Here is a 57,671-nt window from a genome sequence, read left to right on the forward strand (position 1 = left end):
AAACATGGCGGCACCATCCGGCATCGTGCGCTACCCCGGCCCGGGGTGCATCGTTGAATTCATGCAGGGCAACCGCCCGGTAACGGCCTGGGTGCTCGAAGAACAGGCAGGCAAGCTGCGCCTGCTGCTCGCCAACCGCCGCGAAACCAAGCTCACCACCAACCGCCTGCTGCCCTGGTCCGGCCCGGTCTACTCCGGCGAATACGGCCGCCAGCAGATCATCGACCTGCTGGAACTGCACCGCCAGCGCCGCGACGACCGCGAAACCGCGCTCGACCCGCTGGAACTCTGGACCCTGGCCCAGGGCGAGGTGGACCGCGCCTCGCTGGAATGGTTCGCGGAACTGCTCTGGGAAGCCCCGGAAGTGGACGACCTGGCCGCCCTTGGCCGCGCCATGCTGGCCTGCAAGACCCACTTCAAGTTCCAGCCGCCCGACTTCGAGGTGTACACCGCCGAAAAGGTGGACGCCCGACTGGCCGAGCAGGAAGCCGCCCGCCAGCGCGAAGCCCTGGTGGCCGCAGGCAACGAATTCGTGCGCATCCTGTGGGACGTGCACTCGCGCCGCCGCACCCTGCCCCTGGAAAATTCGCCGGAACGCCCGGCCCCGGGCATCGCCGAACAACTGGCCGAACTGGTCATGACCCGACTGGCCGACCCGGACGACCACGACTCCGAGGCGGTCTGGAAACAGGTGACCAAGGGCCTGCCCGACGACCCGCATCTGGCCCTGCATCTGGCCAAGACCTGGGGGCTGGTGCCGGAGCACCACAACTTCTGGATGGACCGCGCGGGCTACGACCCCGGCAACACCTGGGCCGCCCACCACGCGGACGACATCGCCGCGCTGCGCGCAGCCGTGGAATCCGCCCGGCGCGAACCGCTGGCCACGCCGTTCATCTCCATAGATTCCGCCACCACCCGCGACATCGACGACGCCTTTCATATCGAGGCGCGCGGCGACGGGGGCTTTCGCCTGTGGCTGGCCCTGGCCTGCCCGGCCCTGGCCTGGCCCTACGGCAGCGAACTGGACAAGGCCGTGCTGCGCCGCGCCACCAGCATCTACCTGCCGGAAGCCACCCACCACATGCTGCCCGAAGAACTGGGCATCGGCTTCTTCAGCCTGCTGGCCGGTCAGGACCGCCCCGCGCTGGTACTGACCATGGAAGTGGCCCCGGACGGCGAACTGCAATCCTGCGTGCCCGGCGGCGCGTGGGTGAACCTGGCCGCCAACCTCACTTACGAGGCCTGCGAGGCCTGCCTGACCGCCGTGGCCCCGCCGCAGGCCGCCCCGAACCCGGACGACGACCTGCTGGCGGCCATGCTGGCGGGCGACCCCGATGCGGATGCCGCGACCCCGGCTGCCGCTGCCGCGCCCATTCCCCTGCCGGACAACGCGGCGGTCCCGCATGCCGAGCAACTGGCCGTGGCCGACAGACTGGCCCGCGCCCTGCAATCCCATCGCATCGGGCGCGGGGCGGTGATCATCGAACGCGACGATCCGAAAGTGACGTTATCCGGCGAAGGCTCCGCCACCATCGTGGACATCGCGGACCAGCCGGTCACCCCCCGCAGCCAGTCCATCGTGGCGGAGATGATGATCCTCGCCAACGCCGGGGTGGCCCGCTGGGCCGGTGAAAACCGCGTGGCCCTGCTGCACCGCACCCAGGACGTGGGCATTCCCCGCGAATACGCCGGGGTGTGGCGCGCCCCGCACGAGGTGGCGCGGGTGGTCAAGGCCCTGGCCTCATCGCTGCTGGAAACCTCGCCCCGGCCCCATGCGGGCATCGGGGTGCCCGCGTACAGCCCGGTCACCTCGCCGCTGCGCCGCTACCCCGACCTGATCAACGAAACCCAGGTGCTGCACACGCTGGCCACCGGGCAGGGCCGCTGGACCCGCGAGGAACTGGACGCCATGCTGCCCCTGCTGAACGCCCGGCTGGACGCGGCGGGGCAGGTGCAGCGGTTTCGCCCGCGCTACTGGAAGCTGCTGCATTTTCGCCAGAAGGGCGACAAGACCTGGTGGCACGCCGTGGTCACGGAAGAGAACGACGCCTTCGTCACCGTCAGTCTGCCGCGCGAACAACTGTTTTTGCGGGGGCGGCGCTCTACCTTTGGCGACAAGGTGAACCCTGGCCAGCACTTCCGGGTGCGGGTGGGCAAGATCCATCCGCTGAACAACGAAATCCAGATACTGGACGCGGAAGAAGAGTGACGGCATTGTGGCCCGGTGCGGCACGCGTTCCCGAAAGAACGGCACGCGTTCCCGCAGGGACGACATGCGACCTCGCACAATGACCGCAACAACGACATTCCACCCACCCGTCACCCCCCACTGGAGGCACGACCATGGGTAACCTGCTTTGGATCGCCATTGCCTACGTCATGGGCTCCATCCCCTTCGGGCTGGTGTTCGCCCGCACCTTCTGCGGGGTGGACCCGCGCACCGGCGGCAGCCGCAACGTGGGCGCCACCAACGTGGCCCGGCTGTGCGGCACCAAATGGGGCGTGGCCACCCTGCTGTGCGACGCGCTGAAAGGCGCGCTGCCCGTGGCCATCGCCATGTCCTTCAGCAATTCCGCCTTCTTCCACAGCCTGACGGCGCTGGCCGCCCTGATCGGGCATCTGCACTCCTGCTTCCTGGGCTTCAAGGGGGGCAAGGCCGTGGCGACCACGGTGGGCGTGTTCATTCCGCTGGCCTTCGGGCAACTGGTGCTGTCGGGCATTGCCTGCCTGCTGGTGATCTGGCGTTCCGGCTTCGTCTCGCTGGGTTCGCTGACCCTGGTCACGGCCCTGCCCGTGTTCCTGCTGCTGTACGGCAAGTGGAAGCTGCTGCCGCTGGCGCTGGTGGTCATGGCGCTGGTGTACTGGAGCCACCGCGAAAACATCGGGCGGCTGGCACGCGGCGAGGAAAAGCCCTGGCAGAAGAAGCACCACGACGCGGCGCCCACCGGCTGCACCGCTGACGCCGATGCCGCCGATGCCGCCCCCGAGTCAGACGGGCAGGCCCCCTGCGGGTGCGGCTGCGCCGCGCACGGCGAACCCGGCGCCACGCCGGAAAAGTAGTTTTCACGGCGCCGCCCCGGCTCTGTCGCCGGTGCCACGGCAAGGCGCCACAGCTGCTGCATTGCACGATTTCAAGGAGACCGGCCCCCCATGTCCTGTCCCACATCCTGTCCCACATCCTGTCCCACGGCCTGCACCGCACCCGGCCAAGACTTTCCGGCCGCGCGCACGCGGATGGAGTACGTCTGCCTTGGCTGCGGAGAACGCCGCGGCATCGACGAGCTGCTGTACACCTGCCCCAGTTGCGGCGGGGTGTACCTGCTGGAAGACCTAGATTTCGACACGCTTGCGGCCCAGCGCACCGGCCCGGAATGGCGCGCCCTGTTCGACGCCCGCGCCGCCACCCGCACCACCGCCCTGCGCGGCATCTTCCGCTTCTACGAGCTGATGGCCCCGGTGCTGGAAGAGACGGACATCGTGTACCTTGGCGAAGGCAACACCCCCATCGTCGAGGCGGCCCCCGTGCTGCGCGATGCCGTGGGCATTCCCTTCGCCTTCAAGAATGACGGACAGAACCCCAGCGCCTCGTTCAAGGACCGCGGCATGGCCTGCGCGTTCAGCTACCTGAAGGCGCTGGTGCGCAGGCACGGCTGGGACGAGGTGCTGACCGTGTGCGCCTCCACCGGCGACACCTCCGCCGCCGCCGCGCTGTACGCCTCGTACGTGGGCGGGCCGGTGAAGTCGGTGGTGCTGCTGCCGCACGGCAAGGTCACCCCGCAGCAGCTTTCGCAGCCGCTGGGCAGCGGGGCCACGGTGCTGGAAATTCCCGGCGTGTTCGACGACTGCATGAAGGTGGTGGAACACCTGGCCGAAAACTACCGGGTGGCCCTGCTGAACTCCAAGAACAGCTGGCGCATTCTGGGGCAGGAATCCTACGCCTTCGAGGTGGCCCAGTGGTACGGCTGGGACATGAAGGGCCAGTGCGTGTTCGTGCCCATCGGCAACGCGGGCAACGTCACGGCCATCATGGCGGGCTTCCTGAAGCTGCTGCGCCTTGGCATCATCGACAGCCTGCCGCGGGTCATCGGCGTGCAGTCGCACCATGCCGACCCGGTGTGGCGCTACTACAGCCAGCCGGACCCGGCCACGCGCACCTACGCCCCCGTCACCGTGCAGCCCAGCGTGGCCCAGGCCGCCATGATCGGCAACCCGGTGTCCTTCCCCCGCGTGAAGGCGCTGGCGGACAGATTCATCGCGGAAGGGGGCGAACGCGCCTTCTCCGTGGTGCAGGTGACCGAGCAGCAGATCATGGACGCCATGATCCGGGGCAACCGCCACGGGCACATCGCCTGCACCCAGGGCGGCGAATGCCTGGCCGGCCTCATCAAGGCCCGCGAACTGGGCCTTGTGTCGCCAACCGAGCACGCCGTGCTCGACGCCACGGCGCACAGCCTGAAGTTCGCGGGCTTTCAGGACATGTACTTCACCAACAGCTTCCCGCCCGAATACGGCGTGTCCCCGGACCCCACCCTGGCCAATGCGCCCGCGCTGGTGGTCCGCCCGGAAGACAAGGCGCGCCTGTCGCCCGAGGCGTACACCCTTGCCGCCGCCGAGGCGGTGGTGGCCAGGCTGGGGCTGGCGAAGAAGGCATAACGTCGCACGGGGCGCTCGCTTCGCCCCCCCCCCCCACCACGTCAGCGCAAACGACGCGGCGCACGGAAGAACTCCGTGCGCCGCGTCTTCATTTTTGCATCCGCTCCGGCCCGCAGCAGGCGGGCTGGAACAGTGGCGGGCAGCCGCACCAGGCCCTGGGTCGCAAAAATGCGACCTCAACCCCTTGTGCCATCCTGCACAATTACAAGCAACAATCTACATTAACTGAATTTATCCGCCATGACGACGCATTCTTGCAACATTCCCCCTTCCATCCCGCGCAGGCCCCCAGAAAGGCAAATGCCACCAGCATGCTGTATTAACACATTTTTATTCCATGGCACACTCGATGCTTATCGCCAGCCAGTGCATGCGTACACCGCCCCCCTGCAACATCACGCACATGGGCCACGGCCCAGGGAGACCTTACATGACCACCTGCCGCCTTTCCCCCCAGGAAGTGCGTCTGCAGAACCCGGAACCGAACAAGGCCGGGCGCGAGCGCGTCTACTCCATTCTCGAAACCTTCCAGTACCAGGTTCCGTTCATCGACGTGGAGCGCGCCCGCTACTTCACCGAGTCCATGCGCACCACCGAAGGCCAGTTGCTGGCACTGCGCTGGGCCAAGGCGCTGCACAACTGCGCCGAAAAGATGACCGTGTACATCACCCCGAACCAGCTCATCGCGGGCCGCGCCGGGCAGTTCGGCCGCTACGGCATCCTGTACCCGGAAATCGACGGCGACTTCTACGGCGAGGTCATGCGCGACCTGCCAGGCCGCGCCAAGAGCCCGTTCCGCATCTCGGACACGGACATCAACATCATTCTCGAAGAAATCGCCCCCTATTGGGAAGGCAAGACCTACCACGAGCACCTCAACGGCGCCCTGCCCGCGGAACTGCGCAACGTCACCTACGCCGACGACTCGGGCCTGAAGTCCAAGTTCGTGGTCAGCGAAACCTCTTCCTACCGTTCCGCCCTGCAGTGGGTGCACGACTACGAAAAGGTGCTGCAACGCGGCATGCTGGACATCAGGGCGGAAATGCTGGCCCGCATGGAACGGCTTGATCCCGACAGCCCCATCGACAACTGGGAGAAGAAGCCCTTCCTTGAAGCCATGGTCATCGTGTGCGACGCCTTCATGCTCTGGGCGAAACGCCACGCCGACCTTGCCCGCGAACAGGCCGCCGCCGAAAGGAACCCCGCCCGCAAACAGGAACTGCTGCACCTTGCCGACATCTGCGACCACGTGCCCGCGCACCCCGCCCGCACCTTCCACGAGGCCGTGCAGTCGCAGTGGTTCGTGCAGATGTTCTCGCGCATCGAGCAGAAGGCCAGCGCCATCATCTCCAACGGGCGCATGGATCAGTACTTCTACCCATACTACGCCAGGGATATTGCCGAAGGCCGCATCACCGAAGAACGTGCCATGGAGCTTCTGGAGTGCATGTGGGTGGAGATGGCGCAGTTCATCGACCTGTACATCAACCCCACCGGCAACGAATTCAACGAAGGCTACGCCCACTGGGAGGCCGTGACCATCGGCGGCCAGACCCCCGACGGCCATGACGCCACCAACGACCTGACGTACCTGTTCCTGCGCTCCAAGCGCGAATTCCCGCTGAACTACCCCGACCTTGCCACCCGCATCCACTCCCGCTCGCCCGAACGCTTCCTGTACGACGTGGCCGAGACCATCAAGGACGGCTCCGGCTTTCCCAAGCTGATCAACGACGAGGAAGTCGTGCCGTTGTACGTGGCCAAGGGCGCGTCCTTCAGGGATGCCCTGGACTACGCCGTGTCGGGCTGCACCGAGGCCCGCATGCCCAACCGCGACACCTACACCTCCGGCTGCGTGTACATCAACTTCGCCACGGCCATGGAAATGACCATGCACAACGGGCGGATGCTGAAATACGGGCCGGACGACCTGGTGGGGCTGGAAACCGGCGACCCCACAACCTTCACCACCTGGGAACAGTTCTGGGAAGCCTACAAGGCCCAGCACATGAACCTGCTGTCCAAGGCCTTCACCCAGCAGTACGTGGTGGACTGCCTGCGCCCGCAGCACTTCGCCTCGCCCTTCGCCTCGGTGCTGCACGACCTGTGCGTGGCAGACTGCAAGGACCTGCAGTCGCCGAAAATCGAAGGCGGCGTGGATTTTTCGTACTTTGAATTCCTGGGGTACGGCACCGTGGTGGACTCGCTGGCCTCGGTCAGGAAGCTGGTGTTCGAAGACAAGAAGGTGACCATGGCCGAACTGGTGGCCGCCCTGCAGAACGACTTTGCGGGGCACGAGCCCCTGCGCGCCCTGCTGCGCTCGGCGCCCTGCTACGGCAACAACAATCCCTATGCCGACGCCATTGCCAGGGAAGTGGACCGCATGACCCAGGTCTTTGCGGAAAAGTACTCCCGGATTCGCGGCATCAACTGCGACGTGCGCTACGTGCCCATCACCTCGCACGTGCCCTTTGGCAAGGTGGTCAGCGCCACCCCCAACGGCCGCAGGGCGTGGACGGCCCTGTCCGACGGTTCCTCCGCCTCGCACGGCGCGGACCGCAACGGGCCCACGGCGGTACTGCTGTCCAACTACAATTCCAAGAACTGCGACCTGGAGAACCGCGCCTCGCGCCTGCTGAACATCAAGCTGTCGCCCAGGTGCGTTGCCGGCGAGACGGGCACCCGCAAGCTCGTGGATCTCATCCGCAGTTGGTGCGACCTCAAGTTGTGGCACCTGCAGTTCAACATCATCAACAGGGAAACCCTGCTCAAGGCCAAGGCCGATCCCGACAGATACCGGGGCCTTCTGGTGCGCATCGCGGGGTACAGTTCCTACTTCTGCGACCTGTCGCCCGACCTGCAGGACGACGTCATCAACCGTACCGAGCACGACGCGATCTAGCCCCAGAGGCGGGGAAGGCCCAGAACCTTCCCCGCCTCCGCCACGGGAGAGGCATACCCATGCACGACAGGGAAATGACGGGCATCGTCTTCAACATGCAGAAATATTCCGTGCACGACGGCGCGGGCATCCGCACCATGGTCTTCCTGAAGGGCTGCCCGTTGCGCTGCGCATGGTGCAGCAACCCGGAATCCCAGAGGCTCCAGCCTGAACGCGGGTACAACCGGTACACGTGTCTTTCGCCCTCGGTGTGCGGCCACTGCATTCCCGCCTGCCCGGCGGGCTGCATCTTCGAGATAGAGGGCCTGCTGGCCATCGACCACCAGCGCTGCACGGGGTGCCTGCGGTGTGCAGACGCCTGCCCCACGAAGGCCATGAGCGTCTATGGCCAGCGCCTCGGCGTTGACGACGTGCTCGAGGCCGTGGAGCAGGACTCCGTGTTCTACGCCCGCTCCGGTGGCGGCATGACCCTGTCCGGCGGGGAGGCCATGTACCAGCCCGACTTCACGGTGGCCTTGCTGCGCGAGGCACGCCGCAGGCACATCAACACGGTGATGGAAACCTGCGGACATTGTGACGGCGATGCACTGGTCGAAGCCTGCCGCCACATCGACGGGTTGCTGTTCGACATCAAGCACCTGTCCACCGAGCGACACCGCCAGGGCACCGGCGTGGGCAACGAGCGAATCCTGGCGAACTTCCTCCGGATATGCGCAGAATTCCCCGCATTGCCCATCACTGCCCGCACCCCGGTCGTTCCGGGATTCAACGACAACGAAGACGACATCCGGGCCATTGCCCGGTTCCTGCCCAAGCGCGCCAACCTCGTGCACGAACTGCTGCCCTACCACCGCATGGGGCAGCCGAAGTACGAGTTCCTCGGCCGCGCCTTTCCCATGGGGGGGGCGCAACTGGAGGAAAACATCATGCCCCGCCTTCAGGAAGTGGCCCTGGCCCGCTGACCCTCCAACCGGCCCCGCGCACCGGCCACCGCGCCGTGCGCGCCATGCCCCCGGCGTGCCCCGCAGCATGCCGGGGGCACTTCTGCGCCCCACGGAAGGCAAACAGTGCAAATCGGCACATTTTCCCGAACGCCACGTCGCATTTTTGCAACAGAAAAACCCTGCACCAAACTCAATTCAGTATAATTGCAGCGTTTTTCACGACGCCACGCCTGAGTCGTATTTTTGCATCATATATAAGATATAGTACACTTCCAGCGAGCAGTATTTCTGCGCTTATAAAATTATTCGCATTTCAAGCGTGTTACAAAGCAATCAACAATGGCAACCAATACTTTTTATTTTGACTCGACCTCTCTCGTCCTGCCCATACCCCCACCATACAACACCTCAATGAGGTCACTGCATTCCCAACGCCAGACAACGACACGCCAATACTCTGTTTTAACTATATAAAACTGCAGAAATAGTGCTGTGCACTCAAACAATTAAACCGTTCGCACAATCATTCACAAACGGCACCCTTCTTGCTTTTCATGCTGCACGCACACGCGTCGACCGTCCATTGCAATGTCGACGCAGTTCTGTGTCCGTGCAAACATAAACGCCACCATACAACACCATATATACATGAAAATAAATCACACGGGGCTTCCCATGCCGGACCATGCACGTTCACGCCGCAAAAATCCGACGAAAGGCCATTGCAGTACCCCGTGCCGAGGTTTTCTCAAAAACGTCGTCGCAGGCATTGTGCCCTCCTCTTGCCACGCGGAGAGGCGCCATCACCCCGCAAGCACGCCGCATCATCCCGGCGTGGACTGCCGATAACCCCACGCCGGAAGGTCCGCCATGCCAGCACTCCGTCCGCAGTGCCCCTTTGCGCTGTTCGATCTTTCCGGCCGGACGGCGTTGGTCACCGGTGGCAATTCCGGGCTTGGCGAAGCCATGGCCACGGCGTTGGGGTTGGGCGGCGCCAGGGTGCTCCTGCTGGCGCGGCGCCGCCGCGAACTGGACGAAGCGGCAACGCGCCTTGCCGGTCTCGGCATCGAGGCACTTGTCCTCTCCGCCGACCTTTCCGACCCTTCCGCCATTGCCGACAGCGCGGCGCACGCCCGCCAGGCGCTGGGGCACGTGGACATCCTTATCAACGCGGCCGGAGTCAACCTGCGCCAGCCCTTCGAGGAAATCACCCCCGAGGCATGGCGACGGCAGGTGGACCTGCACCTTTCCGCGCCGTTCTTTCTGGCCCGCGAACTGGCGCCCGGCATGCGCGAGCGCGGCTGGGGCCGCATCATCAACATCGGTTCCCTGCAATCGTACCGGGCCATGCCCGACAGCGCGCCCTACGGTGCGGCCAAGGGGGGCATCATCCAACTCACCCGTGCCATCGCCGAGGCCTGGGGTCCATACGGCATCACCTGCAACGCCATCGCCCCCGGCTTTTTCCCCACCTCGCTCACCGCGCCGGTGTTCGACAATCCCCAAACCGTGGCCCGGCACGCCGCCCAAACGTGCCTTGGCCGCAACGGCCGACTGGAGGATCTGCACGGCCTTACCCTGTTTCTCGCAAGCAACGCATCTTCGTACGTCACCGGACAAACGATCATGCTCGATGGTGGATTCACGGCGAAATGACTGGTGTTTTCCTGTGTCAAACGGCTCCGTTCCCAGCTTCATGTGACAATTTCACAGAACAGCAACAGCGAGGTCGCACATGAAAAAACGTCTGGCCACTGCCCTTGCCTTCCTGCTCGCCAGCATGCTTCTCACCGGATTCCTTCCCCTCGCCGCGCAAGCGGCGGACAAACCCGAAGTCCGCACCAGCGCGCAGCCCTGTCTGCACGGCATGCCGCTGTGGCACGCGGAAAAAGCCGGTTGGCTCACCAACGCCCCGTTCGTCGACAAGTTCATGCTGTTCGCTTCGGGGGCGCCGCAGGTCGAGGCCCTTGCAGCCAACCAGTGGGACGTGGGGGCCATGGGCGCCCTGCCCACCATGATGGCCAGCATGCGGTACGGCTACAAGCTGATCGGCATCTCCAACGACGAATCCGAAACCAACGACCTGTGGGTACGCCCCGATTCGCCACTGCTGAAGACCAAGGGCGCCAACCCCAAGTTCCCGGAAATCCATGGCAGCGCCGATGACTGGAAGGGCAGGAAGGTGCTGGCCACCACCGTCTCCACCGGCCACTACGCCCTCACCGCCACCCTTGCCGCCCTGGGCCTGAAGGACGCCGACGTTTCCCTCGTGCACATGGAGCAGGGCCAGGCTGTCACGGCCTTCAACGCGGGAGAGGGCGACATCATCCAGCTGTGGGCCCCCTTCAGCTACATTGCCGAGGCCAAGGGCTGGAAAAAGGTCTCTTCCGGCAGCAAGGCCGGGGTGGTCATCATCGGCGGCATCGGCGTGCGCAAGGAATTCGCGGAACAGCACCCCGACCTCGTGGTGGACTGGCTGGACGTGTACATGCGCGGCATCGAGATGATGCGGAACGAGCCTGGCAAGAGCGTCGACCCGCTGCTGAACTACTTCACCGGCTATTGCGGCCTGGAACTGACGCGCGACCAGGTGGAAAAGGAATTCAAGTACCGCCCGCTGTATGACGTGAACGAGCAGGTGCGCCTGCTGGAAGACCCGTCCAAGACTGCGGCATGGATGGACGGCGTTGCCAAATTCATGCTTTCGCAGGGTCGCATTGCCGCCAAGGAATACGACCGCTACGCCAAGAACCACTTCGAGATCGATCCCTCCTTCATGAAGAAGCTGGCCGAACGTCGCGCTGCGGCGAAATAGCCTTTCCTCGCCATCCTCCGGCGGTGAAGCCCGCCGGAGGATGGAACCGAGCCCCGTGGCGGTTTCCGCTCCGGAGTGCCACCCCGGCCCGCCCTTTGCGGGATGGCCGGAAAGGCCGGAAGGTTCCGCCGCCCCCTCCCACGTGCGACAGGAGTCCCGCATGCAGAGCACGACACACGACGCATCAGGCCCCGTATCACTGGATGTGGAAAAAGCCGGATACATCGCGGCCGCAGTACGGCAGCACTGGATATCCGTCATCAGCCTGGTGCTCTTTCTGATCTTTTGGGAACTGATTTGCCGGTTCGAGATCATCGGGCCGTATCAGCTCGTTCCGCCTTCCGAAGTTCTTGGCGTGTTCGCCGACAAGTTCACGAACCCCAACCCCGACGGCGCGCTGTTGCAGCAGCATGCCTGGGCCAGCCTTTCCCTGGCGCTGGTGGGCTTTGGGGCCGCGGTGTGCATCGGCGTGCCACTGGGGCTGCTGATGGGCTGGTACCGCCCCGTCAACCTGATGGTGCGCCCGCTGTTCGACGCGGTGCGCCCCATCCCCCCCATCGCCTGGATACCCATCGCCATCCTGTGGCTGGGCATCGGCATCCACGCCAAGGCGTTCATCATCTTCCTCGCGGCGTTCGTGCCCTGCGTGATCAACTCCTACACCGGCATCCGCCTGACCAACCCGGTGCTGATCCGCGTGGCGCGCATCTACGGCGCCTCCGATTTCGAGACCTTCCGGAAAATCGGCGTTCCCTCGGCCATTCCCATGGTGTTCACGGGCATCAAGCTGTCGCTCAACGCCGCGTGGACAACCCTGGTGGCGGCCGAACTGCTGGCCGCCTCGCAGGGGCTCGGCTACCTCATCCAGCTTGGCCGTCGGCTGGCCCGTCCGGACATCATCATCGTGGGCATGCTGGCCATCGGTTTGCTGGGCGCGCTCATGTCGTGGGGGCTGACCAGGATCGAGTCCCGCTTCGCATCCTCACGGAGGCTCTCATGACCGCATCGTTCCGCAAACGGCTGGTGCCCGTGGCCATGACCACGGGTTCGCTGCTGGCCTTCCTCGTGTTCTGGCAGGTGGTTTCCCTGTACACGAACCCGGAATTCCTTCCCTCTCCACGGCAGGTATGGGTGGAAGCCTTGCGCCTGTTCCACACCCAGGTGGGCGGCAAGGACCTGCTCACGCACGTGGGCTTCAGCTTGCGCCGCGTGCTTACCGCCTACCTGTGGGCCATCGTGCTGGGGCTGCCGCTGGGCCTGTGCATGGGCTGGAACCGGGTCTGCGAGCAGATAGTCTCGCCCATTTTCGAACTGCTGCGCCCCATACCGCCCATCGCCTGGATACCCATCGCCATCCTGTGGCTGGGCGTGGCCGAGGGGTCGAAGGTGTTCATCTGTTTCGTCGGTTCCTTCGTCATCCTGGTGCTGAACTCGTACACCGGCATGCGCTACGTGGACCCGCTGCTGATCGACGCCGCCCGCTCGTTCGGGGCCACGCGCAGGCAGCAGTTCTTCAACGTGGCGGTGCCCGCCTGCCTGCCGTCCATCTTCGCCGGGCTGCAGAACGCGCTGTCCATGGCCTGGATGTGCGTGCTGGCGGCGGAACTGGTGGGCGCGCGCGAAGGCGTGGGCTTCATCATCATCCAGGGCATGGACCTGAACAGGCCGCCCATGATCCTCGTGGGCATGATCCTGATCGGCATCGTGGGGTCGCTGCTGGCGGCCTCGCTGCGCTGGGCGGAACGGGCCCTGTGTCCGTGGCGGAGGGAACTGGTATGACGGAACAGACTGCCAAGATCGAATGCCGCAACCTGTCCAAGGCCTTTCACGTACCCGGACAACCCCAGCGACTGCTGGTGCTCGACCGCGTGTCGCTGGCCGTGCGCGAAAACGAATTCCTGGTCATCCTCGGTCCGGGCCAGTGCGGCAAGACCGTACTGCTCAACTGCATCGCCGGGCTCATCGAACCCTCGGCCGGGGATGTGCTGCTGGACGGCGCCCTTGTCACGGCGCCGGGGCCTGACCGGGCCATGGTCTTCCAGCGCTACGCGCTGATGCCGTGGAAAACCGTGGAGCACAACGTGGCCTTCGGCCTTGCCGTACGCGGCGTGCCGCAGAAGGAACGGCTGGAGATCGCCCACCGCTACATCGACCTCGTGGGCCTGCAGGGCTTCGAAAAGGCCTACCCCGAACAGCTTTCCGGCGGCATGAAGCAGCGCGTGGGCATTGCCCGCGCCTACGCCAACGCGCCGGAAATCCTGCTCATGGACGAACCGTTCGGCGCGCTGGACGCGCAGACGCGCTACGCCATGGAGCAGGACCTGCGTTCCATATGGGAAAAGGAAAAGCGGACGGTCATCTTCGTCACCAACAACATCGAAGAAGCCATATACCTTGGCGACAGGATTCTGGTCATGTCCGTACTGCCCGGCACGGTGAAGGCGGAATACCTGATCGATATTCCCTCGCCGCGCAATTATACAGACCCTGCGTTCCTCACCTACAGAAAGATGATCTCCGAAGCCACGGATCTTTCCATATAGGAGGCATTCCATGGAAGCTGCACCGCAGTATCCCTACGCGCACGAGCGCAAGGTCAAGGTACAGGTGGAAAGCCTTACCAAGTGCTACGGCGACCTTCTGGTGCTCGACAAGATCAACTTCGAAATCTACCAGGGCGAACTGCTGTGCATCGTCGGCCCCACGGGGTGCGGCAAGACCACGTTCCTGAATTGCCTTTCGCAGTTCATTCCCATGACGGAAGGTTCCATCCTGGTGGACGGCGTGCCCGCCTCGCCGGCAATCCACAACATCGCCTTCGTGTTCCAGGAAGTTTCCGCCATTCCGTGGCTGACGGTGGAGGACAACATCCGCTTCGGCCTGCGCATCAAGCGCCTGCCCGAAGACGAGATAGAGCGGCGCACCGAGCGCATGCTCGACCTCGTGGGCCTGCGCAAGTACCGCACCTACTTCCCGCAGCAGCTTTCGGCCAGCATGGAGCAGCGCGTGGTCATCGCGCGCAACTTCGCCATCAACCCCGACCTGCTGTTGATGGACGAGCCCTACGGCCAGCTCGACGTCAAACTGCGCTACTACCTCGAAGACGAACTGATCCGCATCTGGAAGGAACTGGGCAGCACGGTGGCCTTCATCACCCACAACATCGAGGAAGCCATCTACCTCGCCGAGCGCATCCTCATCCTTTCGCCGAAACCCTCCACCATCAAGGAGGAGGTCATCGTGGACCTGCCCCGCCCCCGCCAGTACGACGACCCCGAATTCGTCCGGCTGCGCGAATACGTGACCGAACGCATCAAGTGGTGGTAGGCCCCCGCCCGCCATCGTTCCCAGTCCATAGCGGCCTCTATCGCCCGCGCCGTTCTCCGGCCCCTTTTGGCCCGCTTGGCCACATTCCGGGGGGCGCGACGGACGCAACGTCAAACCGGGTCCGCGCTCTGCGCGGACAATACCCGCCAAGGAGAAACGTCATGCATATCGGATTCATCGGCGCAGGGCTGATGGGTGGTCCGCTGGCCCGCAATCTCATCCGGGCCGGAAAGGACGTCCTGGTCTACGACCTGAACGCCGAAGCCGCCGCGCGCACCGCCAGCGTCGGACCCACCGGGCGCACGGCCTCCGCCCTGGTCGACCTTGCCGGGTGCGACCTGGTGTTCACCAGCCTGCCCCTGCCCACCCACGTGGAAGGGGTGATGCTGGGCGACGACGGCCTGCTGCAACGGCTGAAGCCCGGCGCCATCCATGTGGAACTGAGCACCATCGACCCGCAAACCTCGGCCCGGCTGGAAGCCGCCGCCAAGGCCAGGGGATGCGCCTTCCTGCAGTGCACCCTGGGCAAGACCCCCGCCCATGCGGAAAAGGCCGAGGAACCCCTGTTCATCGGCGGCGACCGGGCCGTGTTCGACAGCCTGGCCGACATCTGGCCCGTCATCGGCAACCCGGCCTACTACATGGGGGGCGTGGCCGCCTCGTGCGCGGTCAAGCTGATCAGCAACATGGTGGGCATGACCAACCTGGCCGTGCTGGCCGAGGGGCTGCGCATCGGCGAAAAGGCGGGCATCGAGCGCGCCGCGCTCATTGCCCTGCTGCAGGACACCGGCGCGCGCAGCTTCCAGATGGACGTGCGCGGCCCGTGGATCGCCGCCGACGACTACGGCAACCGCTTCGGCCTCGACCTTGCCCTGAAGGACGTGCGCCTGGGCTGCGAGATGGCCTCCACATGGGGCATGAAGATACCGGCCATGTCCGCCGCGCTGGAAACCTTCCGCAAGGCGAGCGCGGCGGGCTACGGCCGCGAGGACTGCAACGCCGTCTACAAGGCCACGGAATAACGCCAGACCCACCGGACCCGCCATATCCGCCAAACGGGGCGGACGGCGATCTATCGGATGGGCATATCGGGGCGGACAACTGCATCACCGCATCGCTCCGGCCCCAGGAACACAGAGCCCCACGGAACCGAAAGGAGCACACATGTTACGCAATCCCGAACTGATGCATCAGGCATGCTACATCGACGGCGCGTGGGTCGGCGCCGACAGCGGCGCGACCCTTTCCGTGCACAACCCCGCCAACGGCGAAACGCTGGGCGCCGTTCCCGCGTGCGGCAAGGCGGAAACGGCGCGCGCCATTGCGGCGGCGGCCGCCGCGTGGCCGGAATGGCGGGCCATGACCGCGCTGCAACGGGCAGACATCATGCTGCGCTGGCGCGACCTGATCATGCAGAACCAGGACGACCTGGCGAAGCTGATGACCCTGGAACAGGGCAAGCCCCTGCCCGAAGCGCGCGGCGAAATCGGCTTCGCGTGCAGCTTTCTGCGCTGGTTCGCCGAAGAAGCCCGCCGCATGTACGGCGACATCGTGCCTGCCCCCTGGAAGGGCAAGCGCATCCTGGTCACCCGCGAGCCGGTGGGGGTGGTCGGCGTCATCACCCCGTGGAACTTCCCCACGGCCATGATCGGCCGCAAGGTGGGCGCGGCCTTTGCCGCCGGGTGCCCGGTGGTCATCAAGCCCGCCAGCCAGACCCCGTATTCCGCACTGGCCCTGGCCGGGCTGGCCGAGCAGGCCGGCGTGCCCAAGGGCGTGTTCAACGTGCTGACCGGCTCCGCGCGCGAGATCGGCGGTGAGCTGACCGGCAACCCCGCCGTGCGCAAGGTAAGCTTCACCGGCTCCACCGAAGTGGGCAAGCAGTTGATCCGCCAGTGCTCGGACACGGTCAAGAAGGTGTCCATGGAGCTTGGCGGCAACGCGCCGTTTCTCATCTTCGACGATGCGGACATCGACCTCGCCATAGTGGGGGCCATGGCCAGCAAGTATCGCAACACCGGCCAGACCTGCATCTGCGCCAACCGCTTCTACGTGCAGGCGGGCGTGTACGACGAGTTCGTGCAAAAGCTGACCGTTGCCGTTTCCGCCCTGAAGGTGGGCAACGGCCTTGACGACGGCGTGACCCAGGGGCCGCTCATCGACGACAAGGCCCTGGCCAAGGTCGAGGCACAGGTAAAGGATGCCCTGGGCAAGGGCGGCACGCTGGTCTGCGGCGGCCACCGCCACAGCCTTGGGGGCAACTTCTTCGAGCCCACCGTCATCGCGGACGCCACCCCGGCCATGGCCTTCGCCAGGGAAGAAACCTTCGGCCCGCTGGCGCCGGTGTTCCGGTTCAAGACCGAGGCCGAGGCCGTCGCCATGGCCAACGACACGGAATTCGGCCTTGCCGCCTACACCTATACCCGCGACCTCGGCACCGCCTTCCGGGTGTCCGAGGCGCTGGAATACGGACTGGTCGGCGTGAATGAAAGCCTCATCTCCACCTGCGAGGCCCCCTTCGGCGGCGTGAAGGAAAGCGGCATGGGCCGTGAGGGATCGCGCCACGGCCTCGATGATTACACCGTCATCAAGTATACCTGCATAGGCGGTCTTGGCGGTTAGGCTCCTCGTGTCGGCGAGGGCGTACGCCGGGACATGACCCCGCATGGGATGGCACCCCAGGCCCCCGCCGTCATGTGTCCGCCAGCCGGGCATGCGTTGCCACGCGCATGCCCGGTCTTTTGCCGCGTAAAGGCCGTCCGTCTTTCCTTCCCACCGTCCTTCGCCTATACGAAGCATACGGCGAAGCGAAATTCCGCTAGTGCCCCCGCCGACCACCCGCGTCACGGAGGGGGTCGTGAACCGGCCGTCCGGACTCCCCGGACGGCCGGGTACACGGTCACCCCCGCCAAGGGAGCCCCATGCTTTCGGAATACTTCCACCAGTTGCTGGACACCTTCAAGGACGCCATCTGCATCACCGACCATGAGGGGATCATCGTCTACCTCAACCGGCGGTATGGCGAACTGACAGGCTTTCCCCCGGAAGGGTTGGTCGGCAAATCCGTCATCGAAATGATGCGCCACGGCGTGTTCGACACAGTGCTGAACCCCGAGATCGTCAAGACCCGCCAGGGCACCACTTCCATCCAGAACATCTCCAACGGGCGCAAGCTGTTTCTCGACGGCAGCCCCATCCTCGACCGGGACGGCAAGGTGGTCTACGTGATCACCTTCATGCGCGACGTGACCACCCTGATGGAACTGAAGCGCGAACTGGCCTCGCAAAAGGAACTGCTGGACACCTTCCAGAGCCTCAGCAGCGCAAGTCCCGAACGCACCGAAAACTACCCGCTGATGCTGCACAGCACGGTCATGCGCAAGCTCTGCGACCAGCTTGCGGGCATTGCCGAGACCGACGCCACCGTGCTGCTGCTGGGTGACACGGGCGTGGGCAAGGACGTGCTGGCCCGTCGCCTGCACGCCGTCAGCCCGCGCGCGGGCAAGCCCTTCATCAAGGCGGACTGCGCCAGCATTCCGGCCAATCTCATCGAAACGGAATTGTTCGGCTACACGCCTGGCACCTTCTCCGGCGGCAACCGGCACGGCAAGATGGGCCTCATCGAGGCGGCCACCGGGGGTACCCTGTTCCTCGACGAAATCGGCGAACTGCCCATGCCCATGCAGTCGCGCCTGCTGCGCCTGCTGCAGGACCGCGAGGTGATGCGCGTGGGTTCCACCACGTCCGCCCGGGTGGACGTGCGCATCGTGGCGGCCACCAACAAGGATCTTGAAAGGGAGGTGCGCGACGGCAGCTTTCGCAGCGACCTCTACTACCGCCTGAAAGTGGCGGTCATCCGCATTCCTCCATTGCGCCAACGCAAGGCGGACATCGTGCCCCTGGCGCAGGGGTTCCTGAAATTCTACTGCGCGAAATACCGCCGCAGCCTCACCCTTTCGGACGACGCCGAAGACGCCCTGCGCGAGCACCACTGGCCGGGCAACGTGCGCGAACTGGAAAACCTGATGCAAGGGCTGGTGGTCACCTGCCAGCTCGGCGCCATAGAGGCGCGCGACCTGCCCTTCGCCCGGCCCGCTTCGTCCAGGCCCGATGTTGGCCGCGAAGCCGGAACCGGATTGGAAATCGAGGGGCGCAGCTTCAAGGACATCATGCACGAACTCGAAGGGCGCGTGCTGCGCCAGGCGCTGGCCCGCTACGGCACCATCGCCGAGGTGGCCAAACAGTTCGGCGTGGACCGCAGCACCATCTTCCGCAAGCTCAAGGGCTGGGAAGACTGACGGGGCGCGGGCCCGTCCGGCGCGTCCGGCGCGTCCGGCGCATCCGGCGCATCCGGCCGCCAATTTCCGGCTGAACGCAGGCCCCGCCGTCCTCCGCCGCCTTCCGTGCGTGGACGCACGCCGCGCCATATCCTTGCAGGCCCGGAATGCCTCGCGACAGGGGGCCACCCCCTCGTCCTCCACAGCCTCCACAGCCTCCCCTCGTCGGCACGCCCGGCGCCCTGCCTGCCGCGCAACCGCAAAGCGCATTGCGGGATGGAACACGCCCACCCCCGCGTCAATGACGGCGCGCGGCGGGGCATACCGCTCACGCCCTTGCGCTGGCGGGCTTCTTCTGGCACTGGCAAGTGAACGTTTACGAGATTCCGCGACAAGGAGAACGCATGGAGTTCCTGCCCATCAAACGGGCGCTCATGAGCGCCACGGACAAGAGCGGCCTGGCCGACTTCGCGGCCTTTCTGGCGGGCAACGGCGTGGAACTCGTCTCCACCGGCGGCACGCGCCGCATGCTCGAAGGCGCGGGGCTGAAGGTCACCCCCGTCAGCCGCGTGACCGGCTTTCCCGAAATCCTCGGGGGCCGGGTAAAGACGCTGCACCCGCACATCCACGGCGGCGTGCTGGCCGACAAGGACAACCCGGAACACGTGGCGACGCTGCGCGAACTGGGCATTGCCCCGTTCGACCTCATCTGTGTGAACCTGTACGACTTCGCCACCGCCGCGGCCAAGGGGCTGGACCTCAGGCAGGCCGTGGAGGAAATCGACATCGGCGGCCCGTGCATGCTGCGCGCCGCGGCCAAGAACTACCACTCCATCCTCGTGCTGCCCTCTCCCGCGTTCTACGGGCGGGCCATGGAGGAAATGCGCGCCAATTCCATGCGCGTGGGGCTGGAGTTCCGGCGCGAGATGTCGGTGCTCACCTTTGCCGCCACGGCGGCCTATGACCGGATGATCGCCGATTATCTGGCCGCTGCGGCCCGTTAGGGCCACTGCCTCCGCTTCGACTGCCGACCGGGCGCCCGCAAGGGCGCCCGGTTTTGTCATGCGGCGGGCCCGTTCCCGCCCCCGAACTGGCGAGCTGACCATGGAGCAACGGGCCAGTGTCCCCCTGTCCCCCTGCCCCCCTGCCCTCTGGGAAAAGGCTACCATCGCCGCCGCCCCCTCGCCCATGTCCCGCTTCCCCGCGCCGCCCCTTCCGCGTATGCTGTCCCTTCGCGCCGGGCAGCCGACCGCAGATGACCTCATATGACCTCATATGACCCAGGCGCACCACATCTCATTCCGCCAGCGCAGGAGCACTCCCATCGCCAAGGTTCTCGGCAACACCCAGGGGCTCAAGCCCAGCCACGTCAAGGCCCTGACCCGCCTGTACCAGCGCCGCTTCCCGTCCGTGGGGGGCTATGCGCACGAGCAGGCCCGCGAACTGGCCGCCCTGTCCCGCAGCGTGGGGCGGCAGGTGGCCGTGCTCATCGACCGGCAGGGCCGCGTGGCCATGGTGCTGGTGGGCGACACCGGGGCCATCACCATTCCGGAACTGCCCCGCGCCCGCACCGGCACGGGCCGCCTGCGCGGCCTGCGGCTGCTGCACACCCACCTCGGGCCGGACCTGCTTTCGCAGGAAGACCTGATGGACCTGCTGTTCCTGCGGCTGGACGGCTTTGGCGTGCTTACCGTGAACGAATGGGGCGAACCGCTGACCTTCCAGCACGCCCACCTGCTGCCACAGCCAGAGGACGGCAAGGCCTACCGGGTGCACCCGGCCCAGCCATGGGACCGCGTGGATACCGACGTGGTGGCCCAGGTGGAGGCGCTTGAAGCCGAAATGGCCCGCGCCGCCAGCGACGCGCGCGCCGTGGCCCCCGCCCGTGCGCGCGGCGCTGCCGCAACCGCCGCCGGGGCCGTGCCGCAGGGCCGCAGCCATGCCGAACACATCGCCCACACCGCCGCCCTTGCCGCCGAGGAAGAAGGCCCCGCCGCAGTGCTGGTCAGCGTCTCCACGGCCCCCCGGCCCTTGCAGGAACTGAATCTGGCCGAGCTGACCGAACTGGCCCGCACCGCCGGGGTGCGCTGCGCGGGCACCCTGATCCAGCGCGTGCCCTCGCTGAACCCAAAGTTCATCCTGGGCAAGGGCAAGCTGGCAGAACTGGAGGTGCTGGCCCTGCAGGGCAACGCCACCATGATCATCTTTGACGGCGAACTTTCTCCGGCCCAGTTGCGCAACCTGGCCGACGTCACCGAACGCAAGGTGCTGGATCGCACCCAGCTGATCCTGGACATCTTTGCCCAGCACGCCACCACCCGCGCGGGCAAGTTGCAGGTGGAAATGGCCCAGCTGAAGTACACCCAGCCCCGCCTGGTGGGGAAAAACCGCGCCATGGACCGCCTGATGGGCGGCATCGGCGGGCGCGGCCCCGGTGAAACCAAGCTGGAAACCGACCGCCGCCGCATCCGCGACCGCATCGGACGCATCAAGGACGAACTGGAATCGCTGCGCCGCCAGCGCGCCTACGCCCGCGCCCGGCGCGCCAAGCAGCGGGTGCCGCTGGCCTCGCTGGTGGGCTACACCAACGCGGGCAAGTCCACCCTGCTCAACGCCCTGACCAACAGCGCGGTGCTGGCCGAAAACAAGCTGTTCGCCACGCTGGACCCCACCACCCGCCGCCTGCGCTTTCCGCACGAGCGCGAACTGATTCTTGCCGACACCGTGGGCTTCATCCGCAACCTGCCAAAGGAACTTCTGGAAGCCTTCCGCGCCACGCTGGAGGAACTGGAGGCGGCGGACCTGCTGATCCACGTGGCCGACGCGGGCCATCCTGAACTGGACCGGCAATTGGGCGCGGTGGACACCATCCTCACCGACATGGAACTGCACGAGGTGCCGCGCCTGCTGGTGCTGAACAAATGGGACACTCTGGACGAGGAAACGCGCGAAGCCCTGCGCGCCGTGCACCCCGACGCCATCACCCTGTCCGCCGCCACGCGGCAGGGGCTGGACGAACTGGTGGCGTCCATTGCCGCCCGCATCGACTGGGAACGCGATCTGCGCCCCTGCGGCAAGCGGACGGGCAAGAGCAGCGGCGGGAATGCTGGTGACGCATGGGATGGACAGGACGGGGACCAGTGCCTTCCGGACGAAGAGAGCCACGCGGATGAAGCGAACACCGATGAAGCAGACGCCCCATACGACTGGCCGGAAATGGAATCGGACCGGCTGAACTGACGCACGGGCGCCTCGCGCCGCCGGGCATGGGGAAACAGGGCAAAGGCAACCCGAGGACAGCGGGACTGACGGCATGGAGACATGGCTGCTGCCGTTTCCCCCCGCCTCACGGGCGCACGAGCGGCGCACCAATCAACGCGCAAGCGGAAGCACGACGGGGTGCGCGGCGGTATGCCCAGCCGGATGCCTGACGGACGCGTGGCAGAGGCAACAGAACACACCGCCAAAGCTCGCACAGCATGTGGTGCAACCCTGCATCGTGCGGGCGCACAATGCCATACGACGATGCACACCTGCAGCGTCACACCCAACATACCGCGTTCATTGAAACTATTTTTTCGAAAAAAATGTTCTTTCCTTTCTGCATATTACAACTGCAACATGGCGGTACCGCACCATGACATCATGCGCATATCCAACTCCATCAATGGATGCGCCATGTTGCGCAATCAAAAAATGCGTCACCACAACGTCGCAAGAATGCCGCCGCAGCGCCGCACCCCCTTTACAGCCGACACGCGCAGGGCTAGGGTTTAGTCACCGGCGAAAGACATCGGCCTAGCCAGTGGGCCGGAATCCCGCCGGAGTACGCAGCAACGCCGAGGGCGTTGCGAGGTCCGCAACCAGTGCACAGAGCGCTCGCAGCCTGAGACCAACCAGACCAGGCGGAGCCCAGCCGAGCCACGGCACGACGCACGGAACGCGACAGAGGCCAGATGCGAAGGAACGCCATCGGAGGACTGTTCTGGCAGAGATTTACCCCCATAACGGCAAAGCGAGTTGCCCCCAATGAATAGGGACACGGAAGATAATCCCTAACAGGCGTGCAGCAGAGATCCCGGCGCAAAGCGCGGAATCTCCCGGATATCCGGAGCGCACGCCTTTCTTTTCGCCTTTTTTCCACCCGCTGTTCTCGCGCCCTGCGCGGAGCTTTCCTTTCCCCTCCTTTCCGCCTCCTTCCGCCATTCGGCCCGCCAGTCAGCCAGCCAGTCAGCCAGCCCGCCAAACCCGTCGCGCTTTGCGGCTTTGCTGTCCACGCAGCAGCCCGCCTGCATCGCGCACTTTTTTCGCCCCACCAGCGCAGTAAGCACACGCAGACCTTGCCACACGACGCGAAAGCGCCTAAATCATACCCAGACAGTAGGCAATAACCCCACTTGCGTGGGGTATTTCATGTTGTCATCTTGACGACGGCCCGCACCTGGGGCAGTGCAACCCCTTGCGGAGCCGAACTTTTCCGGCCGTTCCGTACCGCGTCGCCGCCGCTGCCGCATGCTTCGGCAAGCCCCGGCCCACCCGCGCAAGCCCGAACAGACGCGCGCCCCCGTGCCGCGCGCCGCACCCCGCGCCGTCATCCGCGCGCAGCCCACGGAGGTTTCAGCATGTCCACGCACGTCGTCGTCATCGGGGCAGTCGCCCTTGGCCCCAAGGCCGCCTGCCGGTTCAAGCGCCTCGCCCCCGACGCCAAGGTCACCATGATCGACCAGTCGCCGCGCATTTCCTACGGCGGCTGCGGCATTCCCTATTTTGTCTCGGGAGAGGTCAACAACATCGACGCGCTGCAGGCCACCCCCTACAACGTGGTGCGCGACCCCGAATTCTTCCGCGTCAACAAGGACGTGGACGTGCTGACGGAAACCCGCGCCGTGTCCATCGACCGCGCGGCAAAGACCGTGCTGGTGGAGCACCTGCGCACGGGCGAACAGCAGACCCTTTCCTATGACAAGCTGGTGCTGGCGCTGGGCAGCCGGGCCAACCGCCCCCCCGTGGAAGGGCTGGACCTTGCGGGCGTGACCGCCGCCACCAACCTGGAAGAAGCCGAAATCATCCGCAATTCCGTGGCTTCGGGCACGGTGAACCATGCCGTCATCGTGGGCGGCGGGTTCATCGGCCTGGAAATGGCCGTGGCCCTGGCCGACATGTGGGGCATCGGCGTGACCGTGGTGGAACTGGCCGACCGGCTCATGCCGGGCTTTTTGTCCTCCACCCTTACCCGCATGGTGCGCCACGACCTTGAGAAGAACGGCGTCACCGTGCTGACGGGCGAGAAGGTGGTGCGGCTGGAAGGCGAGGACGGCGCCGTGGCCCGTGTGGTGACCGACAAGCGCACCATCGATGCGGAACTGGTGATCATGGCTGCCGGGGTGTCGCCCAACACGGCCATCGCCAAGGCGGCCGGGCTGGAAACCGACCCGCGCGGCGCGCTGATCGTCAACGACCGCATGCAGACCAGCGACCCGGACATCTATTCCGGCGGCGACTGCGTGACCATCCCCAACCTGATCACCGGCAAGCCCGGCTTCTTTCCGCTGGGGTCCATGGCCAACCGCCAGGGCCGCGTGGTGGGCACCAATCTGGCGGGCGGCGACGCCACCTTCCCCGGTGCGGTGGGCAGTTGGGTGGTCAAGCTGTTCGAAATCTCGGCCTGCGGCGCGGGCCTGACCATCGAAACCGCCCTGCGTGAAGGCTTTGACGCCATCAACGTGCACGTGGAGCAGTTCGACCGGGCGCACTTCTTCCCGGAAAAGACCATCATGTCGCTGGAACTGGTGGTGGAAAAGGCCACCCGCCGGGTGCTGGGCATCCAGGGCGTATCCACTCTGGGCGACGCGCTGACCGCGCGCATCAACGCCGTGGCCACCATGCTGGCCGACAAGCCCACCATCGAGGACATCAGCAACGCCGAAATCGTGTACTCGCCGCCGTTCGCCTCGGCCATGGACATCCTGAACGTGGCGGGCAACGTGGCCGAGAACATCCTTGAGGGCCGCGCCAGGGTCATCGACCCCGAAGAATTCGAACGGCTGTGGAACGAGCGCGCCAGCAACGACACGGTGTGCTTCATCGACACGCGCCTTTCCGGCAACGCCGTGCCACTCATGGAAAAGTACCCCGACCACTGGAAGAACATCCCCGAGGAGCAGATTCACGACAGGCTGGGCGAAGTGCCCACCGACCGCACCGTGGTGCTGGTGTGCAACACCGGGCTGCGCGCCTACGACGCCCAGCTCATGCTGGCCAAGGAAGGCGTGACCAACACGGTCAGCGTACAGGGCGGCATGGTGGCCATGCACAAGATCGGGGCGGATATCTAGTTCTTGAATGCCTTCGGGGGCAGAACGGTAGCCGTTACGCGGGCGCGAAGCGCGCATGTTACGGATACCGATCGCAACGCGGGCCCAGGCCCCCTTCCCCCCATTTAAGGTATTACCGGAAGATTCCTCGCTCTCCCCCCAACTGAAAAGTTTTGGGGGGAGGGGTTCGGGGAGGGAGACCTTTTTACGCTCTGCGGTCGCCATCCGTAAGGTTCGCGCAAGCGCTCACCTAACGGCTGCCGCAAAAGGTCCCCTCCCCGATTCAATTCATGCCGTCACCCGCCCCCGGAACAACTGGCGCAGGTCCAGCAGCAGCACGAGTCCCGCCACGATGCACGCGGCTCCGGCGGCCATGGCCGGGGTGATGCGTTCACCCAGGAACAGCGCGCCCCAGCCCATGCCGAACACGGGAATGAGCAGCGTGACGGTAAGCGCACGGGCCGGGCCGGTATCTTCCACCAGCCGGAAGTACAGCAGGTAGGCCACGGCCCCGCAGACCAGGGCCAGGCTAACGATGCAGGCCAACACCAGCGGCGTGAGCAGGGCAGGGTTGTGCATGGCGGGCGCAGGCCACAGGGGCAGCACGGGCAGCAGGGGCAGCAGGGTCAGCGCCGCGCCCAGTTGGCTGCCAGCGGCCACCGCACCGGGGCGGATGCCCGCGCCGTGCAGCTTGATGTAGGTGGCGGCAAGGCCGTAGCACAGCGGCGCGGCCAGCCCGGCGCCCACGGCCAGCAGTACCTGGGGCGTCGGTTGCACCGGCCCCACCCCCACCATGACGGCCACCCCGGCAATGCCCAGCGCCAGCCCGGCGATGCGGGCGGGCGTGACGCGCTCGTGCAGCCATATTGCCGCGCAGATCACCCCGAACAGGGGCGCGGTGGCGTTGAGCACGGCGGAATAGGCCGCCGGAATGTGCAACGCGGCATAGGCGAACAGGGCAAAGGGCACGCCGGAGTTCACCGTGCCCACGATGACGAAGAAGCGCCAGTGGGCACGCAGCCCCAGGTCCGCACCGGTGGCGCGAAACCAGGCGAACAGGGCCAGGCCCGCCAGCAGCACGCGCATCTCGGCGGTCAGCAGCGGCCCCAGCGCAGGGGCCACCAGCCGCATGAACAGGAACGACGCCCCCCAGATGGCGGCCAGCAGCAACAGGCGAAACAGATCGACGGGACGCATGGTTCCTCCCGATAAAAAAGCGTGATTTTGCCCCAATCGAACGACCGAATGGTCGAACGCGACAGGGGAGCAGCATCTCGGTACGCGCTGCGCGCCGAAGCTGCCGGAAATGGCGACAGAGAGCAATGTGCGGTGAGGGGGCGACGGGCGAGCGCCTTCCACGTCGTCGGCGCGGACCCTGCCTTGCGCAGGCGGCGGACAGGCCGACGGTGTTGCGACTTCCATCCCGTGTCGTCTTATCCGCCCCGACCCGCCTTGGAGTCAGCCTGCGGCGGGCGGACGACGAAGACGGAGCGCGCGTGGCAACGGGATGACCGGGGGACGAAGCACCGCCGTCACCCGCTGGGCATTCGGGCGGATTCGCGGCGCAGCAGTTCGGCTTTTCGATCCACCCCCCAACGGTAGCCGGTAAGCGCGCCGTCGCGCCCCAGCACGCGGTGGCACGGCACCACCACGGCCACGGGGTTGCGGGCACAGGCGGCGGCCACGGCGCGCACGGCCGTGGGCCTGCCAATGCGGGCGGCAAGCTGGGCGTAGCCCAGCGTCGTGCCGGGGGACAGTTCGCGCAGGGCGCTCCATACCGCATGCTGAAAGGCTGTGCCGCGCACGTCCAGCGGTAGCGCGGGGTGCGCGCCGCCATGCTCGACGAAGGCCACCACGGTGCCCAGCCATTGGCGCACCGCATCGCTCGGGGTGTGCAACTCGGCACGGGGAAAGCGGCGTTGCAGGCCGGAAAGCAGCGCCTCGCGGTCATCGCCGATGTCGATGGCGCACACGCCGTCCTCCGTGGCGGCCATGACCAGCCAACCCAGCGAGGTCTGCGCGGCGGCCACGGCCAGTTGCTGGCCGGGCGCACCCTTGCGGTAGCGGGCCGGGGTCATGCCCAGCATGCCGTGCGCATCTTCGTAGACCCGGCTCGGCGAACCGAACCCGGCCTCGTAGATGGCCTCGGCCACGGGCACGCCCCGCTCCAGCGCACCGCGCAGGCGCTGTTCACGGCAGGCCTGCTGGTAGACGCGCGGCGAAACCCCCACCAGCCGGGTGAACACCCGCTGGAAGTGGCCGGGGCTCAGCCCCGCCGCCCCGGCCACTTCCGCCAGGGGCACCGGCTCGGCACGTTCGCGCAGGGTGGCGCAGGCGGCGCGGACCAGCGCCAGGCGCGGGTCGTCGGACCTGGGAGCAACCTCTGGCGCGCCAGCGGCGCAGGTCGTGCCAGTTGAACCTGTCACGCCAGATGACCCTGTCACGGCGGTCACGGCGGCCACCGGATCGGCGGCGGTATGGCGGATGGGCGTGTCCATGACGGCAACATAGGCCCGCCGCGTGCGCTTTTCCATCCGAATCTTGCGCTGCCCCCCGCCGGGCAGGAAAATTTTCCCTGCCCCCGCCACCCTGCCTTCCTCCTGCCTGCAGCCCGCGCTCCGACTGGAATCCGGCGGCATCGCCTGCCCGTGCGACGGCATGTACACCTTTGGACCAACCGATGGCCGCGTGGACGGAACAGCCCCATGCGCGTATGCAGGGGCATGGAGTTCTGCCGTGCGTACGGCTGGGGTACCATCGGCAGCACTCCGCCGACGCATGCCGCCGGACACTTCCCGACGGGCACGTCCCGCCGGACACATCCCGCCGGACACGTCCCGAAGGATACGGTCCGTAAAACATGCTTCCGACAGATGATGCTTCTGGTGTGTTTCCGCTGGCGGGCGCAACCTGCGTCCCGGCATGCCCTTGCGGACCGGTCCTGACCTGTCTGTAACGGCCCGCGCCGGTACGCCGCCATGGGGGCTGTCGCAAGGCGGCCCGGGAGGTACCATGGAAGACGAGGCCGGATATCTGGCAATGCTGGAACGGCAAATGGACGAGGCCATGGCGCGCCTGGCCGACACCTGCCGCGACGAACAGGGCTGCGCCGCCCCGGAAGGCAACGGCGCCAGACAGGCTGCCCGAGCCGCCTGCGAACAGGCCGAAGAAGCCGCGCGCTCCACCTACGAGCAGGAATGGGCCAAGGTGTGGGGCGTGGTCAGCCAACGCAAGCACAAGGGTGGGCGCTGACCGCCGCACCTTTCCGGCGCGGCACGCGCGAGAGGCCGTGCACCCCGTACATCCGGACCCCGCCGGTACTGCTGACCGCCCGGCTACCCTTGCAGCGACAGCCTATCAAGACTGATCGTCGACAGGTCCACCACGGCCATCCGGCCATGGGGGCCGCCCAGGCGCGGGGATTGGCCCAACACCAGCCGCACCGCTTCGGACAGCACCAGGCCCGCCGCCACCAGCAGGGCCGGGGGCTGACAGCCCAGCACGTCTTCTGCCGGAATTGCCGCCGACTGCCCGTGCGGAAAGAACATTCCGGCCAGCCCGCGTTCGCCGGGCAGGGCCGTGGCCACCATGGCCGTCCACCCGGCCACGCTGGCGGCGATCAGCGGCACACCTGCGGCGGCGGCCCCGGCCTCTGCCGCCGGGCGAAACGCCACGCCGCCCAGCGCGTCAATGGCCACATCCCCCCCCGCGTAAAACCGCGCGAAGTCCTGCCCTTCCAGCCGGTCGCGCCACACGTCCAGTTCCACCGCCGGATTCACCTGCGCCACACGGCGCACGGCGGCCTCTGCCTTGGGCATGCCGCATTCCGCTTGGGTGGCCAGCAACTGGCGGTTCAGGTTGGTTGCCTCGAACACGTCGTGGTCGGCCACCCGGATCTGCCCGACGCCCATCCGGGCCAGCCCCTCCAGAATGTGCCCGCCAAGGCCGCCCAGCCCCACCAGAGCCACGCGGCCGCGCAGCAGCCGGGCCTGGCCCGCGCAGTCCAGCGTGGCGAAGTTGCGCAGGTAGCGCTCCGGAATCAGCCCCAGTTCCAACGCCGCGATTTCGACATGGCGCAGGGCTACACCCGATTGGCGGGCGGCATCTTCCACTGTCCCGTGCGGCAGTATCCGCACCGGGCTGCCGTCTGGCAGAGTACCGGAGATGGCAGCCCGTTCCAGCGCCGCGCGCAACATGTCGGCAGAATCCATGGCGAGTTCCTTGGGGGTGATGTGGCCTTGGGACGGGCATGCGCCGCGCCCGGCATGTGCAGGGGGGCGGCCATGCCTTCATGCAACATGTAGACAAAAAGCCCCGTCACCGTAAGGTGCGGGGCTGACGGTCGCTTGGCGTTGCCGGGCACCTGTCGGCGGCAGATGCCGCATGCCAATGCATGCCGCTGCGTGGCGGACACGCCACCGGAAACGACCTACATCTTGCGAAAGCCCAGCAGCACCCGGTACGGCCCCGGAACGCCGGGCGGCGCAAGGGCCACCCTGTCTCCGCCGGACATCACGGCCAGATCCGGGCTGACCGCCTTGCCGTTGACGAAGACCACCTCCACCTGTTCCGGGGCGATGTCGAGCTGGCGCAGCAGTTCCGGCCCCGTGGTGCCCGGATGCACGCGCACCGGCAGCGGCACGGACCATCCACGCTGGCGGAACAGCTCCGCAAGCCCCATGAATGCCCGCAGTTCTATGGTGTCCTGCGCTGCGTCTTCCCCGTTCTCTCCGTCCTTCCCGTCTCCCGCGTATTTCTGTCCGATCGCCCCGCGACCGTTCGCATTGTCCGGCATGGTTCCTCCGCTCCGCAGCTATCCGCCCCCCACGGCCGGGAACAGGCCCAGCCGGTCACCGTCGGCCAGCGCCTTGCCCATGGGGGCATGCAGGCCGTTGACGAAGATCACCGCCACGTCTTCCGGCGCGATGCCCAGAGCCAGCACCACGTCATGCACGGTTCCGCCCTCGCGCAGGACAAAGTCCTCTCCGCCCGTTGGCTGAAAGCGTTGCAGCGTGGCGTAGCATTTCACGGTGATATGCATGGTTGGTCCGCTTTCACGTCATGCCGCGTGGCCGCCCCCCCAAGAGGCGACCACGCGGCTGCATGTTGCTAGAAGGCCAGCACGCTGTCGATTTCCTCGTCCGTGAAGTCCCACACGGTGTTGTGCGGGGGGCACGGTTCCTCGAAGAACTCGGGCAGCCGGTCGTGCGCGCTGGTGAACCCGGCGCGGCGGTTGAAGTCCAGTTCGGCCTTCAGGATGGTCTTGCCAAGGGCCGTCACGTCGTCGCCGGTCAGGGCCAGATCGTAGCGCGCATTGATCATGTCGACCAGCGCGTTGAACCCGTCGGGAATGTCCAGGATGGCGAAGGCGATGAACAGGCACATGCCGGTGGAATCCACGGCGGCGGTGGCGATTTGCAGGTTGCGCGAAAGCTCCACCTGCCCTTCCTTGCCCAGCGGATCGACAAAGCCGCCCACGCGCAGGATGTTGGTGGCCACGGCGTACCCGGCGGTGTGGTCGGCGCCCATGGGGGTGGTGGCGTAGGTCAGGCCCACGCCCTTCACCGCGCGCGGGTCGTAGGCGGGGATGGCCTGGTTCTTCACCACCGGCACGCGGGTAAGCCCGTACATCTGGCCCACGGCAGCCGCGCCGCAACCCAGGATGCGGCCAAGCGGGGTGCCCTGGCGAATTTCCTTGATCAAATCCAGCGCGGCCTTGGCGTCGCCCCACGGGATGACGCCCGCGTCCATGGCCACGGCCACGGCCACCGAGGTCTCGATGGAGTCTATGCCCGCTTCGTCGTACTCGCGGTCGGCGTAGGCGATGGCGTCCAGGTCGTCGATGGCGGCATCCGCCCCCAGCGCCCAGATGGTTTCATACTCGAAGCCGCTGGTGATGTACTTGCCCTGCTTGTCCATGTAGTGCTGCGAACAGCGGATGACGCACCCGGCATGGCAGCCGTGGGTGGTCTTGCCGCCGCGTTCCTCGATGGTGGCAGCCATGGTTTCGCCGCCGATGTTGTTGGCCCACTCGTTGCGGCCCCGGCGGAAGTTTTCCGTGGGCAGGCCGCCCGCTTCGTTCAGGATGTTCACCAGCACGTTGGTGCCGTACTTGGGCAGGCCCTGGCCGGTGACGGGGTGGGTGGTCAGGGCGTTGGCAAAGCGCTTGGCCGCGCTCTTGAATTCCTCGGGCTTGGCGATGGTCACGGCGGGCGCGCCCGCATCGTCGATGACCACGGCCTTGATGCCCTTGGAACCCATGACGGCGCCCAGCCCGCCGCGCCCGGCGCTGCGGATGTTGCCTTCCGGATCGGCAAAGGAAATGTTGGCGGCAGACAGCTTCATCTCGCCCGCCGGACCGATGAGCGCAACGCCCACCTTGGGGCCGTACTTGTTCTGCAACACCTTGATGGCGTCGTAGTTGCCAGCGCCCATGATTTCTGCGGGGGCGTCGTCAAGGGTCACGCCGTCCTTGTCCACCTTGACCACGACGTACGTGCCGTCTGCGGGCAGGCCTTCGAACACCAGTGCCTTGATGTCCAGGCGGGCCATCTTCTGCGAAAAGCTGCCGCCGCTGTTGCTTTCCTTGATGCCGCCGGTAAGCGGGCTTTTGGCCCCGCAGGAAATGCGACCGGAGTTGACCGCGCTGGTGCCGGTGAGAAAACCGGGCGCAAAGACCAGCTTGTTGTACTTGCCAAGGGGATGGCAGGTGGGCTTCACCTCGTCGGCGATGAACGTGGACGTCAGGCCGCGCCCCGCAAGCCCGGCATACTTTTCGGGACAGTCCCCGATCTCCGTCGTCCTCGTACCCATGTCAATGCGTATGAATTTCGCCATGTCAGCCTCCGTTGCTGTGTAAGGACAGGCGCGCGCCGCAAACCGGCAACGCCACCACGCCATGCGCCTTGCCCACGCGCCAACGCACGCGGCTGCATGGCCGACAACACCACATCTGCAACACCAGTACGGGGCGCGCGGGCGAAAGGCTGTCGCCCGCGCGGCGTCCCGTTGCGTACAGGCGTGACGCAACACCTGCCTTTACTCTCACTATTTATGGCATGCCACGGTGTCAATTTATGCCTCGCATGACATAGGACGCTTTCCTGCTGCATTCCTGAATGCATTATTATGCCATGCAAGACACAACAAAATTCCCTGCACGGCATCCAGACGACAACATATGATGCCTGCACACCACGCCTGACCACATTCGGCCTCTGTACGGCGCCATTGACGCAGCAACACTCCATTTCTTCGTACGCCGTGGTTCGTTTGCCTCCGTATTGGTAAGAAAAACGCATAACCCGCTGACAGCAAGGCCTGGGGCGGTCTGACCATGTCCGGAGACATTCCCGGCACCCGTCCCCCCCGCCCGACTCACCCGACGCAAAAAAATCCCGGCCCCTGCCGGACAAGCGGCGGGGGCCGGGAAAATGGCCGGATGTGAAACAGGACTAGCTGCCCGTCTTCAGCATCTCCCAATACTTTTCGTAGGTTTCAAGCGCATTGCCCACGCTGTTGGTGAACTCGGCGTTCTTCAGGTCCGCGTCGGTGGGCGAGGTGATGCGGCTCTTGGCCAGTTCGGGCGAAAGCATCTTCTGCGCGGCCACGTTGGGGGTGGAGTAGTTGTATTCCTCCACGCATTCCTTGGCCACGTCGGGCCGCAGCAAAAAGTCGATGAACTTGTGAGCGTTGTCCTTGTGCTTGGCGCCCACGGGAATGGCCAGGCTGTCCACCCACAGGGGCACGCCTTCCCTGGGGTAGACGTACACCAGGTTCTCGTTCTCGCTGGCGGCAATGTAGGCATCGCCGTTCCAGATCAGGCCCGCGGCCACTTCCTCGCTGATGAAGGCCTGCTTGCTGGCGGTCACGTCGAACACGCGCACGGCGGGCAGCAGCTTCTTCAGCCATTCGTAGGCGGCCTTGATTTCCTTCTCGCTGGTGGAGTTCACCGAGTAGCCCAGCGCCTTCAGGGCCACGCCCATGGAGTCGCGCTGGTCGTCGGACAGGATGACCTTACCCGCGAATTCGGGGCGGTTCAGGTCGTTCCAACTGGTGATGGAGGCCGGGTCCACAACCTTTTTATTCACCATCAGGCCCGCGGAACCCCACATGTAGGGCACGGAGTATTCATTGCCCGGGTCGAACGGCTGGTTCAGCACCTTGGGCGAAAGATTCTTGAAATTCTTCAGCCTGGACTTGTCGATCCTGGTCAGCAGCCCGTCGTCGCGCATCATGGAGATGAAGTAGGTGGACGGCACGATCACGTCGTAGCCCACGCCCTTCAGCAGCTTGATCTTGGCGTACATGGCCTCGTTGGATTCGTAGGTGGTGTACACCACCTTGATGCCCGTCTCCTTGGTGAACCGGTCGAGCACCGACTGGGGCACGTATTCCGACCAGTTGTAGACGTTCAGCACCTTTTCTTCCGCCGCCATGGCGGGGCCTGCGAACAGCGTCGCCGCCAGCACCGCCAGGGCAAGGCCCACCATCACCAGCGCGGCGCGGGCCGCGTGCAGCTTCGTGCGCATCATTTCCTCCTCGTCCTGGTAAGGGTTTGTGCCAGCAGCACCAGCACTATGGTTACCGTGAACATCACCGCCGACAGGGCGTTGATGTCCGGCTTCACGCCAAGGCGGACCATGGAATAGACGCGCAGGGGCAGCACCTCGAAGGTGGGCCCGGTGACGAAAAAGCTCACCAGCACGTCGTCCATGGACAGGGTGAACGACAGCAGCCACCCCGCCGCCACGGCAGGCGCGGCCAGGGGCAGCAGCACATGGCGAAAGGCCCGCCATTCCGACGCGCCAAGGTCGCGCGCGGCCTCGATGAGCTGTTCGTCAAACTCGGCCAGGCGCGCCAGCACCGTCACGGTGACAAAGGGCAGCGCCAGGGTGACGTGGGCCGCCAGCAGGGTCCAGAAGCCCAGTTGCACCCCCATGGCGATGAAGAAGATGAGCAGCGAGATGCCCATGACGATGTCCGGCGACACGGTGAGCACGTAGATGCAGCCGTGCAGCACCTTGCGCCCCGGAAAACGGTAGCGCCGGATGCAGATGGCCGCCAGCGTGCCCAGCACCGTGGCGATGGTGGCGGCCAGGGTGGCCACGGACAGCGAGTTCAGCGCGGCGTCCACCAGCGGGCCGTTGGCGGCCAGGGCGGAATACCACTTTAGGGTGAAGCCCTTCCATTCGGTGGTGTAGCGCGCGTCGTTGAAGGAATAGACGATGACCACCAGGATGGGCACGTACAGGAAGGCGTAGACCAGCCAGACCAGCCACGTGCGAAGGGTGCGCAGCTTCATCCTACGCCCTCCCCCGCGCGCCATGCGCACCGTGCGTCATGCCGTCGCCGTCTTCGTGCGTTGCATCGGGCGTGCGACCGGCGGTGGCCGCCCCGGTATCCGCACCCTTGCGCTCGCGCAGGGCCACCCGGCGGCTGCTGAGCCAGTAGCCGATGATCATCAGCACCAGCAGCGCGGTCATGATGGTGCTGGCGGCGGCGCCCAGCGGCCAGTCGCGCGCCACCAGGAACTGGTTCTTGATGAAGTTGCCGATGAGCATGCTCTTGGCCCCGCCCAGGATTTCCGGAATGTAGAAACACCCCAGCGAGGGCAGGAACACCAGCATGCACCCGGCCACGATGCCCGGCAGGGTCAGCGGCAGGGTGACGTGCCAGAAGGCGCGCAGGCTGCTGGCACCCAGGTCCTTGGCCGCGTCCAGCAGCCGCTTGTCCAGCTTTTCTATGGACGCGTACAGCGGCAGGATCATGAACGGCAGCAAGGTATAGGTAAGCCCCGTGAACACGGCGAACTCGCTGTACATGAACGACACCGGCTCGTTGACCAGCCCCAGGGCCAGCAGCACGTCGGAGGCGAGGCCCTGCGACTTCAGGATGATGATCAGCGCGTAGGTGCGGATGAGCGAGTTGGTCCAGAACGGGATGACCACCAGCAACAGCAGCCAGGGGCGCAACGCGCGCCGGGCCGTGGCCACGGCATAGGCGAACGGGTAGCCGATCAGCAGGCACACCAGGGTGCTGGCGGCGGCCAGCCACAGCGATTCGCCCAGTATCCTGATGAACACCGGGTCGGCGAGGCGGGCGTAGTTGTCCCACGTGAACACCAGGGACACGAAGTCCGACTCGCCCCGCTCCAGAAAGGTGACCAGCAACAGGCCGAGGTTGGGCAACAGGGCGAACAGCCCCAGCCACAACCAGACCACGGCGATGCTGGCGGTGCGGAAGGGTCTACGCTGCGTCATCGGGCAGCAGTACCTCCCATCCGTCCACCCAGCTCACGGCAACGCGCTCGCCGGGGTTGTAGTTGATGTCCTCGTCGTCCTCGTTGAAGAACTCCGCCGCCATCAGGCGCTGGCCGTCGTCCAGGGTGATGACCAGGTCCACCGTGGCGCCCTTGTATACCGATTCCTCGATGCGGCCCCACAGGTGCGGCCAGTCCGGGGTTTCCGCATCCGCAATGCGGTCGATGCGCAAATCCTCCGGTCGCAGCAGCACCTGCACCCCATCGCCGGGGGCCAGCCTGCGGGGCGAACGCACCGGAAACACGGTGCCGCCCACGGTGGCATCGTACAGGTGTTCGCCGGGCTTCAGGTCCGGCGGCAGGGCGGCGTGCTCCGGCGTGCCCGGCGCGGGCGGGGCCAGCGGCGTACCCGGCGCGGCGGACCAGTCCAGGCGTACGGCGTCGATGCGGCCCGGCAGCGCGTTGATGTCGCCCACGAAGCGCGCCACGTACATGTTGGCGGGTTCCTCGTAGATTTCCTTGGGCGCGCCGATCTGCTCTATGCGGCCCTCGTTCATCACCACCACCCGGTCGGACATGGCGAAGGCTTCTTCCTGATCGTGGGTGACGAACACGAAGGTGATGCCCAGCTGCCGTTGCAGGTGCTTGATTTCCAGTTGCATCTGCTTGCGCAGCTTGAAGTCCAGCGCGCTGAAGGGTTCGTCCAGCAGGAGCACCAGCGGGTTGTTGATGACCGCGCGGGCAATGGCCACGCGCTGCTGCTGCCCGCCGGAAAGCTGGCGCGGCTTGCGGTCGGCGAAGTTTTCCAGGTGCACCATGCGCAGGGCGTCCAGCACGCGGCGGGCCGTTTCGTCCGCCGCAACGCCCTGCATCTTCAGCCCGAAGGCCACGTTGTCGCGCACGGTCATGTGCGGGAACAGGGCGTAATTCTGGAACACGGTGTTCACCTGGCGCTGTTCCGGGGGCACGCGATTGACCACCTGGCCGTTGATGCGCACCTCGCCCGCCGTGGGCTGCTCGAAGCCCGAAAGCAGGCGCAGGATGGTGGTCTTGCCGCAGCCCGACGGCCCCAGCAGGGTCAGGAACTCGCCGTTGCGGATGGTGAGGTCTATGGAATCGAGCGCCACGGTGTCTTCGAACGTCTTGGTGACGCCGCGCAACTCGATGATGTGATCCTGTTCTGCCATCGTCGCCTCTTGGTATGCTCTCTGTCGGGCATGCGCCCGGTGGTCCTTGCGGGCCGGCACATCGGAATACTGCGAGGCCGGGTACACTGCATGGCGGCAACGCTTGGGACTGCCTGCATGCAGGGTTGCGCCTGGTCCGTGAGCCACGGCCGTATCGCGGTATACGTTGCACTGTCTGTGAATGCGTGATGCCGCATGCATCCGCCGCCCCCGCTGCATACCGCCACGGGGTCTGCACGGGAAAAACGGCACGGGCAGTGCTGGTGCGCCGGGGCGCATCGCACCGGATACCGGCACGGCAAGCTTCGGTGAGGGTGAGGGGGCGGAATCGCTACGCTACGGGATGCTGGGCGCGCCGGTTACCGGAGCGCAGAAGCCGCAGGGCCGGCATCGCCGGCCACGGGCGTTCGGGCGTTTCCGGAGCGGCGAAGCCCCAGATTGCGCACCCGGTGCACCGGCCGGGATGAAAGGATGACCTGCGAGCAGCGTATCATGCGTTCGTCTTCCCTCATGGTGGGCATGAAGTGGCGTCATGAAACGGCGTCGGTGAATGACGTCGCGCGCCGGGGTCGGAGACTGGCCGCGCGCCCTAGGCGGGCGCGGGCTGGAAGGTGGTCGTTCGGGCCTTGTGTGCCATGCGTGGGGCGGGGTGACAAGCAAAAAAACACCCTCAGGGCACCCTGCCTCACATGAAACCGCGCGATTGCGGAATCGACGCTGCTCTACCCGCTCACGGTGCCGTAACTGCCTCTACGGCAGCGTCCACCGCATCGGACAGGCGCACGAAGCACACCCCGCGCCGCAGCAGTTCCGGCAGGGCTGCCCGCAGCCCCGCGCCGCTGCCCGCACCCGGCTTGTTCATGTGCAACAGCAGGATGTCGCCGTTGCGGGCGGCCAGCAGGTTGCGGGTAACGGCAGGTGCGGGCAGCGTGGCCCCGGCATCCACCGCCACGGTGCAGCCGGTGACGGTCTGGCCAAGATCCGCCGCAATGCGCACGGCCACCTCGTCGCAGAACAGGGTGGCGGCCCGGTAGAAGCGCGGGCGCACGCCGGTGAGGGCGGCCAGCCGCCGGGCGTTGGATTCCACCTCGTCCACGAATTCGGCCACGGAGCGGGTGCCCCGGATACCGTAGGCGGCCCGCCCGGTCACCGAGGCGGGGCGGTGGCGCGCTCCGTGGTTGGCGATCTCGAACAGCGGATCGGCGGCAAGGTCGGCTGCTTCGGCGGGGTGGGCGGCAAGCCATGGCCCGGCCAGAAACAGGGTGGCGGACACGCCCAGTTCACGCAGCAGCGCGATGATCGAGGCATCGTACCCGCCGCCGCAGGCGTCAAAGGTCAGGGCCACGGTGACCGGGCCTTTCTTGGACGCAGGGGATTCGACGGACACGGGCAAACGGGTGAGCGTGCCGGGCAGGGCAGGTCCCCACTGACCAGGCTGCTGCCCGCCGTAGCGGGTCGTGAGGCGGGCCTTCAGTTCCGGCAGGGGCAGATCGGCAAGGGATGGCGCACCCGCATAAGCTGTTGGTGCGCATAGCAGAAACAGCAGCGTGAGTAACAGAACGGGCAGACACCGCGTGCGACAGTCTCCGCGATCGTGGCAGGGCAACGCCGCAGAGAGCGGCAAGGAACACGACGAAGCGATGGCCCCGGACAGGGACATCCGTCCCGCGACGGACCGCAGCGCGGTGTACCTCGTCACCCCTGCGGTGGTCATGGGCTACTCCTTGCCCAGACCGGGCAACTCGCACTGACCGCAGACGCGGCCCACGGCCACGTCTCCCAGCCCCAGGGCCACGGAAACCAATGTGCGCGCGCCTTCGCCGGGCAGTTCCAGTCCGGTCCACAGGCGGAACTGCTCCCGGCCCTGTTCCACGAACATGGCCAGACCGTCCTGCGTATCCCAACCCGCGTCGGCGGCTTCGGACAGAAAGCGGGTGCGCAGCGGGTTGTAGACAAGGTCATAGGCCAGGCCGGGCCGTCCTTCTCCCGCCCCTGCCGCTGCAACGCCCTGCGCTACAAAGCCCTCTCCCGGAAAGGCGCTGTCGCCCTGCCGCTCGCCGGACATGCCCATGGGGGTAGTGTTGACCACAAGGTCCGCGCCCCAGTCGGCGCGGGCATCCCAGTCCACGACCGCCGCGCCGAATTCGGCGGCCAGCGGGGCGGCCTTTTCCGCGTTGCGCCCGGTAACGGCCACCGCGGCCACCACGCCGTCACCGGCGGGGCCAAGCTCGCGCAGACCGGCCAGCACGGCGCGGGCAGCGCCGCCGTTACCCAGCACCAGTGCCCTTTCGCACCGCCACCCTGTGGCTGCGCGCTGGCGCAGCGGGGCCAGGAATCCGGTAACGTCGGTATTTTCGCCCAGCAACTGGCCGTCGCGCCAGTACAGGGTGTTCACCGCGCCCACGGCACGGGCACGGTCGCTGACGCCATCCAGCAGGGGCAGCACGGCCTGCTTGTGGGGAATGGTGACGCTGGCCCCGCGTATGGGCAGGGTGCGCACGGCGGTGATGAAGTCGCCCACGCGGCCCGGCTCCAGCGGCCAGGCCATGTACACGGCGGGCACGTCCAGCAGGCCGAAGCCCCAGTTGTGCAGCAGGGGGCTCATGGTATGGCCGAGGGGATGGCCGATGATGCCGTAGAGTTCGCGGGGCAGGAACGGATGTGCGGGCATGGGACGGCCTCCGGCGGACGGCCCCTTTCACACAGGGGCAAATGTCCAGAGCCACTGCGAGGCCCCTGCCTTTTATATCCAGACTGACCGCCGCAGTGGCAGTTTTTAGGGGGGAGCCTCAGCCGTTATGCGAGTCTTCGAGCATTACGGATGAGGACAGCAAAGCGGGGGCCGGGGAGGGAGACCCTTTTCGCTCTGCGGTCGCCATCCGTAAGGTTCGCGCAAGCGCTCACCTAACGGCTGCCGCAAAGGGTCCCCTCCCCGGTTCATTCTTAACCCAATCTACCCGGCCTTAAATGACCTTGTTCAGCGAATACTCGATGATGCCTTCGGCCCCGGCGGAGCGCAGGCGGGGGATGAGGTCGCGCACCAGGTCGTTTTCCACCACGATTTCCACGGCGAACCAGGTGCTGTCGCGCAGCCCGGCCACGGTGGGCGAGTTGAGGCTGGGCAGTTGATCGAGCACCGCGTCCAGGTTGTGGGCGGGCACGTTCATCTTCAGGCCCACCAGCGAATCGGCGCGCAGCGCGCCTTGCAGCAGCAGGTCGATCTGCTCGATCTTGGCGCGCTTCCACGGGTCGGCCCAGGCGGCCTTGCCCGCGATGAGCACGGTGTTGGTCAGCAGCACTTCGGCGATGATGCGCAGGCCGTGGGCCTTGATGGTGGTGCCGGTTTCGGTGACCTCGACGATGGCGTCAGCCAGCCCTTCCACAACCTTGGCCTCGGTGGCGCCCCAGGAATACTGCACCTTGACGGGGATGCCCGCGTCCTCGAAGTAGCGGCGGGTAACGCCCAGCAATTCGGTGGCGATGGTGCACCCGGCAAGATCCTCTGGCCGGACGTAGGGCGAATCACCGGCCACGGCCAGCACCCAGCGGGCCGGACGGTTGCTGACCTTGGAATAGACCAGGTCGGACACGGTGACCACGTCGGCCCCGGTTTCCAGCAGCCAGTCCTTGCCGGTCAAGCCCACGTCGAGCACGCCGTCTTCGAGGTAGCGGGGAATTTCCTGCACCCGGCAGAGGCGCGCGGTCAGTTCCGGGTCGTTGATTTCCGGAAAATAGTTGCGGTGATGCTTGCGGATCTTCCACCCGGAGCGGGCGAACAGGTTCACGGTGGCTTCTTCGAGCGAGCCCTTGGGAATGCCGATCTTCAGCATGTTGTTGCCGGACATTATTTGTAGACCTCCTTGGGGTCGAACACGCGGGGCGAGCAGATGACGGGTGCGCCGTCCTTCAGCTCTCGGTAGAAACAGCTGCGGTACCCTTCATGGCAGGCCGCGCCGCCCTTCTGATCCACGAGCAGCAACACGGTGTCGCTGTCGCAGTCCAGGCGCACGGCCTTGATATGCTGGGTATGGCCCGACGTGCCGCCCTTGTGCCACAACCGGCCACGGCTGCGGCTGAAGTAATGCGCCTCGCCGGTGGCGAGGGTGGCGTCCCATGCTTCTTCGTTCATCCAGGCCATCATCAGCACTTCGCCGGTGGCGGCGCACTGGGCGATGGCGGGCACGAGACCGTTCATTTTCGCAAAATCGGGACGGAAGCCTTGTGCGGCGTCGGAAGCCTGAGCCATGTGCGATGTCCTCGCGCGGGGAAGTCCCCCAGGGGGTTGCGGGGCAAGGCCCCAAAAAGGTTGCAGGTGCGCGGCTCATACAGGGACGGTCTGGGGCAAACTGGCCCGAACTGGCCCGAACTGGCCCAGACGGGCGCTGACAGGCGCTGGCGTGTGCCGCGCAAGCCCGGTGCATGGCCGCAAGGTGGCGAATCTAGCCGTTCCGTGTGACGGACGCAAGGCGGGGGTGACACCACGGGTGTACCCCCGGAGCACGCGCCAGTCTTCGGCCCGGCACAACATGGAACGCGTGGCGACTCCGTGTCCTTTGCCTGACCGTCACGGGTCTGATGCCGGACGCGACGACATTCCGTTCTTCAAAATTCCTCTTGTCAACATCTGTTAATTGATGTTAGCGGAGCCATACAACTTCACATTGTTCATGCGGTGGCACATTTCGCACATATTGCTCTGCCTTGTTTGAACCTCTTTCTTAAAAATCACGGCACACATTATCAACCTGATACATGATGCCTTGGTATTATAAGATGTTTTTCTGCTTCAGCCATGTAATTGCATTGGAATTCAGTATATTTTTTGGACAATAATACATATTCACACACTCGCGTTCTTTCCGAGAATACATAATGGGATTGCTTCTGCATACACAATTCGAGAGATTGAAACGACACATTCCGTGGCACTGGCGCAATGCCACTCCTCTGGACAATGTCCGCATCCGCACGACGCGTGAGACACTGGCGCGATGTGCTGCCTTCATGGCGTCGCAAAAGGGTGGCGCATACCTGCGCTTCGGTGATGGAGACGTCTATCTGGCACACGGAACGGACGATGCACTGCAAACCTCCACCCCCGACTTCACCCGGGAAATGCGCGAGGCCTTCCGGTGCAACATGCCGGGCGTGCTGAAGGCGCTTCCCATACATTCGGCAAGATTCGGCCATGAGGAAGGAATGTCGCCGGGCGTCTTCCTGATGCGTGACGCAGCGGCTGAACGATTCCTGCGCAGGACGCTGGAATGTTTCACGGGCCACCCCATCTACAGCGCGGTGGCTCTGCACTATCAGTTTTCCGCGGATTTCGAATACACGCTGGAATTTCTGAAGCTGCTGAAACGAAACGCCGCCCTGTTTGTCGGGGCCGAAGACGTGCCGGAAGCGGACCGGAGCCTGCTGTTCGGCAACGCGCCCCACGTCCGCACGCCGATGAAGGATTCGTACCGCGCCATGGACCGGATCGAGCAGGAAGCCGCCCGGCACCTGGCCTCGCGGGAAAACTACGGCGTGGTCGTGGTGGCCACGGGCTGCGCAGGGCGGGTGCTCATCAAGCGCCTGCTGCACCGTGGCCTGACGCGCTTCTTTTATTTCGACTTCGGCAGCCTGCTGGACATCCTCTGCGGGTGGAACACCCGGACATGGCACAGCCGGGCCGACGTCACCCCGGAAAAGATCGAACGGCTCCGGCGCGAATTGGCGTAACCGCAGACAGCTCGCCCCAAGCCCGCGGCACCGAAACATGTACATGCCATCATTGCCCCGGTTCGTGCACTTACCGCACGGGCCGGGGCTTTTCGATCAGCCCCGCACCGTGCCGTGAGCGGACAGCACGGTCAGTTGCACCCCGGCCAGATGCTCCAGTTCCTCGGCCAGGGCCAGGGCGCGGGCGGCGGAAGGGCCCGTGCAGCACAGGCCATGGCGTTCCATCCACACCGCGTCGCGGGTGACGGCGGCAGCCGCCATGGCGTCGGCCAGTTCCTGGGTGCCGGGGGCATGGGCGGGCGCGAAGCCCAACTGCCCGCGCAGCAGTTCCGATTCGTAAATGGGCAGGCGCAGCATGTCGTCCGGCCCGACCAGCGAACCCAGCGCCAGCAGCCGGGGCGGATGGGTATGCACCACGGCCATGGCGTCGGGCCGGGCGCGGTAGATGGCCAGATGCATGGCCCCCTCGGACGAGGGCTTGCCCCCGGCCAGCACCGCCCCGCTGGCGATGTCCACCAGCGCGAGGTCGCCGGGGCCCAGATCACCCTTGGCAGCGCCGGAGCAGGTCAGCAGACAGGCCGTGCCGATGCGCAGGCTGGCGTTGCCGTTGAACCCGGAATACAGGCCGCGCTGCCAGCCGCGCAGGCAGATGCGCCGCAACTCGTCGGCGTAGCCGTCGGGGATGCCTTCGCCCCATGGCGACGGGGCGGAACCGGAGATGACGTGTACGGAAGGACTGCGATTTGAATTACCATTTGCTTCCGTTTTTGTCGCACGATCTGTATTACCATCGGAGCCTGTGCCACCTTCGGGCACCGGTTCCGGCTGGCGCTGGCGGTACGAAGTCTTGATGTCGATGACCGGCGTGCCGTCCAGCGCTTCCAGCGGGGCCACGCGCAGACGCACGCCACCGTCCGCGCCGGGGGCCAGTTCCAGCAAGCGCACCTCGTGCAGGCCCACCGGGTTGGGCCGGGCGGGCGAGCGGGTGTTGAACACGCCGCGCCTTGGGCGGCGCGTATCGCCGCGCGGGTGCACGGACAACACGTCGCGGTCGGCGCGATGCAGCCAGGTGAGCAGGGTCAGCGACAGGCCCGGCGTCAGGGTGTCCAGGCCGGGCACGTAGGGCGCGGCAATCTCCACCCACGCCTCGGGCGCGCCCTCGTCGCCCTGCTTGGGGCACTGCGAAAGTTCGGTGAGCGGCGACACGATGACGCCGATGGGCCGCAGGGTGGTGTCCATATGCTCCGCTCCTTGATTGCCCGTCTGTTGCGACAGTAACACCATAAAATGTATAAACACTCCGGCAACACAACCCCAATGGGATTCCAAGGGGCACAGCCGCTTTGCGATCGCCATCCGCGCGCTGCGGTCCCTGTCCGTAAGGTTCGCTTCGCTCACCAACGGCTAGGGCAATGCTCGAAACCTCGCATAACGGCTGCCGTCCTTGGCCGCCGGAGGCGTCCCAAAAACTAGCCTCGCCTCTTACCCCGAAAAATGGTCGAACCCGGCGGACGCGGGCAAGTCACCATTGATCAGCACCACGCCATCGGCGGTGACCTGCCCGAGCGGGGTCAGGCCCGGCACGGCGGCGCGCACCGCGTCGAACATGGCGGGGCGGCAGCAGCCCAGCAGGGCGTAGTCCTCGCCGCCCGTAATGGCGATATCCACGGGGTCCAGGTCGTTGGCCAGGGCGTAGGCGCGCACCTCGTCGGGCAGGGCTTCGGCGTCCATGACCAGTTCCGCGCCAAGGCCGCTGCCCCGGTCCGCGCCGATGAGTCGGGGCAGGTCGCGCGCAAGGCCGTCGGACACGTCCATGAGCGCGATGCGCGCGTCACCGGCACCACAGATGCCCGCCAGCGCCAGCCCCGCCGCCACTTGCGGGCGCGGGCGCAAATGGGCGCGGCAGGCCTCCGGGTACAGGCGGGCGGCCTCTGGCCCCATGCTTTCCAGCGCCAGCAGGCCCACGCGGGCCAAACCCACGCGCCCCACAAGAAACAGGTGGTCACCCGGCCGGCAACCGCCCCGGCGCAGGAAGGGCGGCGTGTCTCCGGCGGCGGGATGCAGCAGGATGCCGACACCTTCGCCGCCGTCCTCCTTACCGTCCGGGACACCATTCCCTCCACCAGCTTCCATGATCGCTGCATGGGCCGGGCGCGGTGCGGGGCCGCCCCACACGGTGATGCACAGGGACAGGGCATCGCCACGGGTCAGGTCGCCGCCGGACAGGGCCATGTCATGCTCGCGGGCCAGTGCCGCCATGGCGGACAGCATTCCGTCGCAGAACTCGCGTGAAAGATCGGCGGGCGCGGCGAGCGCCAGGCTGAAGCCCAGCGGGCGCGCGCCGCAGGCGGCCAGATCGCTGATATTCACGGCCAGGGCCTTGTGGCCGATGTCGCCGGGTGTGAAGTAGCTGGTGCGGAAGTGGCTGTGCTCGTTGAACAGGTCGGTGCTCACGGCCATGCGCGGCGGGCAGGCGATGACGGCGCAGTCGTCGCCGCGCCCCACGCACAGGTGGGGGTGGGCATTGGTGAAATGGCGGTCGATGGCGGCGAGAAAATCGTCCTCGGAGGCAAGCCGGGTCATGCGAAGGCTCCTGGTCAGTCAGATTCCAGCGTCAATCAGATTCCAGCTTCAGTCAGATTCCAGCGTCAGGTATTCGGCCATGATCACCTTGAGGCCGAAACCGGGAAAGTTCACGCGGTACTTGTCGGGCGGCAGGTGCTGCACGATCTTGCCACGCCCGAAGATACGGTGGGTGCAGTAGCCGCACTGGCCCGCCGGAGCCGTGCCGCCAGCCAGCAGTGACGGCGCGGCAGTGTCAGGCCCGGATTGCGGGCTGAGTTGCCCGCCAACCTGCGCCCCTGCCTGCCCGCCGCCGGGGTGCGTTACGCCGGGCAACGGTCGTCCTGCCCCCCCTGCCCGGCCCGGCGTGGCCCCTTCCGCGAACATGGGCGGTCGGGGAATGCCGGGCGCGCCGTCGAAGCGCCCCCCCTGCGCAAAGCCGCCGCCACCTACCCCACCGGCTCCGCCCCTGCCGCCGCCGAAGCCCGCGCCTCTTTGTCCGTTTTGCACATCACGGCGCATCAGCCCGCCGGAATAGCTTTCGTGCATCTCGTCGAACAGATGGGCGGGCAGTTCGCGCACGAACGGGCTGGGCACGGCGGGCTGGTTGCCGCCGTCGCCCCGGCTGTACAGGCTGGCGGGCACGAACAGGCACAGGTGGTCGCGGGCGCGGGTGCAGGCCACGTACATCAGCCGCCGCTCTTCCTCGAAGTCTTCGGCGCGGGCAATGGCGTGGCGCGAGGGGAAGCGCTCTTCCACCAGGTCGATCAGCAGCACCGCGCCCCACTCCAACCCCTTGGCCGAGTGGATGGTGGACAGCACCACGCTGTCGCGGTTTTCCTCTTCCTCGCCGGGGTCCTCCAGAGACAAATCGGAGATGAACAGGTCAAGATCGCGGTAGGATGCGGCAATCTGGAGCAGTTGCTCCAGCCCTTGCTGCCTGCGCGGCCAGTCGTCGGGAAAGGCGGCTTCCATGCGCGGCTTGTAGTGCTCCATCACTTCCTCAAGCAGCGAGGTGGGCGTGTGCGGGCGCTTGCGCAGGCCGTCCAGCAGGGTCAGGTCGGCGCGCAGTTCCGGGTAGCGCAGGCAGGCGCGGCTGGTGGCCTCCGGGTTACCCTGACGGGCCACCTCGTACAGCTTCAGGGTGGTCTTTGGCCCCACCCCCTTGGACATGGCGGCAATGCGCTGGAACGCGGGCAGGTCCAGCGGGTTCAGCACCAACCGCGCGTAGGACAGCACGTCCTTGACGTGGGCTGCCTCCGAATAGCGCAGCCCGCCGTACTTGCGAAACTTCACGCCCAGTTTGTTCAACTGCACTTCCACGTGGTACGACTGGTACCCCGCCCGAAACAGCACGGCGATGTCGTGCGGCGGGTAGCTGCGCAGAAATTCCACGATGCGCGACACCACCAGCGAGGCCTGCGTCAGGTCGCTGAGCGGGCGCACCACTTGCGGCCTGTCGCCCCCTTCACGCGCGGCGAACAGCTTCTTGCGGTAGGCTTGCGGGGCCTCCGCCAGAATGGCGTTGGTCAGGTCCAGCACCGGCTGCACCGAGCGGTAGTTCTCTTCCAGCTTGATGATCTGCGCGGCGGGGAACAGCTTGGGGAAATCCAGGATGTTGCGCACGTCCGCCCCACGAAAGGCGTAGATGGACTGGGCGTCGTCGCCCACGGCCATGATGTTGCCGCCCTCGCCCGCCAGCAGATGCACCAGCCGGGCCTGCACCAGGTTGGTGTCCTGATATTCGTCCACCATGATGTAGCGGAACTTGGCGCGGCACCACTCCAGCACGTCGGCCCGTTCGCGCAGCAGCCGTTCCAGTTCGAACAGCAGGTCGTCGTAATCCAGCAGGCCGTGGTCGCGGCGATAGGCGTGGTAGGCGGCGGCGATGCGGCCAATGCCTTCGGAGTGCACCAGCAGGTGGAACGCCTCGCGCCGGATCACCTCGTCGATGTCCAGTTCCTTGTTGCGGGACTTGCTGATGAGCCCCACGATGTTCTGGGTGCGCGGGAAGGACCGGTCGCCCTTGCCGATGCCCAGGTTGTCCTTGCAGTGGCGCACCGCATCCACGATGTCCGCGCCGTCCATGACGGTAAGGTCGCCCGCCTCGTAACCGGAGGGGCGGAACTGGCGCAGCACCGAATAGGCAAAGGCGTGAAAGGTGCCGCCCTGCACCCCGGTGACCCCGTGCACCCCGCCATGCACGGCTGCGGTGGCACTGTGTTCCAGCAGTCGCCCGGCCCGGTGCAGCATTTCTCGCGCGGATTTGCGGGTGAAGGTAAGCAGCAGGATGGCCGACGCGGGCACGCCCTGCTCCACCAGATTGGCCAGCCGGTAGACGATGGTGCGCGTCTTGCCGCTGCCCGCACCGGCAATGACCAGCACCGGGCCTTCCAGGGTTGTGGCGGCCTGATACTGGGCGGGATTCAGCTCGTTTTGACAATCTATCATATGGCTGCCGGATGCTTTTCGGTAGGTTTGCGGTAAAAAGTCTGTAGTGGCGGGTATCAGCGCGTACGGATGGCCGGGCTATCGGAAAGTGCCGCAGGCGAAACGTCGGTGTGCGTCGGTCCGGACGGACCTGACTTGCCAGATTTACCAGACTCGCCAGACTCGCCAGACGGGCCAGACGCGCTTGGCGGGCCGGGCGCAGTTCCGGAAGCCATACCGCCATGCCCCAGTGCGGCCACCTTAGCGCCGCGCCAGTCCGGCTGCCCGGTGAGCACCGCCGGATACGCCACGGTACGCTCCGGAGCATCCAGACCAAAGTGGCGCAGCACCAGCGCGCCCGCGTCACGCACCGAGACGGGTGCGACACCGTCCGGCTGCGAATCGTACCAGAAGGCGTCGTCCGGGGTATGGGTGCCGGTGCGCCCGTACTGTTCCGGCAGGCCGAAGACCTGGCTGCGGTTCCACTTGGCCTTCAGGTCGAAGCCATAGGCGGGCACGCAGACCAGGTCCGGCGCGGCCCAGCGCAGGGGCGGGCCGTCTTCCGGAACAGGGGGTGCGGCTGGTTCGGGAACCGGGCCGGAAGCCGGGCCAGATTGGCCCGTGCCGGGCAGCAGCCGTTTGCCTGCCCCGGAAATGGTCGGTCCGGCAACGGTTGCCCCGGCAACACCCAACTCCGAACCGATCTGGCCCGAACCAGTCAGAACCGGGCCAGTCGGAACCGGGCCAGGCTGTCCCAGCGCCCCCTGCCCCGGCACCTCCGGCCCGTAGGCCTCATCCGCCGTGAGCACGGCGCGGAACACCGGGGCACCCTCAAAGGTCAGTTCCATCAGTTCGCGCCGCAGCCGCTCGGCCAGATGCCGCCCTGCCGCCTCGTCCAGCGTGCCGTCCGGAAAGCGACGGCGGGTGCGCAGGTAGATGCGTCCCGGGTCCAGCGCAAAGGCCGCGCTGTCCGGGTGCAGGGTGGTGGCGTCCAGCTCGTGGCACTGCTCCACCCCGCCGGGCGTGACCTGACGCAACAGGCCCTGCCTGCGCAGCCAGGCGTTCAGGTCCACCTCTGCCCGCACCGGGCCGAAGCCGTGGTCGGCCAGCGCCAGCAGGCGCACCGGGCGGCCGTCGCGCGCGGAAAGGGCCTTGGCGAGGTCCAGCACCTCGCCCAGCAGCGCGTCCCATTCCGCCAGAAATTCCATGCAGGCCGGGTGCTGCGGGTGCCCTTCGTCCGTCACCGCGTCCCACAAGAAGTGGAACAGCCGGTCGGTTTCCGTCAGCACCAGCACGAACAGGTTCCACGCAAGGTCGGGCCACAGCAGGCGCAGCGCAGCGCGGCGCGAGGCCAGGGTAACACGCAGTTCTGCCAACAGATGGGCCGGGGCCGAGCCGCCACGCGCCGTGTCGGCCTCCAGCTTGTAGCCCGCCCCGGTCAGCGGCCCCAGCAGGAACGGCGGATACACCGCCCGCGCAAGGTCGTGCGCCACGAACCCGGACACCAGCATGCCCGGAATGGGCCGCGCCGGGTAGGTGTTGGGCAGATTGATGACCCTGCTGGTCAGCCCGCGCTCGCCCAGACGGTCGAAAATGGTGGGCGCGGCCACTTGCGAGAAATCGGCCAGCGACAGCTGCCGCGTGGTCACGTTGAACCGCGTGAAGCCGTACACCCCGTGCGTTTCCGGGCCGGACGCCGTGTAGAACGAGGTCCAGTTGACCGGCGAAAGGTCGGGAAGCTCGGCAGCCAGGGCCGACGCGTGGGGGGATGCGGCGATGCGGGCAAGATTGGGGGTGCGGCCCTGGGCGCAAAGGTGGCGGGCCAGCGAGAACGGCAGGCCGTCCAGCCCCAGCACCACCAGACGGGGGCGCGTGTCCGTGTGCATGCCCAGCCTGTAGCAGATGGGGGAACGATGCGCCAGCGCGCGCGAAGCACGGTGGGTGCGGCGGAGGTTGCGGGGAGAGGGGCAGCGGGAAAGGCGGGGCCATCCCGCGGATGTTCATCCGCCACACCTCCGGGAACATTGCGGGGCGAGCCGCCGGTGGCCCTGGCGCACCGCCCGCCGCGCATGGCGGCGACACCGGCAGCCCTGACCGCGACGCCCCCTGCGGCCTTGCGCTAGGCCCCGCGCTTGCGCCGCGCGGTGATGGTTTCGCCGCCCACGCCCCAGTTGTCGGTGTCCAGTTCTTCGATGGTCACCACGGTGGTGGCGGGGTTCTTGCCGAGGATGTCCACCAGCAACTGCGTGACGCCCTGGATGAGCGCCGCCTTCTGCTCGCTGGTGGCGCCTTCGCGGGTGATGCGGATGTTGACGTAGGGCATGGGAAACTCCTTGGGTTGGGCGCGCCAGTATCCACCGCCGGGGCGAGCGCGTCCAGCCCGCCGCGCCCCTGCCATTTTGACGTCCGGCACATCCGCGCTCTATCATGGGGAAAACATGGGTTTCGTGATACGGCAAGGTGACGCGCCCGCCGCAGCCAGCCGCGCGCGGCGGGAAAAGCCGTGGGGACACCCGCGCCAGACAGGCCAACGCGGACAGGCCACACTACCGTACCGGCCCCGCCGCCCTGACCCGATTGTCCGCCCCAAATGCCCCTACGCCACATACACAAGGACCGACCATGGCCAAATTCGACTGCGAACTCTTCGGCCACTTCGTCTACGGGCCGGAACTGAGCTATAACGACCTGCTGGCCCGCGAGGCGGAACTGGTAGACGCCATCCACGGCGCGCTGGACGCCAGCGGCGGCGAGCACATCGACTTCACCCCCACGGGCGATGCCCTGCGCGTGCAATGCGTGTTCGCCCACCACGAGGAAACGGCGTTCCACGCGGCCTGCGCCGCCGTGGCCCCCCTGCTGCGCGGCGACGTGGAAGGCCGCATGCTGTTCGTGGACAAGGGGCTGGACCTGCTGCACCTGTACCTGCTGGCCGACGGCGCCTGGCAGGAAGCCACCCTACGCCTGCCCGACGCCCGCGCGGGCATGGCCGCCCATGCCCACAAGGACCCGGCACTGGACGTGATGCCCACCACCCGTCCCAAACCGCCAGCGGCCCGCGCCAAACGCGGCAAGGGCGACGGCAAGGCTGGGGGAAAACCGGGGGAATAGGCGTAGGCGCGCGCGGCCTGCTCGGGCCTGCCTGAATAGGTCCGGGCCTGGCGGGATCTGCTTGGGGGGGGACTTGGCCTGCCCTATCCGAACCTGTCGGGGTTGTCTGGCCTCTCCGGCGTCTCCGGTGTGCCCGGCCTGCCTCGTCGAACTAGTCGAACTGGACGAATTGGGCGCAACCTGTCGGCACGTTGGGTTTGCGATGCCGCTTGATGCTCCGGCCCCTGCCCCCTTGCCGTCACCCCGCGCATCTGACGCCGGACTGGGCATCTGACGTCAGACTGGGCAGTCCGGCACGCCGCAGCCACCCTGCGCCTGCGGCCATCCCCCCGGGCCACCGCCCTCGGCAACCCCGAGATTGACGGCAACCCGCCCGCATACTAGGGTTTCGGCCCATTCCCACCGTGCCCGGATGGCGGAACTGGCAGACGCAAGGGACTTAAAATCCCTCGGCCTCACGGCTGTGCGGGTTCAATCCCCGCTCCGGGCACCATACGAAGAGACAGAAGGTTGCATCCGCACCCCAGCGGCCATGCAACCTTTTTCGTTGGCCTAGCCATCCCCCACGTACCCTTGGCATCAGTGCCAGCAGGCATGCGACTATCCCTCGGTCGCCTCTCTCTTCTCCTTTGCTTTCGCCGCAAAGGATACAAGCCAATTTACACGCTATTCGCATTTGCTTAACGTCCCCCCATGAACTACGCGCACACCCTTGCGAATCGACCGGAATCGGACTGGGAGCCGCTTTCGCGACATCTTGAAGAGGTGGCAGACCTCGCGGCGGACTTCGCTTCCGCCTTCGGAGCCAGGGAATGGGGTCTGGCGGCAGGCCTGCTGCACGACGTCGGCAAGCACTCGGCAGCCTTTCAGGCCTATCTGCGCGCTTCGGCCGCAGGCAAGGGCCCCGGGCGCGGGCCGGACCATTCCACCGCCGGGGCGCAGTGGGCGCACGGGCATTACAAACAAGGCGTGGGCAGGTTGCTGGCCTACGTTCTGGCCGGACATCATGCGGGGCTGCCTGACGGCTTCGAGTCGCTGTCCCCGCGTCTGAAGCGGGCGGTGGAACCGTGGCACAGCCCCGACGACGACATCGCCGCCCGCGTGCCCGACATTGCCGGTCTGCCGCTGGCCGGGCGTATGCCGTCGCTCGGATTTCAGCTGATGCTTTTCGTGCGTATGGTGTTCTCGTGTCTCGTGGATGCGGATTCCCTGTGCACCGAGGCCTTCACCACGCCGGACAAGACTGCATGGCGGCGCGGCTACCTTCCGCTTTCGGAACTGAGTACCCGGCTGGATCGCCATCTGGGCCACCTTGGCGCCCGCGCCCCGGCCACCCCGGTGAACGAGCTGCGCGCGGGCATCCTTGCCGCCTGCCGCAACGCGGCCCTGCACGCCCCCGGCCTGTTCTCGCTGACCGTGCCCACCGGAGGCGGCAAGACGCTTTCCTCCCTCGCCTTCGCGCTGGACCATGCGCGGGCCCACGGGTTGCGCCGCGTGATCTACGCCATCCCTTACACCAGCATCATCGAGCAGACCGCCCGGGTCTTCCGCGAGGCCCTGGACGACACCGACGACCAGGCCGTGCTGGAACACCACTCCAACTTCGTGCCCCTGCGCGCCGACGGCACGCCGGTCACCCCCAGACGAGACGGGCAGGACGACGACGCGGGCGAAGGCCGCCGCTCCGTACTGGCCGCGGAAAACTGGGACGCGCCGGTGGTGGTGACCACCAACGTGCAGTTCCTCGAATCCCTGTTTGCCGCCCGGCGGTCCCCCTGCCGCAAGCTGCACAACATCGCCCGCAGCGTGGTGATTCTGGACGAGGCGCAGATGCTGCCTCCGGAACATCTGCTGCCCTGCCTGGAAGTCCTGCGCGCCCTCGTGCTGGACTACGGGTGCAGCGTGGTGCTGTGCACGGCCACGCAGCCTGCCCTTGGCAAGCGAGAAGGCTTCGACCGGGGCCTGGAACAGGTGCGGGAAATCACCCCGGATCCGGAACAGCTTGCCGCCGCGCTGCGCCGGGTGGAGGTGACCGACGCGGGCCCCCTGGACGACGCGCAACTGGCCGCCCGGCTGGCCGGGCAGCCGCAGGTGCTGTGCGTGGTCAACACCCGGCCCCACGCGCGCGCCCTGTACGAACTGCTCGCCCCGCAAGGAGATGCGGTGCACCTTTCCGCCGCCATGTGCCCGGCGCACCGCACGGAAGTGCTGCGCGGCGTCCGCCAGCGCCTGCTTCAGGGCCAGCCCTGCCGGGTGGTGGCCACCCAACTGGTGGAGGCCGGGGTGGATATCGACTTTCCCGTGGTCTACCGCGCCATGGCGGGGGTGGATTCGCTTGCGCAGGCCGCCGGGCGCTGCAACCGCGAGGGCAAGCTGGAGCGCGGGCAGGTGTATCTGTTCACGCCGCAGGCCAGCCCGCCGGAAAACAGCACGCAGCAGGGTCGCATGCAGCAGAAACACACTCCCCCGTTCGTTCAGCAAGCCGCGCAAGCCGCGCGCACGGCGCTGCGCCGCAACCCGGACCCGCTGGCCCTCGACACCGTGGAGGCCTATTTCCGCGAACTCTACTGGCAGAAAGGGGACAAGTTGGACAGCGCCAACCTGTTGCCCCTGATGCGGGACGGCGCGCAGCGCCTGGACTTTCCCTTTCCGGAAGTGGCGCACCTCTTCCGGCTGATCCCCGACGACACCATTCCGCTCCTCATTCCTTATGACGACAACGCGCGCGCCCTGATTGCCGAACTGCCGTACATACCGGCCCCGGCCCGCCTGCTGCGCCGCGCCCAGCGCTACACGGTGGGGGTGTACCCCAGGGTGCTGGCCGCGCTGGTGCAGGCCGGAGCAGCGCGCCTGGCTACAGAAGAATGCGCGGTACTGATAAACGAAGACCTGTACGATGATCGGATGGGACTGTGCGCGGACAACCCCACCTTCCGGAATCCGGAAAGCCTGCTGGGGTGAAGCCGGTGCAGTCCCGCAGCGAATCAAGCCCCGGAACGGACGCCCGGCGCCGGACACGCCGAACGCGCCCTGTCCCGAATGCCCACAGAGGAGGTGCCCATGTCCTTTGGCGTCAGTCTTGCGGTCTGGGGAGAGTACGCCTGCTTCACCAGGCCGGAGTTCAAGACCGAGCGCGTCAGCTATGACGTCATCACGCCTTCGGCGGCGCGCGGGCTGCTGGAGGCCATCTACTGGAAACCCGCCATTGCGTGGGTGGTGGACCGCATCCGCGTGCTCAACCCCATCCGGTTCGATTCGGTGCGGCGCAACGAGGTGGGCTGCAAGATTCCCCTCGGGTCCGTCACTGCGGCCATGAAGGATCCAGAACGGCCACTGGGCATCCTTGTGGAGGACGAACGGCAGCAACGGGCCACCCTGCTGCTGCGCGACGTGCGCTACGTCATCGACGCCCATTTCGAAGCCCGCGACGAGGATGGCCGCAACACAGCCAAGCACCGCGACATCTTTCTGCGGCGCGCGGCCAGGGGGCAGTGCTTCCACATGCCCTATCTGGGCTGCCGCGAGTTCCCCGCCTCATTCGCACCACTGGATGATGCCCCATCCTCCCCCCTCGACGATGCCCTGAAGGGCGAGCGCGACCTTGGCTGGATGCTGCACGACCTGGACTACGGGTCCGACGGCGAGCGGCAGCCGCGCTTCTTCCGGGCCTGCATGCAGGACGGCGTTATCGACGTGCCGCCCCTGCGCTCTCCGGAGGTGCGGGCATGATCCTGCAAGCACTGGATGCCTACTACCAGCGCCTTGCCGACGACCCGTCGGAAAACGTGCCCCGGCAGGGCTACAGCCGCGAGAAAATCCACTTCGCACTGGTCATCGGGCAGGACGGCACGTTGCTGGATGTGCACGACCTGCGCATACAGGATGGCAAAAAACTTGTGCCAAAGGAATTGTTTGTCCCCCACCCTGGAAAGAAAAGAGCCGGAACGAATCCCCCGCCGAACTTCCTGTGGGACAATACCGGCTACGTGCTGGGGGCCGACGCCAAAGGCAAACCGGACCATACCCGAAAGTGCTTCCTTGCCTTTCGTAAGCAGACCCTAGCCATACCTGACGATGGTGATGCGGGCCTCACCGCCGTGCGTGCCTTTCTTGATGCATGGGAACCGGAACGCGCTCCGGAAGTAATCTCCACCTTCTTGCCGTGGGACGAGGTGGCCGGGTGGAACGTGGTGTTCCGGCTGGACGGCGACATGGGCTACATCCACGATCGCCCTGCCGCCCGCACCGCGTGGGAGGCCTTGCGCGGCCAGTCCGCCGATGCGGAACAAGGCTTTTGCCTCGTCACCGGCAAACTGGCCTCCATTGCCCGGCTGCACCCGGCCATAAAGGGCGTGCGCGGGGCGCAGTCCTCCGGCGCAGCCCTGGTCTCCTTCAATCTCGACGCCTTCACCTCCTACGGCAAGGAACAGAACCACAACGCCCCCGTGTCCGAGGCTGCCACCTTCGGATACACCACGGCGCTCAACCACCTGCTGCGGGCGGGCAGCAACCGGCGCGTGCAGATCGGCGACGCCACCACGGTGTTCTGGAGCGAGCGGCCACACGTGCTGGAAGACCTGCTGGGCCTGTTTCTGGATAAAGGCCCGGCTCCTGCCGCCGCGGACGACGCCCCAGACGAAGCCGGACATGCCGATGGCCAGACGGCGGATGACGGCGGCCTGGCCCGACGTGTTCGCCTCGTTCTGGAGGCGGTGCGCGAGGGCCGCATGCCGCCGGAACTGGGCGACACCGACGTGCGTTTCTATGTGTTGGGCCTTGCCCCCAATGCCGCCCGGCTGTCGGTGCGCTTTTTCGAGGTATCGACCACCGGCAAGATCGCGGCGCGCGTGGGCAGCCACTTCCGCGACATCCAGACGGAGCGCCGCCACCCCCGCGATCCGGAATTCCCCAGCATGTGGCAACTGCTGATCGAACTCGCCCCGCTGCGCAAGAGCGACAACATACCGCCCACGCTGTCCGGCGCGCTGATGCGCGCCATTCTTGGCGGGCGCCCATACCCACGCAGCCTGCTGGCGGCCATCATCGGACGCATCCGCGCGGATCACGAGGTTTCCTACCTGCGCGCCGCGCTGCTCAAAGGCTATTTCACCCGCGCCCCGAAGGGCGACAACACATGGGAGGTCGGCGTGACTCTGGACCCCGCATCCACGGACATCGGCTACAGGCTGGGGCGGCTGTTCGCCATCCTTGAAAAAGCGCAGCAGGACGCCCTGCCCGGCATCAACGCCACCATCCGGGACCGTTTCTACGGCGCTGCATCCGCCACCCCACGGGCCGTGTTCCCCCGGCTGATCCACTTGGCGCAGTTCCACATTTCCAAGGCGGACTACGGTTACATCTCGGACAAACGCCTGGGCGAGGTCATGGAAGGCCTGGACGACTTTCCCGCCCATCTGACCATGGACCAGCAGGGGCGCTTTGCGCTGGGTTACTACCACCAGCGCAACGCCCTGTGGCGCAAGGCCGACACCACCGCGCAGGCCCCCGTTCCTGCGGACGACTAGCAGCACACACAGGAGGAAGCCCCAATGTCCCAGCCCATCAGCAAGCGGTACGAATTCGTGCTCTTTTTCGACGTGGAGAACGGCAACCCCAACGGCGATCCGGACGCGGGCAACCTGCCCCGACTGGACCCGGAAACCAGCCGTGGCCTCGTCACCGACGTGTGCCTGAAGCGCAAGGTGCGCAACTTCGTGGAACTGGTGAAGGGCAACGCTGCCCCGCATGAAATCTACGTGCGTGAAAAGGCCGTGCTTGCGGTGCAGCAAAAGCGGGCGCACGAGGCGCTTGGAGAGGTCGACAAGAAGGCGGACAAGACCGAGCAGGCCCGCAAGTGGATGTGCCGCAACTTCTACGACGTGCGTACCTTTGGCGCGGTGATGTCGCTGAAGGACGTCAGCTGCGGCCAGGTGCGCGGCCCGGTGCAGATGGCCTTTGCCCGTAGCGTGGAGCCGGTGGTGCCGCTGGATATTTCCATCACCCGCATGGCCGTGGCCACCGAACGCGAGGCGGAAGCACAGGAAGGCGACAACCGCACCATGGGCCGCAAGTCCATCATCCCTTATGGTCTGTACCGGGCGGAGGGCTTTGTTTCCGCGCACCTGGCCGCCCAGACCGGCTTCACCGACGACGATCTTGAACTGTTCTGGCAGGCGCTGGAAAACATGTTCGAGCACGACCATTCCGCCGCGCGCGGCAAGATGGCGTCCCGCGCCCTGATCGTCTTCGAGCATGAGGGCACCCTTGGCAACGCGCCTGCGCACACGCTGTTCGGCCTGGTGGCCTCGCCCAGGGCCGAAGGGGCCACCGGACCGGCGCGCGCATTCGAAGACTATGCCATCACCGTGAACGATGCCGGGGCGCCCGCCGGTGTGCGGGTGATCCGGCGACTGTAGGCGGTCCGCCATGTACCCGGAATCCGACCTGCTGCCGGTCTCGGCGTTGCAGCATCTGATCTATTGCCCGCGCCAGTGCGCGCTCATCCACATCGAACAGGTGTGGGACGACAACGTGCACACCGCGCTGGGGAATATCCTGCACGAGCGGGTGGACAGGCCGGGCATGGAGCGGCGCAGGGGCGTACGCACGGAATTCGGCGTGCCCCTGCGCTCGCTGGCGCTTGGCCTTGCGGGGCGGGCCGATGCGGTGGAATTTGCCGCCGACGGTCCCTGCCCCGTGGAATACAAGCAGGGGCGGCCCAAACGCCACGCCGCCGACCACATCCAGCTTTGCGCGCAGGCCATGTGCCTTGAGGAAATGACCGGGCGCACAGTACCGCAAGGCGTGTTGTTCTATGCCGCCACGCGGCAGCGCCAGACGGTGGAACTGGACGAACACCTGCGACGGCAAGTGCGCGAGACGGCCATGGCCCTGCATGCGCTTGTCGCCACTGGCGTCACGCCACAGCCAGAACCCGGCCCGAAGTGCAAGGGATGTTCGCTCGCGGACCGTTGCCGCCCCGGCACGTTCGCCCAGGGCGGGCGCAGCGCCGCCCGCTATCTGGCGCAGGCCCGGCGGGCTGCGCACGACGAGGACGCCCGCCCCGGTGCGCAGGGTGGCGTCCCTGATGGCATCCTTGACGGCGCCCCGGACGGTGTCCCGCAGGACACGCGGAATGGCGCGCGGGACGTCGTCATGTCCTCC

General features: G+C 66.5%; 44 protein-coding genes and 1 tRNA gene (1 of these 45 only partly in view). 26 read left to right on the forward strand and 19 right to left on the reverse strand.

The genetic code is table 11. From position 1 onward, the window contains the following. Positions 1–4 precede the first annotated feature (4 nt). From DESTE_RS10110 to DESTE_RS10190, 17 genes are all read left to right on the forward strand, one after another. A complete protein-coding gene (locus DESTE_RS10110; RefSeq protein WP_035067382.1) occupies positions 5–2,212 on the forward strand; it encodes a ribonuclease catalytic domain-containing protein in 2,208 nt (735 codons plus the stop codon). A 134-nt stretch (positions 2,213–2,346) separates the two neighbouring features. Beyond that, on the forward strand, positions 2,347–3,063 hold the full coding sequence (gene plsY / locus DESTE_RS10115; protein ID WP_035067384.1) for a glycerol-3-phosphate 1-O-acyltransferase PlsY: 717 nt from the start codon (positions 2,347–2,349) through the stop codon (positions 3,061–3,063). Between the two features lie 174 nt (positions 3,064–3,237). Beyond that, positions 3,238–4,656 (forward strand): threonine synthase, encoded by a 1,419-nt coding sequence (gene thrC / locus DESTE_RS10120; RefSeq protein WP_035070123.1) that lies wholly within the window; start codon positions 3,238–3,240, stop codon positions 4,654–4,656. Between the two features lie 430 nt (positions 4,657–5,086). Beyond that, positions 5,087–7,558: a (2S)-3-sulfopropanediol dehydratase gene (hpsG, locus tag DESTE_RS10125; protein ID WP_035067385.1), complete on the forward strand. Its 2,472-nt coding sequence runs from the start codon at positions 5,087–5,089 to the stop codon at positions 7,556–7,558. Between the two features lie 59 nt (positions 7,559–7,617). Continuing rightward, positions 7,618–8,520 carry a (2S)-3-sulfopropanediol dehydratase activating enzyme gene (hpsH, locus tag DESTE_RS10130; RefSeq protein ID WP_035067386.1) on the forward strand — a complete coding sequence of 301 codons (903 nt, stop codon included), beginning with the start codon at positions 7,618–7,620 and terminating at the stop codon, positions 8,518–8,520. 852 nt (positions 8,521–9,372) lie between these two features. Then, the gene (locus tag DESTE_RS10135; RefSeq protein ID WP_035067387.1) at positions 9,373–10,158 is read left to right on the forward strand and encodes an SDR family NAD(P)-dependent oxidoreductase; all 786 of its coding nucleotides are present in this window, start codon (positions 9,373–9,375) and stop codon (positions 10,156–10,158) included. A gap of 79 nt (positions 10,159–10,237) precedes the next feature. Further along, on the forward strand, positions 10,238–11,317 hold the full coding sequence (locus DESTE_RS10140) for an ABC transporter substrate-binding protein (protein WP_035067388.1): 1,080 nt from the start codon (positions 10,238–10,240) through the stop codon (positions 11,315–11,317). A 160-nt stretch (positions 11,318–11,477) separates the two neighbouring features. Further along, a complete protein-coding gene (locus DESTE_RS10145; RefSeq protein ID WP_035067391.1) occupies positions 11,478–12,317 on the forward strand; it encodes an ABC transporter permease in 840 nt (279 codons plus the stop codon). Beyond that, positions 12,314–13,096 (forward strand): ABC transporter permease, encoded by a 783-nt coding sequence (locus DESTE_RS10150; RefSeq protein WP_035067394.1) that lies wholly within the window; start codon positions 12,314–12,316, stop codon positions 13,094–13,096. Before DESTE_RS10145 ends, DESTE_RS10150 begins: the two co-directional genes overlap by 4 nt. After that, positions 13,093–13,860: an ABC transporter ATP-binding protein gene (locus DESTE_RS10155; RefSeq protein ID WP_035067396.1), complete on the forward strand. Its 768-nt coding sequence runs from the start codon at positions 13,093–13,095 to the stop codon at positions 13,858–13,860. Before DESTE_RS10150 ends, DESTE_RS10155 begins: the two co-directional genes overlap by 4 nt. 10 nt (positions 13,861–13,870) lie before the next feature. Further along, on the forward strand, positions 13,871–14,644 hold the full coding sequence (locus tag DESTE_RS10160; RefSeq protein WP_035067398.1) for an ABC transporter ATP-binding protein: 774 nt from the start codon (positions 13,871–13,873) through the stop codon (positions 14,642–14,644). Positions 14,645–14,805: 161 nt separating this feature from the next. After that, on the forward strand, positions 14,806–15,666 hold the full coding sequence (locus tag DESTE_RS10165; RefSeq protein ID WP_035067399.1) for an NAD(P)-dependent oxidoreductase: 861 nt from the start codon (positions 14,806–14,808) through the stop codon (positions 15,664–15,666). Between the two features lie 142 nt (positions 15,667–15,808). Next, positions 15,809–17,263, forward strand: coding sequence for an NAD-dependent succinate-semialdehyde dehydrogenase (locus tag DESTE_RS10170; RefSeq protein ID WP_035067401.1), 1,455 nt, complete (start codon positions 15,809–15,811; stop codon positions 17,261–17,263). A gap of 299 nt (positions 17,264–17,562) precedes the next feature. Continuing rightward, positions 17,563–18,939 carry a sigma-54 interaction domain-containing protein gene (locus tag DESTE_RS10175; RefSeq protein ID WP_035067402.1) on the forward strand — a complete coding sequence of 459 codons (1,377 nt, stop codon included), beginning with the start codon at positions 17,563–17,565 and terminating at the stop codon, positions 18,937–18,939. 383 nt (positions 18,940–19,322) lie between these two features. After that, positions 19,323–19,922, forward strand: a complete 600-nt coding sequence (locus DESTE_RS10180) for an IMP cyclohydrolase (protein ID WP_035067403.1) — start codon at positions 19,323–19,325, stop codon at positions 19,920–19,922. Between the two features lie 271 nt (positions 19,923–20,193). Continuing rightward, the gene (gene hflX / locus DESTE_RS10185; protein ID WP_245590803.1) at positions 20,194–22,158 is read left to right on the forward strand and encodes a GTPase HflX; all 1,965 of its coding nucleotides are present in this window, start codon (positions 20,194–20,196) and stop codon (positions 22,156–22,158) included. A 1,382-nt stretch (positions 22,159–23,540) separates the two neighbouring features. After that, complete coding sequence (locus tag DESTE_RS10190) at positions 23,541–25,253, forward strand: FAD-dependent oxidoreductase (protein ID WP_035067405.1); 1,713 nt, start codon at positions 23,541–23,543, stop codon at positions 25,251–25,253. A gap of 267 nt (positions 25,254–25,520) precedes the next feature. On the opposite strand, the gene DESTE_RS10195 is transcribed toward DESTE_RS10190, so the two are convergent. Together DESTE_RS10195 and DESTE_RS10200 are read right to left on the reverse strand one after the other, a co-directional pair. Continuing rightward, entirely contained in the window at positions 25,521–26,429 is a 909-nt protein-coding gene (locus tag DESTE_RS10195; RefSeq protein ID WP_035067406.1) for a DMT family transporter, read from the reverse strand. A gap of 335 nt (positions 26,430–26,764) precedes the next feature. Then, complete coding sequence (locus DESTE_RS10200) at positions 26,765–27,766, reverse strand: methylated-DNA--[protein]-cysteine S-methyltransferase (protein ID WP_035070126.1); 1,002 nt, start codon at positions 27,764–27,766, stop codon at positions 26,765–26,767. 478 nt (positions 27,767–28,244) lie between these two features. On the opposite strand from DESTE_RS10200, the gene DESTE_RS10205 reads away from it, so the two are divergent. Further along, positions 28,245–28,484: a hypothetical protein gene (locus DESTE_RS10205; protein WP_035067407.1), complete on the forward strand. Its 240-nt coding sequence runs from the start codon at positions 28,245–28,247 to the stop codon at positions 28,482–28,484. An 83-nt stretch (positions 28,485–28,567) separates the two neighbouring features. On the opposite strand, the gene DESTE_RS10210 is transcribed toward DESTE_RS10205, so the two are convergent. From DESTE_RS10210 to hisI, 12 genes are all read right to left on the reverse strand, one after another. Beyond that, complete coding sequence (locus DESTE_RS10210) at positions 28,568–29,443, reverse strand: ThiF family adenylyltransferase (RefSeq protein WP_035067408.1); 876 nt, start codon at positions 29,441–29,443, stop codon at positions 28,568–28,570. 218 nt (positions 29,444–29,661) lie between these two features. Continuing rightward, the gene (locus DESTE_RS10215) at positions 29,662–30,027 is read right to left on the reverse strand and encodes a MoaD/ThiS family protein (protein ID WP_245590804.1); all 366 of its coding nucleotides are present in this window, start codon (positions 30,025–30,027) and stop codon (positions 29,662–29,664) included. 18 nt (positions 30,028–30,045) lie between these two features. Continuing rightward, the gene (locus DESTE_RS10220; RefSeq protein WP_035067409.1) at positions 30,046–30,273 is read right to left on the reverse strand and encodes a MoaD/ThiS family protein; all 228 of its coding nucleotides are present in this window, start codon (positions 30,271–30,273) and stop codon (positions 30,046–30,048) included. Between the two features lie 68 nt (positions 30,274–30,341). Further along, entirely contained in the window at positions 30,342–32,069 is a 1,728-nt protein-coding gene (locus DESTE_RS10225; protein ID WP_035067410.1) for an aldehyde ferredoxin oxidoreductase C-terminal domain-containing protein, read from the reverse strand. 617 nt (positions 32,070–32,686) lie between these two features. Next, positions 32,687–33,724 (reverse strand): extracellular solute-binding protein, encoded by a 1,038-nt coding sequence (locus DESTE_RS10230; protein ID WP_035070129.1) that lies wholly within the window; start codon positions 33,722–33,724, stop codon positions 32,687–32,689. A gap of 38 nt (positions 33,725–33,762) precedes the next feature. After that, positions 33,763–34,536 (reverse strand): spermidine/putrescine ABC transporter permease PotC, encoded by a 774-nt coding sequence (gene potC / locus DESTE_RS10235; RefSeq protein WP_035067411.1) that lies wholly within the window; start codon positions 34,534–34,536, stop codon positions 33,763–33,765. A 1-nt stretch (position 34,537) separates the two neighbouring features. Beyond that, positions 34,538–35,494 (reverse strand): spermidine/putrescine ABC transporter permease PotB, encoded by a 957-nt coding sequence (potB, locus tag DESTE_RS10240; RefSeq protein WP_035067412.1) that lies wholly within the window; start codon positions 35,492–35,494, stop codon positions 34,538–34,540. Next, positions 35,481–36,680 (reverse strand): spermidine/putrescine ABC transporter ATP-binding protein PotA, encoded by a 1,200-nt coding sequence (gene potA, locus DESTE_RS10245; RefSeq protein ID WP_035067413.1) that lies wholly within the window; start codon positions 36,678–36,680, stop codon positions 35,481–35,483. Before potA ends, potB begins: the two co-directional genes overlap by 14 nt. 730 nt (positions 36,681–37,410) lie before the next feature. Next, positions 37,411–38,394, reverse strand: coding sequence for a polysaccharide deacetylase family protein (locus tag DESTE_RS10250; protein ID WP_245590805.1), 984 nt, complete (start codon positions 38,392–38,394; stop codon positions 37,411–37,413). Positions 38,395–38,397: 3 nt separating this feature from the next. Next, positions 38,398–39,351 carry a shikimate dehydrogenase family protein gene (locus DESTE_RS10255; RefSeq protein WP_035067415.1) on the reverse strand — a complete coding sequence of 318 codons (954 nt, stop codon included), beginning with the start codon at positions 39,349–39,351 and terminating at the stop codon, positions 38,398–38,400. Between the two features lie 292 nt (positions 39,352–39,643). Beyond that, positions 39,644–40,525, reverse strand: coding sequence for an ATP phosphoribosyltransferase (hisG, locus tag DESTE_RS10260; protein WP_035067417.1), 882 nt, complete (start codon positions 40,523–40,525; stop codon positions 39,644–39,646). Further along, the gene (gene hisI, locus DESTE_RS10265) at positions 40,525–40,926 is read right to left on the reverse strand and encodes a phosphoribosyl-AMP cyclohydrolase (protein ID WP_035067419.1); all 402 of its coding nucleotides are present in this window, start codon (positions 40,924–40,926) and stop codon (positions 40,525–40,527) included. The genes hisG and hisI overlap by 1 nt, the downstream gene beginning before the upstream one ends. Positions 40,927–41,552: 626 nt before the next feature. On the opposite strand from hisI, the gene DESTE_RS10270 reads away from it, so the two are divergent. Continuing rightward, positions 41,553–42,404, forward strand: a complete 852-nt coding sequence (locus tag DESTE_RS10270; protein WP_156925324.1) for a hypothetical protein — start codon at positions 41,553–41,555, stop codon at positions 42,402–42,404. Between the two features lie 96 nt (positions 42,405–42,500). Here the strand turns inward: DESTE_RS10270 and tsaA are convergent, their stop codons facing one another. From tsaA to DESTE_RS10295, 5 genes are all read right to left on the reverse strand, one after another. Beyond that, positions 42,501–43,643: a tRNA (N6-threonylcarbamoyladenosine(37)-N6)-methyltransferase TrmO gene (gene tsaA, locus DESTE_RS10275; RefSeq protein WP_035067423.1), complete on the reverse strand. Its 1,143-nt coding sequence runs from the start codon at positions 43,641–43,643 to the stop codon at positions 42,501–42,503. Between the two features lie 243 nt (positions 43,644–43,886). Then, entirely contained in the window at positions 43,887–44,987 is a 1,101-nt protein-coding gene (locus DESTE_RS10280; protein WP_035067425.1) for a thiamine-phosphate kinase, read from the reverse strand. Positions 44,988–45,035: 48 nt separating this feature from the next. Beyond that, positions 45,036–47,417, reverse strand: a complete 2,382-nt coding sequence (locus DESTE_RS10285) for an ATP-dependent helicase (RefSeq protein ID WP_035067427.1) — start codon at positions 47,415–47,417, stop codon at positions 45,036–45,038. 56 nt (positions 47,418–47,473) lie between these two features. Further along, the gene (locus DESTE_RS10290; RefSeq protein WP_084559426.1) at positions 47,474–49,282 is read right to left on the reverse strand and encodes an alkaline phosphatase family protein; all 1,809 of its coding nucleotides are present in this window, start codon (positions 49,280–49,282) and stop codon (positions 47,474–47,476) included. 233 nt (positions 49,283–49,515) lie between these two features. Next, the gene (locus DESTE_RS10295) at positions 49,516–49,719 is read right to left on the reverse strand and encodes a 2-hydroxymuconate tautomerase family protein (protein WP_035067429.1); all 204 of its coding nucleotides are present in this window, start codon (positions 49,717–49,719) and stop codon (positions 49,516–49,518) included. Positions 49,720–50,018: 299 nt separating this feature from the next. Here DESTE_RS10295 and DESTE_RS10300 point away from each other — a divergent pair, with 299 nt between their 5' ends. From DESTE_RS10300 to cas4, 7 genes are all read left to right on the forward strand, one after another. Next, positions 50,019–50,507, forward strand: coding sequence for a hypothetical protein (locus tag DESTE_RS10300; protein WP_035067431.1), 489 nt, complete (start codon positions 50,019–50,021; stop codon positions 50,505–50,507). A gap of 406 nt (positions 50,508–50,913) precedes the next feature. Then, a tRNA-Leu gene (locus DESTE_RS10305) sits at positions 50,914–51,000 on the forward strand. A 200-nt stretch (positions 51,001–51,200) separates the two neighbouring features. Continuing rightward, positions 51,201–53,468, forward strand: coding sequence for a CRISPR-associated helicase/endonuclease Cas3 (locus DESTE_RS10310; protein ID WP_035067433.1), 2,268 nt, complete (start codon positions 51,201–51,203; stop codon positions 53,466–53,468). A gap of 99 nt (positions 53,469–53,567) precedes the next feature. After that, the gene (gene cas5c / locus DESTE_RS10315) at positions 53,568–54,236 is read left to right on the forward strand and encodes a type I-C CRISPR-associated protein Cas5c (protein WP_035067435.1); all 669 of its coding nucleotides are present in this window, start codon (positions 53,568–53,570) and stop codon (positions 54,234–54,236) included. Then, a complete protein-coding gene (cas8c, locus tag DESTE_RS10320) occupies positions 54,233–56,032 on the forward strand; it encodes a type I-C CRISPR-associated protein Cas8c/Csd1 (protein ID WP_035067437.1) in 1,800 nt (599 codons plus the stop codon). The genes cas5c and cas8c overlap by 4 nt, the downstream gene beginning before the upstream one ends. A 24-nt stretch (positions 56,033–56,056) precedes the next feature. Beyond that, on the forward strand, positions 56,057–56,923 hold the full coding sequence (cas7c, locus tag DESTE_RS10325) for a type I-C CRISPR-associated protein Cas7/Csd2 (protein WP_035067439.1): 867 nt from the start codon (positions 56,057–56,059) through the stop codon (positions 56,921–56,923). Positions 56,924–56,933: 10 nt separating this feature from the next. Further along, positions 56,934–57,671 carry the 5' portion of a CRISPR-associated protein Cas4 gene (cas4, locus tag DESTE_RS10330; RefSeq protein WP_035067441.1) on the forward strand. Its footprint extends 48 nt past the window's final position, so only the first 738 of its 786 coding nucleotides appear in the window; its start codon is at positions 56,934–56,936; the stop codon falls past the right edge of the window.

This window comes from Nitratidesulfovibrio termitidis HI1, from assembly GCF_000504305.1.
GTDB lineage: Bacteria > Desulfobacterota > Desulfovibrionia > Desulfovibrionales > Desulfovibrionaceae > Cupidesulfovibrio > Cupidesulfovibrio termitidis.

What these genes read in the sequence shown, in the direction of transcription:
- plsY (WP_035067384.1), top strand. Translation starts at nt 2,347, where the DNA reads ATGGGTAACCTGCTTTGGATCGCCATTGCCTACGTCATGGGCTCCATC.
- DESTE_RS10110 (WP_035067382.1), top strand. Translation starts at nt 5, where the DNA reads ATGGCGGCACCATCCGGCATCGTGCGCTACCCCGGCCCGGGGTGCATC.
- DESTE_RS10140 (WP_035067388.1), top strand. Translation starts at nt 10,238, where the DNA reads ATGAAAAAACGTCTGGCCACTGCCCTTGCCTTCCTGCTCGCCAGCATG.
- thrC (WP_035070123.1), top strand. Translation starts at nt 3,238, where the DNA reads ATGGAGTACGTCTGCCTTGGCTGCGGAGAACGCCGCGGCATCGACGAG.
- DESTE_RS10150 (WP_035067394.1), top strand. Translation starts at nt 12,314, where the DNA reads ATGACCGCATCGTTCCGCAAACGGCTGGTGCCCGTGGCCATGACCACG.
- DESTE_RS10190 (WP_035067405.1), top strand. Translation starts at nt 23,541, where the DNA reads ATGTCCACGCACGTCGTCGTCATCGGGGCAGTCGCCCTTGGCCCCAAG.
- DESTE_RS10225 (WP_035067410.1), bottom strand. Translation starts at nt 32,069, where the DNA reads ATGGCGAAATTCATACGCATTGACATGGGTACGAGGACGACGGAGATC.
- DESTE_RS10180 (WP_035067403.1), top strand. Translation starts at nt 19,323, where the DNA reads ATGGAGTTCCTGCCCATCAAACGGGCGCTCATGAGCGCCACGGACAAG.
- DESTE_RS10290 (WP_084559426.1), bottom strand. Translation starts at nt 49,282, where the DNA reads ATGCACACGGACACGCGCCCCCGTCTGGTGGTGCTGGGGCTGGACGGC.
- cas8c (WP_035067437.1), top strand. Translation starts at nt 54,233, where the DNA reads ATGATCCTGCAAGCACTGGATGCCTACTACCAGCGCCTTGCCGACGAC.
- DESTE_RS10255 (WP_035067415.1), bottom strand. Translation starts at nt 39,351, where the DNA reads ATGCCCGCACATCCGTTCCTGCCCCGCGAACTCTACGGCATCATCGGC.
- potA (WP_035067413.1), bottom strand. Translation starts at nt 36,680, where the DNA reads ATGGCAGAACAGGATCACATCATCGAGTTGCGCGGCGTCACCAAGACG.
- DESTE_RS10135 (WP_035067387.1), top strand. Translation starts at nt 9,373, where the DNA reads ATGCCAGCACTCCGTCCGCAGTGCCCCTTTGCGCTGTTCGATCTTTCC.
- hisG (WP_035067417.1), bottom strand. Translation starts at nt 40,525, where the DNA reads ATGTCCGGCAACAACATGCTGAAGATCGGCATTCCCAAGGGCTCGCTC.
- potC (WP_035067411.1), bottom strand. Translation starts at nt 34,536, where the DNA reads ATGAAGCTGCGCACCCTTCGCACGTGGCTGGTCTGGCTGGTCTACGCC.
- hisI (WP_035067419.1), bottom strand. Translation starts at nt 40,926, where the DNA reads ATGGCTCAGGCTTCCGACGCCGCACAAGGCTTCCGTCCCGATTTTGCG.
- cas5c (WP_035067435.1), top strand. Translation starts at nt 53,568, where the DNA reads ATGTCCTTTGGCGTCAGTCTTGCGGTCTGGGGAGAGTACGCCTGCTTC.
- DESTE_RS10175 (WP_035067402.1), top strand. Translation starts at nt 17,563, where the DNA reads ATGCTTTCGGAATACTTCCACCAGTTGCTGGACACCTTCAAGGACGCC.
- DESTE_RS10170 (WP_035067401.1), top strand. Translation starts at nt 15,809, where the DNA reads ATGTTACGCAATCCCGAACTGATGCATCAGGCATGCTACATCGACGGC.
- DESTE_RS10250 (WP_245590805.1), bottom strand. Translation starts at nt 38,394, where the DNA reads ATGACCACCGCAGGGGTGACGAGGTACACCGCGCTGCGGTCCGTCGCG.
- DESTE_RS10310 (WP_035067433.1), top strand. Translation starts at nt 51,201, where the DNA reads ATGAACTACGCGCACACCCTTGCGAATCGACCGGAATCGGACTGGGAG.
- DESTE_RS10155 (WP_035067396.1), top strand. Translation starts at nt 13,093, where the DNA reads ATGACGGAACAGACTGCCAAGATCGAATGCCGCAACCTGTCCAAGGCC.
- potB (WP_035067412.1), bottom strand. Translation starts at nt 35,494, where the DNA reads ATGACGCAGCGTAGACCCTTCCGCACCGCCAGCATCGCCGTGGTCTGG.
- DESTE_RS10210 (WP_035067408.1), bottom strand. Translation starts at nt 29,443, where the DNA reads ATGGATTCTGCCGACATGTTGCGCGCGGCGCTGGAACGGGCTGCCATC.
- DESTE_RS10280 (WP_035067425.1), bottom strand. Translation starts at nt 44,987, where the DNA reads ATGACCCGGCTTGCCTCCGAGGACGATTTTCTCGCCGCCATCGACCGC.
- DESTE_RS10295 (WP_035067429.1), bottom strand. Translation starts at nt 49,719, where the DNA reads ATGCCCTACGTCAACATCCGCATCACCCGCGAAGGCGCCACCAGCGAG.
- DESTE_RS10200 (WP_035070126.1), bottom strand. Translation starts at nt 27,766, where the DNA reads ATGGAAAAGCGCACGCGGCGGGCCTATGTTGCCGTCATGGACACGCCC.
- hpsH (WP_035067386.1), top strand. Translation starts at nt 7,618, where the DNA reads ATGCACGACAGGGAAATGACGGGCATCGTCTTCAACATGCAGAAATAT.
- DESTE_RS10285 (WP_035067427.1), bottom strand. Translation starts at nt 47,417, where the DNA reads ATGATAGATTGTCAAAACGAGCTGAATCCCGCCCAGTATCAGGCCGCC.
- hpsG (WP_035067385.1), top strand. Translation starts at nt 5,087, where the DNA reads ATGACCACCTGCCGCCTTTCCCCCCAGGAAGTGCGTCTGCAGAACCCG.
- DESTE_RS10165 (WP_035067399.1), top strand. Translation starts at nt 14,806, where the DNA reads ATGCATATCGGATTCATCGGCGCAGGGCTGATGGGTGGTCCGCTGGCC.
- DESTE_RS10215 (WP_245590804.1), bottom strand. Translation starts at nt 30,027, where the DNA reads ATGCCGGACAATGCGAACGGTCGCGGGGCGATCGGACAGAAATACGCG.
- DESTE_RS10220 (WP_035067409.1), bottom strand. Translation starts at nt 30,273, where the DNA reads ATGCATATCACCGTGAAATGCTACGCCACGCTGCAACGCTTTCAGCCA.
- tsaA (WP_035067423.1), bottom strand. Translation starts at nt 43,643, where the DNA reads ATGGACACCACCCTGCGGCCCATCGGCGTCATCGTGTCGCCGCTCACC.
- DESTE_RS10145 (WP_035067391.1), top strand. Translation starts at nt 11,478, where the DNA reads ATGCAGAGCACGACACACGACGCATCAGGCCCCGTATCACTGGATGTG.
- DESTE_RS10270 (WP_156925324.1), top strand. Translation starts at nt 41,553, where the DNA reads ATGGGATTGCTTCTGCATACACAATTCGAGAGATTGAAACGACACATT.
- hflX (WP_245590803.1), top strand. Translation starts at nt 20,194, where the DNA reads ATGACCCAGGCGCACCACATCTCATTCCGCCAGCGCAGGAGCACTCCC.
- DESTE_RS10300 (WP_035067431.1), top strand. Translation starts at nt 50,019, where the DNA reads ATGGCCAAATTCGACTGCGAACTCTTCGGCCACTTCGTCTACGGGCCG.
- cas7c (WP_035067439.1), top strand. Translation starts at nt 56,057, where the DNA reads ATGTCCCAGCCCATCAGCAAGCGGTACGAATTCGTGCTCTTTTTCGAC.
- DESTE_RS10230 (WP_035070129.1), bottom strand. Translation starts at nt 33,724, where the DNA reads ATGGTGGGCCTTGCCCTGGCGGTGCTGGCGGCGACGCTGTTCGCAGGC.
- DESTE_RS10195 (WP_035067406.1), bottom strand. Translation starts at nt 26,429, where the DNA reads ATGCGTCCCGTCGATCTGTTTCGCCTGTTGCTGCTGGCCGCCATCTGG.
- DESTE_RS10205 (WP_035067407.1), top strand. Translation starts at nt 28,245, where the DNA reads ATGGAAGACGAGGCCGGATATCTGGCAATGCTGGAACGGCAAATGGAC.
- DESTE_RS10160 (WP_035067398.1), top strand. Translation starts at nt 13,871, where the DNA reads ATGGAAGCTGCACCGCAGTATCCCTACGCGCACGAGCGCAAGGTCAAG.